Genomic DNA, 57048 nt, shown 5'->3' with positions numbered 1-57048 from the left:
TGGGCGACTTTCCAGCCCTCGCCGACCTCGCCGAGGCGACGGCTGTCGGGGATGCGGACGCCGGTGAGGAAGACCTCGTTGAACTCGGCCTCGCCGGTGATCTGCCGCAGCGGACGCACCTCGACGCCGGGGTCGGTCATATCGCAGATGAAGTAGCTGATGCCGCGGTGCTTGGGCAGGCCGGGGTCGGTACGGGCGATCAGGATCGCCCAGCGGGCCAGATGGGCGCTGGACGTCCAGACCTTCTGGCCGTCCACGATCCAGTCGCCCGCACTGCCGGCTTCGCCCCCGTCTTCCCGGACCGCGCGGGTCGCCAGGGCCGCGAGATCGGAGCCGGCGCCGGGCTCGCTGAACAGCTGGCACCACACCTCCTCGCCGGTCCACAGCGGGCGCAGCAGACGCTGCTTCTGCTCGTCGGTGCCGAAGCGCAGGATGGTGGGCGCGGCCATGCCGAGGCCGATGCCGATGCGGCCGGGGTCGTTGCCGGGGGCGCCGGCGGCGGCCAACTCCGCGTCCACGACCGCTTGCAGGGAGCGTGGCGCGTCCAGCCCGCCGAGGCCTTCGGGGTAGTGGACCCAGGCCAGTCCGGCGTCGAAGCGGGCGCGCAGGAAGTCGAGTCGTCCGGTACGGGCCGGAGGGTGTGCGGCCAGCAGCTCGGCGGTGCGCCGGCGCAGGTCTTCGGCGTCGGTCATCGGGTCTCCTCGGCCGTGGGCAGGATGACGAGCCGGCCGGTGGACGTACCGTCCGCGACCCGCTGGACGGCTTCGGCGGCGCCCTCCAAGGGGAACCTGCCGCCGATGAGCGGCTTGACGGCGCCCTGCGCGGCGAGCTTGGCCAGCTCCTCGTGGCAGGCGTCGACCGCGGCCGGGTCCTTGGTGTTGTAGAGGCCCCAGTGCAGGCCCAGGATCGCGTAGTTCTTCACCAGCGCGTGGTTGAGAGCCGGAGTGGGGATGGCGCCGCCGGCGAAGCCGACGACGATGATCCGGCCCTCGAAGGCGATGCACTTGACGGACTTGGCATAGGCCTCACCGCCCACCGGGTCGTAGACCACATCCGCGCCACGGCCGCCGGTGGCCTCCTTCACGGCACCGATGACGTCGTCGTGGCGCCGGTCGAGGACGAGATCGCAGCCCAGTTCGCGGGCGGTGCGGGCCTTGTCCTCGCCGCCCACGACACCGATGACCCGCGCACCCGCGGCCTTGCCGAGCTGTACGGCGGCGCTGCCGACGCCCCCGGCGGCGGCGTGCACGAGCAGGGTCTCGCCGGCCTGGAGCCGGGCCCGGCGGTGCAGTCCGAACCAGCCGGTCTGGTAGCCGATGTGCAGTGCGGCGGCCTCGGCGTCGTCCAGCGCCTCGGGGGCCGGGCGGACCGTCGCCGCGTCGACAACGGCGAGTTCGGCGAATCCGCCGTCGGGCAGCGGCGGCTGGGCCAGCACCCGCGCCCCGGTCTCACCGGCCGCCCCCTCCCCCGCGGCGATCACCTCGCCGCAGATCTCCACGCCGGGGGTGAACGGCAGCGGCGGCCGGACCTGGTACTGGCCGCGGCACAGCAGGGCGTCGGGGAAGTTGACGTTGGCGGCCCGCACCCGCAGCAGCAGCTGCCCCGGTCCCGGCTGCGGGTCCGGCACCTCCTCCAGCCGCATCACTGCACGCGGCTCACCGTTCGCGTGTACGCGCCATGCCTTCACCTGGTGCCTCCACAGACCTTGGGTACGCGGGTGGGGCAAAGGGCGCGCCGGCGCCCTCGCCAGCGACATACTAAGCGGTCGGTATCCTCCAGGGAACAGTCTCCGCCACATCGCGGGGACGGTCCGGCCCCGGCCGGGCGCGCGCGGTGGTTCAGGTGCGCCCGGCCCGCTGCTGGGCGTCGCGCAGGGCCTCGGACGGGGTGGCCCACCGGGCCCGTATCACCGGGAAGCCGGCCTTTTCGCAGGCGTCGCAGACGAGTTCGTCGTCGTCGACGACATGACGGACCTCGCGGCCGCGGGCGATCCGGCGCAGGATCTCCAGCTTGGTGTGCCGGGCCGGGCGCCGGTCGCTTTCGGGGCGCATCCACAGCCGGCCCTCGGGCAGCCCGTGCCGGGCGAGCCAGGTCAGCGTGTCGCGGCGGCAGCGCTCCGGACGGCCGGTCAGATAGACGACCTCGCAGTCCTCGGTACTGCGCAGGGCCAGGGCCACCCCCTCGGCGAGCGGAGGGTCCTCGGTGGCGGCCGCGAAGAAGGCCTTCCAGTCGCGTGGTGTGCGGTGCAGCAGATGCTACCGGTGACCGGCGTCGGCGAGCGTGCCGTCCAGGTCGAAGACCGCCAGGGGGCGCTCCGTCATGCCGTTGCCGTCCTCGTTCGTCGCCGCCGCTCGCCGGACACCTCGGGCCAGGTGACCACGATCCGGCCGGATTCGATGCCCTGCGCGAGGGAGAGGCGATCGTACGCGATCTCGGCGCAGGTCGCGGTGTCCATCCGCAGCCGCACGTCGGGGCGTTCGGCGGGGCCGTCCGCATAACCGGGCCGGCCGTCCGCGGAGCCGGACCCGCCGTCCGGACCGTCGGAGCGCGGGCCGTCGCCCCCCGCTCCGCCGCCCCCGAGGACGACATGGAACTCGCCCTCGTCGAGGGCGATACCGACCACGTCGACGCCCTCCGCGAAGTGCCGGGCCAGCCGGGCGACGAGGGGCACGGCGAACCAGTGGGCCCGCACCGCGTCCGTCGGGCGCTTCTCGTCGAGGGCGGGGGCGCCCCAGTCGGCGAGGGCGGTCAGCGCGGGCAGCAGCGCGCGGCCACGGGGGGTGAGTTCGTAGACGAAGGCGGCTGAGGGTGGGGCGAGCCGGCGGCGGGTGACCAGGCCGTCCCGCTCCATGTCCTTGAGGCGGGAGGCGAGCATGTCGGTGCTGACGCCCGGCAGATCGGCGTGCAGATCGGTGTAGCGCCGGGAGCCGCCCAGCAGCTCCCGGACGATCAGCAGCGTCCAGCGGTCGCCCACGGCGTCCAGGGCTCGGGCAACGGCGCAGTACTGGTCATAACTTCGGCGCGGCATGACACCCAGCATAGACAGAGGTTGGACTTTCCAAGTCCCCACTTGGTAAAACCAAGTACGGTGTATCGAATGCTGCCGCGCCGCGCGGTGAGCGAGGGACCGGGAGGCCACCGCATGCAGTTCAAGCAGTCCAGCAAGATGGCCGACGTCTGCTACGAAATCCGCGGGCCGGTGATCGAGCACGCGGACGCACTGGAGGAGGCCGGCCACAGCGTGCTGCGGCTGAACACCGGCAACCCGGCGCTGTTCGGCTTCGAGTGCCCGGAGGAGATCCTGCAGGACATGCTGCGCAACCTCTCCCGCGCGCACGGCTACACGGAGTCCCAGGGCATCCTCTCGGCCCGCCGCGCGGTGGCCCAGCGCTACCAGCGCAGCGGGCTGCCGGATATCGACGTGGACGACATCTACCTCGGCAACGGCGTCTCCGAACTCGTCTCGATGGCGGTACAGGCACTGCTCGACGACGGCGACGAAGTCCTCATCCCGGCCCCGGACTTCCCGCTGTGGACGGCGGTCACCACACTCGCGGGCGGCAAGGCCGTGCACTACCTCTGCGACGAGTCGGCGGACTGGCTGCCGGACCTCGACGATCTCGCCTCGAAGATCACCGACCGGACCCGGGCGCTGGTCATCATCAACCCGAACAACCCGACCGGCGCGGTCTACCCCCGCGAGCTGCTGGAGGGCATGCTCGACCTCGCCCGCCGCCACGGCCTGATGGTCTTCGCCGACGAGATCTACGACCGGATCCTGTACGACGACGAGGTCCACCACCACGCCGCGGTGCTCGCCCCCGACCTGGTCTGCCTCACCTTCAGCGGACTGTCCAAGTCCTACCGCGTGGCCGGCTTCCGCTCCGGCTGGCTGGTGGTCTCCGGCCCCAAGCAGCACGCCGCCGACTATCTGGAGGGCCTGGGCACCCTCGCGTCCATGCGGCTGTGCCCGAACGCGCCCGCCCAGTACGCCATCCAGGCCGCGCTCGGCGGCCGCCAGACCATCGAGGACCTGGTGCTGCCGGGCGGCAGGCTGCGCGAGCAGCGCGACCGGGCCTGGGAGCGGCTGAACGAGATCCCGGGTGTCTCCTGCGTCAAACCCAGGGGCGCGCTCTACGCCTTCCCCCGCCTCGATCCCGCGGTCCACAAGATCCACGACGACGAGAAGTTCGTCCTCGACCTCCTCCTGCGGGAGAAGATCCAGGTCGTCCAGGGGACCGGTTTCAACTGGCCGCACCCCGACCACTTCCGCATCCTCACCCTCCCGCACGCCGATGACCTCGACGCCGCGATCAGCCGGATCGGGCGCTTCCTGGCGGGCTATCGCCAGTGACACCGGGGCCGCGGGCGCGCCTATATGTATTGACCTGCAGCATTGTTGACTCCACTGATGGGGAGGTCTGGCAGGACGGCTGTGCTTCAGCCGGACCTGACACGCAGTCCGGTCCGATCAGTGCTCAGCGCGGCTGGAGTGACTGTGCCCCGTCTTGCGTGTCCACAGTGAAATGTCGCTGCTCGTTGCGACGGCGATGGTCTGCCCGGAGGGTGAGAAGCCGGCTGCCCGGAATTCGGAGTAGTTCGAGTGGAAGATGTGCCACCACCGCTCACCGTGGGGACCGGAGTGAGGCAGCCCGCCGTCACGGGAGAGCAGGACCCGGTCATTCGGCCACGCCGGGGTGACGACCTCCAGATACCAACCGTCTGCGGTGGTGGTGTGGAGTCCTCCGCCGAAGAGCCCCGCTACGTGTACCCGGCTTCCGGTGATCGGTCCCAGGCCGGGGCAGGACAGGTCCGGCGTGCTGTCGGGAGTCTCGTCCTCGGGGTCGGGTTCGCGGTCCCTGGCGATCTTCTCCCCAGTGACGGCATCAAAGAGGCCGTGACCGTCGTTTGAGACGACCATCACCAGATCGCGGCGGTCCTCGGGATGCGACGCGAAGCCGATTCCGAGGAGCCCGCCGACAGGGACAAGGGCAACGGATCGCCAGGGTCCGGGGGCCGGCATCACGGGGGCTGCAAGGAGCCGTTCCCGCATCGCCTGTTGGTAGGCGGAGAGCTTTGGCTCAAGATCTGGCATCTCGACCGGGGTCATCTTCTCCGTTGACTTCGTCACGGCCTCATGATCCACGCTTCGGCGCGCTTGCCCAGAGGGGTGCCCCAAGAGCGGTCGCTCGACATGCCCCGCCCCCGTCTGCCGTCACTGCCCGCGGGTACGGTCGCCTTGATGTCTGTTGCCGGCCGCTGCCTGCCTCGGCGGTCTGCGCTACTGGGTTGGCGGTGTTGAGGGAGTGGATACGGGCATGCCGTCTGATGCTGAGCGGAGCACAGGAGAGGGGTTCACGTCGGGCGCCGCTGCACAGGTGTTGGCCGCGGCGTGTCGACGGGCGGGGCTCGACGGTGATGGAGCGCGCCTGATCCGCTTGGGGGAGAACGCGCTGTTTCGGCTGGCTGCCCACCCTGTGGTGGTGCGGATCGCCCGTTCGACGGAATACCTGGACTCGGCCCGGGGCGAGGTTCAGGTGTCGCGCTGGCTGTCGCGCGAGGGTTTCCCCGTGACGCGCGTAGTTGATGACCTGGAGCAACCGTTGGTCGTCGGTGGCCATCCGGTGACGTTCTGGCATCTGATCGAGGAGGGCGCCCGCAAGGCAACGTACGGAGAGTTGGGCGCGGTCCTCCGGGATCTGCACTCGCTCAGCCTGCCGGACACGCTGAACCTGCCTCCGTACCCCGTCCTGGACCGGACCGACCGGCGGATCAATGCGGCGGTCGACATACCGGAGGACGACCGCGCGTTCCTGCGGAAGCGCGCGCGTGAGTTGCGGGACCGTGTGGCGGACCTTCGGTTCGAGTCCGAGAAGGGGCCCGTACACGGGGACGCTCATGTGCAGAACCTGATGGTGGACCGGAACAATCAGGTGATCCTGATCGATCTGGAGCGGTTCAGCTTCGACCACCCCGAGTGGGATCTGATGGTCACCGCCACCGAGCATCACAGCCTGGGATGGCAGACCAAGGAACAGTACCGCGCCTTCGTTGGCGCCTATGGGTGGGATCTCCGTACGTGGTCGGGCTTCGCCACCCTCCGCGCAGTGCAGGAGTTCAACATGACCACATGGCTCATGCAGAACGTGTCCGAGAGCGCCGAGACGGCTGCGGAGTACGCCCGTCGGATCTCCTCGCTCCGGAACGAGGACGCACCGCGCGACTGGACCCCGGGGTGACCACGGCTACTCGTCGTCCAGCCGGTTCATCGCGTCCCGCACCTGCCCGCTGAACTGCTGAACGGCAGGGTGCATCCCGTAAGCGGACACCTCACGTTGGAAGTCGCCCACGTACCGCTGGAACCGAGCCGACTCCAGGGCATCCCCGGCTTCGACAGCGAGGCCGGCGGTCGTCACGGCGGCGTCAAGGTCACCGTTCAGCAGTTGGCTCTGCGCGAGCACCATGCGGCAGAACCCGAGCGTACGGGCGTATTTGGGGTTGGTGAGTTCGACAGCGCGTTCGGCGAAGCGGACGGCTTCGGCGCCCTGTCCGAGATCACGGAAGCAGTGACAGAACTCCCCGATTAGCTCGGCTTCGTCCATGTACGAGAGCCATTCGGGATCGTCTGCGCTGTCGGCACGCTCGAAGAACCTCTCGGCCTCGCTCATCGCGCGGGCAGCGCCCTTGTGGTCCTGGGCCGTGGACAGGGCACGTGCCTCATGGGCAGAGAACAAGGCCATCGCGCGGGGCGTGGAGCCGGCCTTCCCCCCTTCCACCGACGCGCGGGCCAGCGTCAGAGCCCAGGGCACCTGGCCCAGGTAATTGGCCTGGTGGCTCATATTGGCCAGGATGCGTGCGCCCATCATGCGGTCGCCCGCCACCTGGGTCAGCCGCAGCGTCGAGAGCATGTAGCGGTCGGCAAGGGCATGGTTTCCGCTGTCGTACGCGGTCCAGGCGAGAAGCTGTGACATCTCCGTTGCGGCCTGGAACAGCGCCTCGCCCACCTTGGCGCTGTAGCTGCATCCCAGCAAAGGCAGCACGTCTTCCCGGAAGTAGTGCCGGAACGCCTTGTGCGCGTGTCCGCCGCCGAACTGGAAGTCCAGCTGCATGAAGAACCCGGCTGCGGTCCAGATCGCGGCGACGTCACGCATGCCGACCCGACGAGCGGCGGGAACATCGGTCGGCACACCTTCCGGGCGGGCGACAAGCCAGGAGAGGACGGCGGCGTGCACATCGACGTCCGGGAGCTGTGGCTCGTCCGACGGCCCGTCTTCCGGACGCTGGTGCGTAAGGCCGTCCAGAGCGCTCAGCGTCTCGGCGAGCGAACCGTCGTAGCCCATGCCGACCGCGGGAGTGGGGGCCGGCGCAGCACCGGGAAATCCTAGATCTTGCGGCGCGACCCTCCGTCGTAACTTGGCGCTCAGCGCCTCGGCGACGAACACGGCTGTCTGCCGCTGGATACCGCTCCCGTCCAGCCATCGCTGAACGGCCACGTGCGTCGTACCGAGATGTTCGCCGTGCCGCTGCGCGACCTCACGGACCCGTTTGGCCAGTCCCTTGTTCGAGGCTCCGGCCTCCGCCATGACTGCGGCCAACTTGCGGTTCGGTTCTTTGCTCACGTTCTGAGCACACCCCCCGGGCGTCACGTCAAGTGTTCATCGTGTCACACCAGATGCGGCCAAGGGGGTTCATCGCGAACCCCCTTGAGCGATACCGCGAACCCCTCGTGTGCACGTGAACCCCCTTATGAACACTGCCTCTTGGCCAAAGACGGTCGTTGACTGTCGAGACAGGACCCCGGCGGTGCGTGACGGCACCCCGAGGCATGGCCAACCTGATGGAAGCAGGTCGACATGCGGAACCATATCGGCAGGTTTTTCGAGTTGCTGCTGAAAGTCCTACTGCCCGCTCCGGGGCACCACCGCGCGGTGAGGACGCGCCCAGTGGTGGGCTGCGTCGACACGCCGACGATCAGTTTCAGCGTGCCACGGGTCCTTGACCCGTACCTCTGGGACCCGATCCGCGCTGAGGACGTTCAGCTCGTCCGCCCCTACCTCGTTGCCCACGAGCAGCCGACACAGCGCCGAGCCGAGTCTGACCGCTACGCCAGTTCACTGTGCGACTCGCCGTGGATGGCGGTGACATTGTGAGCGCCAACCCGCGTCTTCTCCCCTGGCCCGGTCCGGCCGGACAGCGCTCATACCTGTCGACCGACGACGGCAACAGCCCGCTCTCACAGCTAGCCGACGAAATGGAAGAGGTCCAGCTCCAGATGGGCGCCGAACTGCTCGACCACGCGGCGAAGATGCTCGAAGACCAGAAGGCCAACGCCGTGGAACTCCGATTCCTGAGTGCTCGGTTGTGCGAGGCACTTCGGGACGCGCTGAGGGTGGCTGAGAGCAGAGGCGAACGGCTGCCCGAACCCGATGACGAGGAGGCCGAGCAGGGCAAGCCGTCGACAGGTGACAGCGGGACAAGCGGATGAGCCGGACCGCACGGGAGACACCGGGATGGGAGATCGCACCGGTAGCGAGTAAGTCCGTGAACCGGGAGCCAGACGGGCAGATGGCGCTGACGCTCCAGATCACCCGCCATGGAGACCTGGTTGCAACCGCTCCGCTGCGGCTGACCGTAGCTGACGCGGAGCGGGTCCATGCTGCGCTCTGCCATGCGCTCGACCAAGAGCCCGTGCCCCACAATGCGCCGGAGTGCCGCAAGTCGATCCAGTACCCGGCGGCCGACAACGCTTCTGACCCCTGCCGGCTTGCGACCGGCCAGAGGCGCCACGCGCAACAACCGCAGACATGACGCCGGACCACCCCTCAAACCCTGGCAGGGGCGGGGTGGTCCGGCAGGGAATCGCTCCCAAACGATCACTTCCGTTCTGCATATCACCGAGCGACGAGTTCCGATCTTCCTGACGGTCCGAAAAGTGCTCCTACCTGGGCTACGATTCACCTCCAAGGGAGAGCGGGTGTGTCCCACACTTAAGGGGGCCCGGGGGCCGGTGAGTACCATCACCTTGAAGCGAGAGTTGAACGTTGCCAAGCGTCTCCTTCTGCGTTCGCAGGCAGCATCCGAAATACCCGACATAATCTCCCATGCAGATTTGCATCATCAGTGGTCTGCGATCAGGGATGCAATTGACAAAGAGGTGCAAGGCGGGAATTGCGGTCCGCTAAACACGGAGATACTTGAGTACCCTAAAGGGGCAATCGACGTTAGGCCTCTCAGTAGGTTTTCCGTTCGGGACCATCTTGTTTACGACGCTCTCGTATTTCGCCTCGCCTCAGCGATCGACTCCAACATTTCTAGAAATGTATACAGCTATCGCTGGGACTCCAAGGCAAGCCAGATAGGATTCCCTATCAGCGCATGGCTGCGCATGCGCATGCGTTCGATCAGGCTAGTCAACCGCGATGCAGGCCTTCGAATCGCTGCCACAGACGTGTCTTCTTTTTACGAGCACGTCGATATAGCCACTCTCGCAGATGACTTGTACGCCGTCACGCCTGACGTCTGGACACTGGAGAGGCTCGGCAGGTTTTTGATGAACTTCCAGGACATCAATCACGCCTGGGGTTTGCCGCAAGGATCCGACGCTTCTGGGGTTCTAGCCAATTTATACCTAGCTCCAGTCGATGAATATCTCAGGAAGAGTAACCTCGAATTCGTCCGCTATTCGGATGACATGATGATCTTCCACTCCGATTGGAACACCCTCAGGGATGCCCTTGCAGGAATCAACCGAATATTGCGATCACGGCGACTTTCATCCTCTGGAAGCAAAACTCGAATATGGGAACCGAAGCAGGCGAGGGATTTTCTCGACGACACATACAAGACGGCTCTCGCGTATAACATTAACATTTCGGCCCCAGGGTCCAGAGAAGACTTGCGACGCTACTTCAGAGAAATTGTCGACCAGGAACCTTTGGATATGCGTGATCTGAAATTCGCACTCAATAGATTCCGGCAAATTCGGGACGACTATGCAGTTCAATGGTGTCTCGAAAACCTCAGATTCGTCGCAAACCTCGCCCGCGAGATCTTCAACTACTTCGAGTCCCTCTATCGCGGGCATCAAAACATTGCGAAGCACCTCTGCGCATTCATGGAGCAGGGGGAAAGTCGAAGCTACCCCTACCTTGAACAGCGAATACTACGCTATTTCATTAAGACCGGAACCCGCGACGAGGTGATGTTGGAGCGCGCTTGGGGTATCCTTCAAGACCGAAATAGAGTGAGATTCCCAAGGGAATTCGCGGCGCGCTATATCGGAAATCACGCAAGCCTTTCAGAATCGCAGCTACTGCTGCATCGGTTCGAGGAGGAGCCCGAAAGCGACATGCGGCGCGCCCTTCTCGTGGCCCTCTATGACGCAGACTACTGCTCTCCGAGACTACTCAGAAAGGTGCAGGGCGCATTCCCTGACCTGAACTGGATCTGCGCGTACCTTCTCGACTCGCCTCAGCTCCCTCTTACCGGAAAGGCCGTTTCATGGCTCTGAGCGAAGAAGAGACAGCTCCTTACAGCAAAGAACTGGAGCGACTTCAGGGTAATTCTCTGTACAGCGCACAGGCTTACTTTGAGGCGGCCAAATTCTCTGAGGCAGTGGGCCGTTTGTTCGTTTTCCTGCCGGCTCTCGTATCAGCAGTCGCAGGAACAGTCATTGCGACTGGTGGCAGTAAAGCTTGGGGGGTGGCTTCTGCGGTGTCAGGCGCAGTAGCGGCAACAGCCTCATACTTGGGATCCGAGCGAAAGGGCGCCTCTTACAAGAATTCAGCGCGCCGATATACCGGCCTTCGCCATCGACTCACATTCGAGTCAAGCATTCTAGGGAGCATGGACTCGATCGCGGAGGTGGAACAAGTAACTAGGTCATTGGCAGCGGAATATCAGGAAATTGTGGGCGCAGATGATCCAGTTCCCAATTTTCTTTACGAGAAAGCTCGTAAGCGAATTAACGAAAGTATCGTCTGACGCGGTACTGCCGTCGGTCACAGCGAGGTCGGCGGAGCGGCTTTGGGCTGGAGCTGCTTTGGGGCGAGTGATCATGGCCCCGTAAGCTTCCGGCGCGTCGGGCAGTCTGTGGACCTGCCCGGTAAAGCACGACGTTGCGGCCATGATCTTCAAGGCTCGCCCCACAGTGGCTGCCTATACGCCTCCTGAACCCGCTGGGTCACCCTCGCGATGTTCGCCCACGCCTTCCTGGCCGTCGGCCGCGCCGACGGACACGCCCGTAACCCCACCCCGGACGCGCTGGTTCCGCTGTCCTGCAACGAGATCCAGCGCCTGTTCATCACGCTCGTCGTCCAGCCGCTGCACGACACCGCCCACCGACTCGGCTGGTCCGACCGGCGCCGCCGCCATTAGCAGCGATCACACACCAGCCATTACCAGAGACAAGCCGCATCCCAGACATGAAGATCACGATCTACAGCTGGAGTACCAAGAAGTCATCTCACTTGGTTGGCTCGGTAGGCTAAGGGCCGTGGTGGGGATCGTGGAGCGGCTGGTGCCGGATCAGCCCTGGGCCCTCTGGTGAAAGGCCTACCGCCGATCCACTCCCGCCACGGACGTCGACGACGCAAGCCGGCCAAACTCCACGCCGTCCAACGCTACGACTTACTCCCACCTGCGGCGATGGCTACGCGAGCGCGGCATCACCCACCGTATCGCCCCGAAGGGGATCGAGACTTCCCAGCGATCGGGCCGCCGCCGCCGCTGGACCATCGAACGCACCATGGCCTGACTCGCCAACTGCCGAAGCCTCCACCGACGCTACGAACGCCAGGCAGCGAACGTCCTCCCCTTCACGAGCATCGCCTGCACCTTGGTCTGCTACCGCAGGCTCGCCAAACGAGATGACTTCTGAGGACCGTCACGGCAAAACGCACCCCACCCCGCACTCACTCGAACGGCCGTACGCCCCCGTGGCCCCCGTCCGCCATCCGCCGGTCCGGTCGCCGGCCGCCGCGGCGGGCCGGGAGGCCGTCCTGGCGCCGGGAGGGCGCCGCGGCTCCGTCCGGGGGTCTCCCGGCCCGGACGGCCCGCTCGCCCCGTGACGGCCCGTCCCGCCGACCGCGGCGCGAAAGCGCCCTTGAGCGCATCGCCCGCAGCGGATTAGGTGGAGGGCGGCAATCCTGCCGCCACCCCACCAGGGAGAGGGATTCCATGCCCGTACGGCCTGCGGAAACAGAAGCGGAGCTGGAAGCTCACCTGCGCGGAATATGCTTCAAGACGGGGCCTCCGCGCCGTATCGGCGTCGAGATCGAATGGCTGGTCCACGACGCGCGCAACCCCCGACGTCCCCTCGAACCCGACCGGCTGCACAGCGCGGCGACGACGCTGCGCGCCCTTCCCCTCAGCTCCCTGCTGACCTTCGAGCCCGGCGGCCAGCTGGAGCTCAGCTCACTCCCCGCCCGCACCCTCACCGAGTGCATCGAGGCGGTCACCGCCGATCTCGCGCTGGTCCGCCCCGCCATGCTGGCCATGGGCCTGGGCATGGCCGGCCACGGTCACAACCCGTGGCACCTCCCGCAGCGGGTGCTGACCGAACCGCGCTACAACGCCATGGAGGCGTACTTCGACCGCTGGGGCTCCGCCGGCCGGTCCATGATGTGCGCCACCGCCTCCGTGCAGGTGTGTGTGGACGCCGGCTACGAGGAGCCGGGGCCGCTCGGGCACGGCCGGCGCTGGCTGCTGGCGCACCTGCTGGGCGCGGTGCTGGCCGCGGCCTTCGCCAATTCGCCCACCAGCGAGGGCTGCCCCACCGGCTACCGCACCACCCGCCAGGTCGTCTGGTCGCAGCTCGACCCGGGCCGTACGCTCGCCCCGCCGCAGGGGCCCGATCCGCGCACCGCCTGGGTGGCGTATGTCCTGGACGCCCCGGTGATGTGCATCCGCGCCGAGGACGGGCCCTGGCACGCGCCGGAAGGGCTCACCTTCCGCCAGTGGATCCGTACCGGCGTGCCCAGAGCGCCCACCCGGGAGGATCTGGAGTACCACCTCACCACCCTCTTCCCGCCGGTACGGCCGCGCGGCCATCTGGAACTGCGGATGATCGACGCACAGTCGGGCGACGCCGGGTGGGTCGTGCCGCTGGCCGTCACGGCCGCGCTGTTCGACGACCCGGAGGCCGCGGAGCGGGCGTACCGCGTCGTCAAGCCCCTTGCGGAGACGGCGGGCTCCCGGCCGGCCCCGCGCAATCCGCTGTGGCGGCGCGCCGCCCGCGCGGCGCTGACCGACCCGGAACTGCACACGGCGGCGGTGGCCTGCTTCGCCGCCGCGCAGGAGGCCCTGCCCCGGCTCGGCGCCTCCCCCGAAGTGCTCGCCGCGGTCGCGGAGTTCACCGAGCGGTATGTGGCCCGCGGCCGCTGCCCCGCGGACGATCATCTCGACGCCCTGTACGCCGCGGAGGGCGATCTCATCGTTGGGAAGGACAGCCAGTGACCCCCGATCCCGAGCTCCTGCGTGAGCGCGCGGCCTCGGCGCTGCTCGCCGCCCGTGACCGCACCCGCCTGTTGACCACCTGTGTCGAGGAGCCCGACCTCATCGCGCAGCACTCCCCCCTGATGTCCCCGCTGGTGTGGGACCTGGCCCACATAGGCAACCAGGAGGAGCAGTGGCTGCTGCGCACCGTGGGCGGCCGGGACGCGCTGCGCCCGGACATCGACTCCGTCTACGACGCCTTCGAACACCCCCGTGCCCGGCGCCCCTCGCTTCCGCTGCTCGCGCCCGACGAGGCGCACGGCTATGTCGCCGAGGTCCGTGGCCGGGTGCTGGACATCCTGGAGCGCACCGAGCTGCACGGCGGTCCGCTGCTCGACTCCGGCTTCGCCTTCGGCATGATCGCCCAGCATGAGCAGCAGCACGACGAGACCATGCTCATCACCCACCAGCTCCGTGCGGGGCCCGCTGTGCTCACCGAGGCGGAGCCGTTGGTGGTCTCCGGCGCTGAGATCCTGCCCGCGGAAGTCCTGGTGCCCGGCGGGCCGTTCTCCATGGGCACCTCCACCGAGCCCTGGGCGCTGGACAACGAGCGGCCCGCACACCACCGGCTGGTGCCCTCCTTCCTGATCGACACCACCCCCGTCTGCAACGGCGCCTACCAGCGGTTCATCGAGGCCGGCGGCTACGAGGACCCGCGCTGGTGGGCCCCGGAGGGCTGGGCCCAGGTGCAGGAGCACGCGCTGCGGGCACCGCTGTTCTGGAAGCGCGACGGGGGCCAGTGGCTGCGCCGGAGGTTCGGGGTGACCGAACCGGTGCCGCCGGACGAGCCCGTGCTCCATGTGAGCTGGTACGAGGCGGACGCCTACGCCCGCTGGGCGGGGCGGCGGCTGCCGTCCGAGGCCGAGTGGGAGAAGGCCGCCCGGCACGATCCGGTGACCGGGCGGGCCAGGCGCTACCCCTGGGGCGACGAGGAACCCACACCGGCGCATGCCAACCTCGGCCAGCGGCATCTGCGGCCCGCACCGATCGGCAGCTACCCGGACGGACAGTCCCCGCTGGGCGTACGGCAGCTGATCGGCGATGTGTGGGAGTGGACGGCGAGCGACTTCCTGCCGTATCCGGGCTTCGCCGCCTTCCCCTACCGGGAGTACTCGGAGGTGTTCTTCGGCGACGAGTACAAGGTGCTGCGCGGCGGCTCGTTCGCCGTCGACCCGGTCGCCTGCCGGGGCACCTTCCGCAACTGGGACCTGCCGATCCGCCGGCAGATCTTCTCCGGGTTCCGCACCGCCCGGGACGCCGACCCGGCGGCGGACGCATGACGGCCGCGGCTGAGCCGACCCGGGAGGCCGGTGCCTGATGTGCCGTCACCTTGCTTATCTGGGGCCCGAAATCCCCCTCGGACAGGTGGTCCTGGCCCCGCCGCACAGCCTGTACCGGCAGTCGTGGGAACCGCGCCGGCAGCGGTACGGGACGGTCAACGCCGACGGGTTCGGCGTCGGCTGGTACGCGCCGGGCGATCCGGTGCCCGCCCGTTACCGGCGGGCCGGGCCGATCTGGGGCGACGATCTGCTGCCCGACCTGGGGCGGGTGGTGCGCTCCGGCGCGCTGCTTGCCGCGGTGCGCGATGCCACCGTGGCCGGTGCGGACGCCGAGGCCGCGGCCGCGCCGTACGCCGAGGGGCGCTATCTGTTCAGCCACAACGGCGCGGTGTCCGGCTGGCCGGACTCGCTCGCCCCGCTGGCGGCCGAGCTGCCGCCGGGAGAGCTGCTGCGGCTGCCGGCCCGCTGCGACGCGGCGTTCCTGTGGGCGATGGTCCGCCACCGGCTGGCGCGCGGCGACGAGCTCGGCGAGGCGCTGGCGGGCACGGTGGCGGCGGTCGCCGCGGCCGCACCCGCCTCCCGGCTCAATCTGCTGCTGACCGACGGCACCGCCATCGCCGCCACCACCTGGGGCGACACGCTGTGCCACCTGGCCGTTCCCCAGGGCGGCACGGTGGTCGCCTCCGAACCGTACGACGATTCCCCCCACTGGACCGAGGTCCCGGACCGCACCCTGCTGCGCGCCACCGGAACCGACGTCCACCTCACCCCGCTCAAGGAGCCCGCCACGTGAGCCCGCTCAGCATCACCCGCACCCTCCCTGCCGACGCCACCGCGGCCGCACTGCGCGCCGACGTCACCCAGGGCCTGTCCCGTACCCCCAAACAGCTGCCGCCCAAGTGGTTCTACGACGCCCGCGGGAGCGAGCTGTTCGAGGACATCACCAAGCTGCCCGACTACTACCCGACCCGCGCCGAGCGGGAGATCCTGCTCACCCGTGCCGACCACATCGCCGCGGCCACCCGAGCCCGCACCCTGATCGAGCTGGGGTCGGGCTCCTCCGACAAGACCCGCCATCTCCTGGGCGCGCTGACCGAACTGCACTCCTATGTGCCCATCGACGTCAGCGAATCCGCGCTGGCCGTGGCGGGTGAGACGCTGCTCGCCGAGCATCCCGGCCTCAGCGTGCACGCGCTGGTCGCCGACTTCCAGCAGGGCATCGAACTCCCCGGCACCCCCGGCCCGCGGCTGCTCGCCTTCCTCGGCGGCACCATCGGCAATCTGCTCCCCGAGGAGCGCGCCGCGTTCCTGCACTCCGTGCACACCATGCTCTCCCCGGGCGATGCGCTGCTGCTCGGCACCGACCTGGTCAAGGACGAGGCCACGCTCGTGGCCGCTTACGACGACCCGCAGGGAGTGACGGCCGCGTTCAACAAGAACGTCCTGGAGGTCATCAACCGCGAACTGGGCGGCGACTTCGACCCGGCGGACTTCGACCATGTCGCCCTGTGGAATGCCGAGCGCGAGTGGATCGAGATGCGCCTGCGGGCCCGCAAGGACCTGACCGTCAAGATCCCCGGAGTGGATCTGGCGGTGAGCTTCACCGCGGGCGAGGACCTGCGGACCGAGGTCTCGGCCAAGTTCCGCCAGGACGGCGTGCGGGCCGAACTCGCTGCGGCCGGACTGGAGTTGAGCAGCTGGTGGACGGACAGCACGGACCGCTTCGCGCTGTCGCTGTCCTTCCGCGTCTGATTTCCGCCCCTTCCCGGCCGGCGTGCCCCTCGGGCCCGCCGGCCGGGTGCCGCTCGTACGCTCCCTGTGGTTCGATGCCCCGATCGCCGGTGCGCGCCGGGGCTGCCGCCGCGCACCCACCACGCAGACTCGACGGGCAGGGGAAGCGGCATGGGGCTGGGACTGGATCGACGGGGATTCCTGCGGGGCGCGGCCGGGCTGTCGGCCGCCGGGGTGCTGGCGGGTGTCGGCAGCGGGCGGTACACGGCGGAGGCGGCCCAGCGCCGGGCGCCCCGGCTGTCCGCGCAGGACTGGATGTCGGCGCTCGGCGACGCCACCCCCGTCCAGCGGCTCACCCTCCCCGGCACCCATGACTCGGGCGCCCGGGTGGGCGGCCCCTGGGTCGCCTGCCAGAACACCCCCGTCGACGCCCAGCTGAGCAGCGGCATCCGCTTCCTGGACGTCCGCTGCCGGGCCATCGACAACGTCTTCGCCATCCATCACGGCGCCTTCTACCAGGAGTTGATGTTCGGTGATGTGCTCAACGCCTGCCGGGCGTTCCTGCGGGCACATCCCTCCGAGACGGTGCTGATGCGGGTCAAGCAGGAGTACTCGGAGGTCAGCGCCGAGGAGTTCCGCCGGATCTTCGGCATCTACCTGGACGACAAGGGCTACCGGTCGCTGTTCCGGCTGGACGCCGGACTGCCGACGCTGGGCCAGGCCCGCGGTCGGGTCGTGCTGCTGGCGGACTCCGACGGTCTGGGCGGCGTCCGTTACGGCGATCCGCAGCTGTTCGACATCCAGGACGACTACATGGCGGAGCCGTTCGGGAAGTACCCGAAGATCGAGGCTCAGTTCCGCAAGGCCGTCACCCAGCCCGGCAAGCTCTTCGTCAACTACGTCAGCACCGCCGCGCTGCTTCCGCCCCGCTCCACCGCGGACCGGCTCAACCCGCAGGTCAAGCGGCTGCTGGCGGGCCCGGAAGGGAGCGGCTGGACGGGCCTGGGGATCGTCCCGATGGACTTCCCGAACGAGACCGGTCTGGCCGAGACGCTGATCCGGCACCAGCTCGCGGGGCAGGGGGTGCGACTCGCGGCGTGAGCGGGAGCCGCGGGGCGCACGGCGGTCCGGCACGCGCCCGTCCGCCAGGCGCCCGTCTGCCACGCGCCCGTCCGGCACGCCGCGGAGGGCCGGGGCCGGCACCCGCGGTTCACCCGACCGGCCCAGCGGACCGCGTCCCGGCGGCGCAGCCGTCCCGCTCGCCGCGGCCTGACTGCCGGGCGCCTCGTGCGGCGGGTGTGCCGGGGTTTCCGGTGCGGCTCTTTGTTCGTGATCTTCGTTGCCTGAGCGGAATGTTGCGCCAAGTGACCGAACCGCGGCACGCATCCTTGCATCAGACTGGGTGAAATGTCTGGTTCCGGTGTCACCCCAGCATCCGACGGGGTAATGCCGGCTGATGCGGCGAGGCGGCGGCTGGTGGAGACGAGCGCACGCGGGACCGAGCCGGCGAACCACGCCGGCGGGGCGGACCGGAACGCCGGGGCACCGGCGGCCGAGGACTGCCTCGGTCCCGGCGGCCCGGCCTGCACGGGCCGCGGCCGGCCCGGCGTTCCGCTGCGGGCGACCCTGGCGCTCGGGGTGCTGACGGTGGTCGTGGGCAGCACCGCGCTGGCCCTGGGGCCCCCGTCCCGCGATCCGTTCCTCGCCGCCGGGGACACCGCCACCGGCTCCTATCTCGCGACCCGGGCCGACGGCGAGCAAGCCGCCGCCGCGGTGCTCGCCGGCCCCTACGAGGAGCGGCCGGGGCCGCCGGTGACGGCACGGTACGGCGGTGGGACGGCGGCCCCCCTGACGCGGGTCCCGCTGACGGCGTCCCGGCCCCTGCGGGCGGCCCCGACGGCGCCCGCACCGGCGATCGGTGCGCTCTTCTCCCCCGGCGACGACGGCACCCCGGTCCACCACTGCACGGCCAGCGTGGTGCACGCCCCCGGCGGTGACCTCATCGTCACCGCGGCGCACTGTGTGCACGACGACGGCTTCCGCACCCGGCTGGTGTTCGCGCCCGGCCTGCACGACGGGATCGCGCCGTACGGCCTGTGGGTTCCCACCCGGCTCCAGGTCGATCCGCGCTGGATCAGCGACCGGGACCCCGACCACGATGTGGCGTTCCTGCGGGTGCGCCGGGCGGGGCGGCCCGGCGGCCGGATCGAGGACGTCACCGGCGCCGAACGGATCCGGTTCGGCGCACCGGCCGGACACCCGGCGCAGCTGACCGGTTACCCCGAGGACCAGGACACCCCGGTCAGCTGCCGGCACACGGCGGACGCCCAGGGCCCCGCCCAACTCCGGTTCGTCTGCCCGGGTTTCCCGAACGGGACGAGCGGCGGGCCGATGCTCACCGACCTCGACCCGGCCACCGGCACCGGGTCGCTGATCGGCGTGATAGGCGGTCTCCACGAGGGCGGCGACGACCTCGTCTCGTACAGCAGCCGGTTCGGCGCGGATGTGGCCGCGCTCTACCGGCGGGCGACCACGGAGCCGGACCCGCGGGCCGCCCAGCCCGGCACCCGGGCCGCCGCGTTCGGCGTCATGCCCCGCGCGGCACCACGGTCTTGAGGACGGACGGCAGCGGGTACCAGTCGGCGGTGGCGAAGCTGGCGTGTGCCGCGGCGAGTTGCCGGACCCGGGCCAGTGCCTGCGCCTCGGTCGGGTGGGTGCCGTCGATGACCGGCGGCACATTGTGGGCGTCGGTCATGATGAGCAGGTAGTTGCGGGTGTCGTACCACGAGGTGTCGATACTGCCGTTCAGATACGTCGCGGCGTCGCCGTCGAAGACCACGAACCAGGGACGCAGCGACGGGTCGGTGTAGCGCTCGCGGGGGTCGCCGGGAGCGGCCCCGTGCACCGCGGGGAACGCCGTCGACTGCGCCAGCTTCCCTTGCGCCGCAAGGCTCTTGAGGTGCCCCGCGTACTCGACATCGGTCCACAGCTTGTCGAACGGGTTCTTCTCCTCGACCGTGCCGGGTATCAGCTCGAACAGGAACTTGCCCGCCAGGTCGGCCCGGGACGGCCAGCCGCCGGCCCGCACCGCCTCATCGGCGGTGGCGTGCCGGCCGGTGAGGTCACCGGGGCCGTAGACCGCGTCGCCCAGCTTCTGCCTCACCAGTGCGTCGAACTCGGCGGGGCCGCGACCGCCCTTGGCGTTGAAGCCGTCCTTCATCTCGACCTTGAGCAGGATCGGGCGGTGGCCGGGGTGGGCGTCGTGCCAGGCCTTCATATCGGCCAGACAGCCGGCGAAGTCCTGGTCGCGGTGCTTGGTGCGCAACTCCGAGGCGCTCGCGGCGCCTTCGCAGTTGCTGTTGTTCCCGAGCGGGTTGCTGTGCGAGACACGCCAGGACCTGCCCAGCCCGTTGGACCAGAGGTCGAGTTCGAGCAGTGCGGCGCCGGAGTCCAGGGCGTCCGCGAAGTAGTGGTACTTCTCCTTGTCATAAGCGTTGTGGACACCCACGGACGTGCTGGTGCCGTATGTCGTGGCGGCCGGCTCGGCGCCCGCGGGGCCGCTCACCGCGATCATCGCCGCCGCCGCGGCAGCGACCGTCCCCACACACCGCTTTCCGTTCATGTGCCCCGCTTTCCTCCAGGTCTTCGGCCGCCGGCTCTGTTCCCGGACGCCCCTTCGGCCGGTGCCTCCCCCGGCCGACCGGGGAGCAGCGTACGGGAGTTCGGCAGATGAGGGACCATAAGGGCCGCGACAGACAAGGAAACAGCAGATGACAGGAACCGCCGTGGAGGGCGCATGACCGACAGACACCCCACCGAACTCGCACCACGTACCGGAGTTTCCCGAGTTGCCGGAGTTACCGGAGTGCCGCTCGCCGCGGCCGTCCTCACCGGAACCGTCGCGCTCTACATCTCACTCGTCGCCTTCGGCAACATCACCGACTTCGGCACCAACCGGGACTTCGTCCGCCATGTGCTGGCCATGGACACCACGTTCAAGGACCCGGACCTGATGTGGCGGGCCGTCAGCTCGCAGGTGCTGCAGGACGCCGCGTACGTGGCGATCATCGCCTGGGAGACGGTGACCGCCGTGGTGCTGCTCGCGGCCACCGCGCTGTGGGTCGTCGGCGCCCGGCGCGGCAGCATCGCCCGTGCCCGGCGGCTGAGCACGGCCGGGCTTTTGATGATGGTGCTGCTGTTCGGGGTGGGCTTCCTCGCGATAGGCGGCGAGTGGTTCTCGATGTGGCAGTCCAAGCAGTGGAACGGGCTGGAGGCCGCGACCCGTAACCTCACGGTCGCCGGGATCGCGCTGGTGGTGGTCCATCTGCCGGGTGCGGCCGGGAAACAGGCAAGCGGGGAGTAGCGGGCACCCGGCCCACCACTCCCCGCCACACCCTCTCACCCCGTCTCTGCCGGCGGACCCGATCACCCGGCCCGCCGGCAGAGGGGCACCGGGCCTCAGCCGGCCGCGTACACGTCCTCGATGTAGCGGCCGGAGGCGGTCAGTTCGCGCAGCCAGGCCTCGGACTCCTGGGGCGAGGCGCCGGTGCTCGCGCCGTGCAGTTCGCGGAAGGCGGCCCGTACCCCGGGGGCCATCCGGCTGCCGTCCCCGCAGACGTACACCCGCGCACCGGCCTGCAGCAGCTCCCACACCTCGGCACCCTCGGCGGCGATCCGGTGCTGGACGAAGCGGTGACCGTTCTCGGGGCGTTCGCTGAAGACGGGGCGCATCGAGATGACACCGGCGGCCTCGGCGGCGGCGAACTCCGCGGCGTGCAAGAAGTCCGCCGCCGGGTCGTCGCAGCCGAAGTAGAGCCGGGCGGGCGAGCGCCGGCCCGCGGCGAGGCGGTCGGCGACGGCACCGCGGAACGGCGCGAGACCGGTACCCGCCGCGATGAGGATGACGGGGGTGTCCTCGTCCGCGTCGAGGCGGAAGGCCTCACGGCAGGGCTGGACGCGGGCCAGGACGGTGTCACCGGGCCGCAGGGAGTGCAGATGGGTCGAGCCGGTGCCGCCGGGCAGCAGCGAGACCATCAGATCGGCGTGCCGGGGGTCGGTGGCGGGTGAGGACGACAGGGAGTAGTGCCGGATGCGCAGGGCCGGCAGCAGCTCCAGGAGCGTCGGCCAGGGCAGCGCGCCGCGCAGCGCCGGGTGGGCCTCGATCAGGTCGATCAGGGTGCGCGGATCGTCCTCGGCGACGTTCTCCAGGGCCTGGCGCTCGGGCGGGCAGGGGTTGAGCGCGGCGAGTACGGCAACCTGCTCCGGGGTGGGCCGCATGCCCAGCTCAAGGTGATGGGTCAGCAGTTCACGCACCGTCAGGGGCCGGTCGACGGGCAGCGTGTCGCGGCTCGGACGGCGCCCTGAGTGCAGCGCGAGGACGGTGTCCGGGTCCACGCCGAGCGCCCGGGCGGCCCGCTCGACGGCGGCCGGAGCGTTGGCCGGCAGCACGGCGAGGTGGTCGGCGGTGCGGTAGCCGACACCGTCCGGCAGGGCGATGCGCAGGAAGCGCTTGGGCCGCGGCCAGCCCTCGGCGGTGAGGTCGTGGGCCTCGGTGACGGTCATGGGGACGAGGCCGTGACGGGCGGCGAGCGCGTCCAGCGGACCGCCGGTGATCTCGGTGACGGTGTAGCCGGTGTCCTCGGCGTCCGGTGCGCTCGCGCCGATGCTCGCCGGGTCGCCGTAGCGCGTCAGCAATCGGGTGCGCAGCGCGGCGGTGAACTCCTTGACGGTGCCGCCCAGGTCGCCGGAGGCGTCGGCCTCGGCCCGCGGCAGCAGCCGGTCCCCGCCGAGTGCGTCGAGCCGGTCGTCGATGAGGGTCGGTATGTGCTGGTAGGTGGCGGCCCAGTTGCGGTCGCCGACGCCGAGGACGGCGAACGGGAGGCCGGTGGCGGCGCCGTCCTGCGCGGTGTTCAGCCAGCTCACGAAGGCGGCGGCGTCGTCGGTGGGCCGGCCGTTGTAGGAGGCGGCGACGATGACGACGGGCCGGTCGGCGGACAGCGCACCGGCGTACGCGTCCAGCGGCGCCACATCGGCGGCGAAGCCGAGCCCGGTGGCCTCGTCGGCGAGCCGTTCGGCGAACTCCCGGCAGGTGCCGTAGTTGCTGCCGTGCAACAGCAGCAGGCCGGTGCCCTGCACGGCGCGGGTGGGCAGCCCGTCGTCGGTCGCGGGGGCGTCCGCGGCGCCGGCGCCGCCGCCGGGGAGCACGGCCAGCGCGGCGCGGACCGCGGCCCGGTCGGCGGGCGTACGGGCGGCCAGGGTGAGGGTGAACCCGTCGGGTTTGAGGGTCAGCGTCTCCTTGATGCGCAGCCGGTAGTCGCCGTGGTCGATCAGGCGGTAGCGGTGGGCGAGGAGGGCGAGCAGCATGGTCGCCTCGTGGAGCGCGAACTGCCGCCCGATGCAGGCGCGTTCACCGGTCCCGAACGGCTTGTAGGCGTGCGGCGAGCGGGCCGCCTCGGCCTCCGGGCTGAAGCGGGACGGGTCGAACAGCTCGGGGTTGTCGCCCCAGGCGGGATCGCGGTGCAGCATCGGCGTCAGCACCGTGACCAGCTCCCCCGCCTGCACCGGGTAGCGGCCGCCGAGCAGGGTGTCCTCGCGCGCCTGCCGGGTGAAGGCGGCGGCGGTGGGCCACAGCCGCAGCGCCTCGTTGAGGACCTGGCGGGTGAACGGCAGCCGGCCGATGTCCTCGAACGAGGGGTCGGGGTCGCTCCGGTCGCCCCACAGCTCGTCGGCCTCGCGCTGGACCATGCGCAGCGCGAGCGGGTCCTTGAGCAGGTGATAGAGGGCGAAGGAGAGCGCGCCCGAGGTGGTCTCGTGGCCGGCGATCAGGAAGGTGATGACCTGGTTGCGGATGTTGGCAAGGTCGAGGGACGGCCCGCCGCCCTCCTGGCCCCCGGCGCCGAGCATCAGACCGAGCAGATCGTCGTCGCCGGTCTGTCCGCTCTCCGTCCTGGCCGCGATGACCTCGTCGACGACCGACGCGAGGTAGTCGGCGTCGGCCTGGAAGGCCGCGTCCGCCGCGGAGTGGTCCGCGTCGGGGTCGCGGGAGAACTTCGTCATGCTCCATTCGAGGCAGCGCACCATCGCCTCGACGAACGGGTGCGCGCACTCGCCGCGGGAGAACGACTCGAAGTCGAAGCCGAAACCGGCGAGCCCGATGGTGTCCAGCGTCATCCGGGTCATGTCCTCGGCGACCTGGACGGGCGTGCCGTCGGCCACCCGCCGGTCCCAGGAAGCCATCACCCGGCGGGCGACCTTGAGCATCGCCGGGTGGTAGGTGCGCATCGAGCCGAGCGCGAAGGCCGGCATCAGGACCTCGTGCGCCTTGGCCCAGTTCGGCTCGTCGTTGTAGGCGGTGAACAGACCGTCACCGGCGAACTCTCTGACGTTCTCCAGGACGACCGACACGCCCTTGGCGAAGCGGGACTCGTCGGCGACCTCGGTGACCAGGTCCAGCGAGGAGAGGAACAGCGTCTCGCGCTCGCCGAACTTGCGCTTGAAGACCGGGCCGTGGAGCCGGGCGAGGTCCATGGACTGCTGGATGGGCGTGTGGGTGAGCCCGGTCGCCGTGAGGTCGGCCACCGGAATGCCGTCATCGGCGGCACGTGCGTCGCTGTGGAGCGCGATGGTGTCGGTCATGTCTCCAAGCGTGCAGGCACCCAGGTGCAGGTCACGCCCGGACAACTGCATGATTGTGCAGTGGTTTTTCGGTGCTCGCTCTTGCGCACGGACCTGAGAAGGGGCAATGGACAACGGGACTGCCGACGGAACGCCGGGCGCGGACGCGGACGCAGCCGCGGTCGAAGAAGACAAGGCGCCCTGTGAGCGCGTCGACGTCGATCCGGCCGGGCCGTACGCGGGCGGCCCGTGGCGCAACTACTTCCTGATCCTGCTGGACCGCATCCCCACGCCGATCGCGGTGTGCCGGGCCCACGGCGAGGTGCTGATCGCCAATCCGGCGATGGCCGAGCAGTGGGGCACGGCCCCGGGCGCGCTGCGTGGCCGCAACCTGCTGGACCTGTTCCAGCCGCGCGCGATGGCCCAGGTCGACCGGCTCACCGAGGCCCTGCGCCTGGGACGCCGTTCCCGCTATCCGGTCGAGGTGCGCTGGCGCGCCGGGACGGACGGGGCCGAGCGGGAAGGGGAACTGACCATCGACCCGGTGGGTGACCCCTCGGTGAACCCGCCCGCCCTGCTGGCGCTGCTGCGGGTGCGGGAGAGCGCCCCGCAGCCGGCACCGCGCGGTGCGGCGAGCCCGGTGGAAGCCCGGATCCTGGCGCTGGCCGCGGGCGGCGCGACCACGGCGTCGATCGGTACGGCACTGGGGCTGACCGTCGACGGGGTGAACTACCACCTCACCCGGCTGGCCCGCCGCTGGCGGGTGCAGGGCCGTACCGCGCTGGTCGCCAGGGCGTATGTGCTGGGCGTGCTCTCCCCGGACAGCTGGCCGCCGGCGCCTGCCTGACCGGGCCGCAGCGTGCACGGGTCCGGCAGCGCGCGGCCGGCGGGCCCGTGCACGCTGCGGCCCGGCACCCCGTCGGCACACCTGTTCGGATAACCTCCCTGGTGTGGAGGAGAACGCACCCGCACCGTTCGAACGCGGAACGGACGGCCCGAAGGTCATCGTCGTCGGCATCGACGGCTCCGACTCGTCGTGGCGCGCCGCCTCGTACGCGGCGGGCCTGGCCAGGCGGCAGTCCTCGAAGCTGGTGCTGGTCTACGTCCAGCCGGTACTGCCGGCCGGGGCCGCGATGGGCGCCCCGGTCACGGATGCGACCGACCAGGTCGCCGAGGAGCTGATGGCCGAGATCCGCAAGGCGACCGAGCGGCTGGCGGGGATCTACAGCCTGCGCTGGGAGTTCCACACCCTGCGCGCCGACCCGTACAACGGCATGGTGCAGATGGCCGACGAGCTCAAGGCCGACGCCGTGGTGGTCGGCGCCTCGGAGCAGGCCGGGCACCGCATCATGGGCTCGGTCGCGGTGCGGCTGGTCAAGGCCGGGCGCTGGCCGGTCACCGTCGTCCCCTGAGCGGGGCACTCCAGGGGCCGCCCCGGTGCTCCGCTGGTGGGGCGCGCCGCCCTGAGGCACGGTGGACAGTGCACGGGCGGAGCGCCGCCCCGGCGAGGGAGACCACCGTGACCGACCGCACGTATCGCGTGACCGAGATCGTCGGTACGTCCCAGCAGAGCGTGGACGCCGCGATCGAGAATGGCATCAAGCGCGCCTCGCAGACCCTGCGCAACCTCGACTGGTTCGAGATCAGCCAGGTCCGCGGGCATATCGTCGACGGCGAAATCGACCATTACCAAGTCGGCCTGAAGGTCGGATTCCGGCTCGAGGACGCCGATTGACGCCCCTCCCGTGTATGTCTCCCGGCGAGTCCCGGCACTACTAGGGAGTCGCCTTCCCTCGTCGCCCCCAAGGGGCCATGATGATCCGCCGTCGGACCACGACGGAGCGTACGGAGGGATGACGTATGGGGCTGCGCGCGGGACAGGGCATTTTGCGCCGTAAACCGATCGAACACATTGAAGAGGCGGAAGGCACCGCGAGCGAACAGCTCACCCGGGCGCTCGGCCTGTGGCAGCTGACGGCCATCGGCGTCGGCGGCATCATCGGCGCGGGAATCTTCACGCTGGCCGGCACCGTCGCGAACGGGAAGGCGGGCCCCGCGGTCCTGATCTCCTTCCTCATCGCGGGCATCGCGAGTGCCGCGGCCGCGTTCTCCTACGCGGAATTCGCCGGGCTGATCCCGAAGGCGGGCTCGGCCTACACCTACGGTTACGCGGTCCTCGGCGAGGTGGCGGGCTGGTTCATCGGCTGGGACCTGCTGCTGGAGTACACCGCGATCGTGGCGGTGGTCGCGATCGGCATCTCCGGCTACTTCGGCTTCCTGCTCGGCGAAATGGGCCTGGACCTGCCCGCCTGGATGCTGGGCGCGCCGGGAACGGGGCCGGGACACCAGGTGGACCTCTTCGCCGCGGTGCTCTGCCTCCTGATCGCCTATCTGCTGACCCTGGGCATCAAGAACGCCGCGCGCTTCGAGACGATCGTGGTGGCCCTGAAGGTCCTGGTGGTCATCGTGGTGATCGCGGTCGGCTTCTTCCACATCAAGACCTCGAACTACACGCCGTTCTTCCCGTTCGGCGTGAGCGGTGCCTTCACCGGCGCGGCCACCGTCTTCTTCGCGGTCTTCGGCTATGACGCGATGAGCACCGCGGCCGAGGAGTCCAAGGACGCCCAGCGCCATATGCCCAAGGCGATCATGTATTCGCTGGCCATCTCGATGGTGCTGTACGTCCTGGCCTGCCTGGTCCTGACGGGGATGCAGAACTACAAGCACATCGACCCGGAGAGCGGCTTCTCCTCGGCGTTCAAGTCGGTGGGCCTGAGCGGTCTGGCGGATGTCATCGCGGTCGGCGCGATCATCGGCATTCTGACCGTCATGTTCACCTTCATGCTCGGCGTGACCCGGGTGTGGTTCTCGATGAGCCGGGACGGCCTGCTGCCGAAGTGGTTCGCCAAGACCAGCCCCAAGCACCATGTGCCGACCCGGGTGACCTGGATCGTCGGCCTCGCCTCCGCGGTCATCGCGGGCTTCCTCCCGATCGGCGAGGCCGCCGAGCTGACCAACATCGGCATCCTGCTGGCGTTCGTGGTGGTCTGCATCGCGGTGATCGTGCTCCGCTACAAGCGTCCCGAACTGCCACGGACCTTCCGTACGCCGGGGATGCCGGTGGTACCGGCCCTCGGGGTGTGCTTCTCGGTCTGGCTGATCACGTTCCTGGAATGGCAGACCTGGGTGCGGTTCGTGGTCTGGTTCCTGGTCGGCATGGTCATCTACTTCACCTACTCCTACCGCCGCTCGAACCTGGCACGGGCGGAGCGGGCGAGCGCCGGTGGCGGGAGCGTCGGTGGCGGGAGCGGCGGCAAGCGGCTGTGAGCCGCGGGGGCTGACCGTACGGCGGTGGGCGGGGACCGGCGGACGACGGCCCACCGGTCCCCGCCCACCTTCGGGATCAGAAGACGAACGGTCCCGGGGACTGCGGAGAAGTGGCGTTGCAGGTGGCCGTGACGCCGAAGACCACGACCTTCAGCGAGGTGGCCGCCAGTTTGTCGCCCGTGGCGACCGTACCGCTGAGCGGGCCGGTGGAGACCGGTTTGCCGGCCGGGATCGCCGGGTTGTGGTTGCCGGTGAACGTCGTCGTTCCGGAGCCGTTCTTGGTGAGGGTGAGCGTGGAGCTGACCGTGTTCGCGCCGACGGGTATCGGTGACGTGATCGCCGACGTGGAAAGACTGATGGTCGCCGCCGTGCCGTTCTGGGTCGCGGTGAGTGTCGCCATACCGGAGCCGAAAGCGCCGCAGTTGAACGAGACGGTGGCGGTGCCGGGGGTGACCGCGGCAGCAGCCGGTGCCATCGCCAGTGTGCCCGCGGCGGCGACGGCAACGCCGAGCGCCGTACCGAATCCGAGCGTGCCTGATCTGAGGTATCTCATGGGGGGTACCGCCTTCTTGAGGGGTACAGGCCCATGGCTCCGGCCGTCGGGGGGAATCACGCGGGAACGGCCGGCAGCCACGCAGGAGCCCGCGGTCGGACCCCCGTGCCGACCACCGTCCAGACCTGACGGGTGGTCAGCGACCTGAATCGCTGCCCATTGAGACATGCACCCCTGAAGAGAGCAAGGCAGCCCCCTCATGATTTTTGACGTGCCTACACCAAAACGAGCCATGGTCCGGAGCCGCTTCCCCGGCTGCTGCTGACAGTTGAGGGCCGCAGCCCCGAGCCGGGGTCGCGGCCCCCAGATCGGGCGCTTACGACAGCCGGCCGCCGTACGGCACGGTGATCAGTTCCATGGCATGGCCGGCCGGGTCCATGAAGTACACGCCACAGCCGCCGTCATGGTGGTTGATCTCGCCGGGATGCTGCCGTCGCGGGTCGGCGTAGTGCTCGATGCCGCGCCGCGTGATCCGCGCGTATGCCGCATCGAATTCCTCCTGGGAGACCAGGAAGGCGTAGTGCTGCGGCGTGATGCTTTCCGCGGGAATCGTGGCGAAGTCCAGTGTGACGCCGTTGCTCAGGCCGACGGCGATGAACGGGCCCCACTCCGCGGTGATCTCAAGGTCCAGCAGGTCCACGAAGAACTCGGCGGACTCCCGGTTGTTCCGGGCGTGGATGATCGTGTGGTTCAACTCGACTGACAAGGAATGCCTCCAGGGGCATCTCCCGGACACCTCCATGCCTCACCCAGCCGGTGACCGACACGCGATGTCGCTGCGCATCCTACGTCGAGTTCCGCACCGGCGTCCGCCCCCGCACGCAGGCGGATCAGACTCGGGTCACGACCCCTCGGGCGCGTCCGGAAGTGCGGCGAGTTCACCCAGCACCCGGGCCGCCGGCGCCGCGTCGATCAGCCACTTCAGATGACTGCTGTCGAGCGTGCGGACGTCGTACGGGTTGTGGGGCGTCAGCTCGTTGCCCTCGCGGATCAGCCGGTCCTGCAGCGCGGGCGGCAGACTCACATCACGGGCCAGGCGGACATAGGTTTTGGGTATCCGGCCCCAGGTCGCGGCCTGCGCCCGGTCGTCAGAGGTGCCGACGTCCAGGTTCTCGTCGGGCTGGAAGGTGTTCAGGAGGGTCAGGAACTCCTCGTCGGTGCCGTCGGCGAGGAAGGCCGCCTTGAGCGCAGCGAGGACGTCCCTGTCCGCTGTACGGAAGTTGGTGCGGAGCAGGCCGAGTTCGGCCGGATTCCCGACCATCGCCGGGGCCAGGGAAGCGACGTCGACCGTGGCCATCTCCGGCTCGGTGTAGTAGTCGCCGACGTCGAGCCGGACCGGGCACCAGGCCGAGACGTAGACGATGCGGTCGATCAGTTCCGGCCGGGCATTGGCCGCGGCCGTGGCCGTCATGCCGCCGCGACTGTGCGAGACCAGGATCACGGGGCCGTTCCGCTTGGCCCGTTCCAGAATCCCGATCAGGTACGCGGCGTTGTCGGCAAGCGTCACGCCCTTGATCGAGCCGGGCTCGGCGGCGAGCTCTTCGAGATCCTGCGGTGCCTGATAGGCAAGCGGGTAGGACGCCCCGAATCCGTGGCCGGGCAGGTCGACGGCGACCGAACGGTGCCCGAGGAGGCCGAGTTCGGCCTGGAGCGGCGCGAAGGAGAAGGAGTTCGCGAAAGCTCCGTGGACCAGCACGAACGTCGGTTGCATCTGTCTCTTCACTGCTACTGCTCACCTTCTTGCCTACGCGGCGTCCGGCAGCACCCGTGACGCCGGGCCCGCCCGGTGATCCACACTACCCAGCGGAAGATCATCCGCACTACCGGTACACGTTCTTCCGCTTGCGTACTCGGCCCTCCCGGTGGCGCTCCGGCGCCGGCCGCGCGACAAGGGCGTGTCCGCGGCCCGGTGCGGTCGTTGGCCACCGCGCCGGTGGTGGGCGGGTGTGGCATACATCAGGAGCGTGGAGCAGTGACCCGTTGGATCGTGAACAACCTCCCGTCCTGGTTGCTGCTGGCAGGGCTCGTCGTCGTGATCGCCGGCGGGACGGCAGCCTTCCAGGCGGTCGTCCGGCACCGTTTCCCTCGCCTCAAGCAGGGCGGGCACAACGAGGCCGCAACCTTCGTGTTCCCTGTTGTCGCCGTGGTCTACGGGTTCCTCATCGGCTTCATCGTCCTCGCCCTGTGGGGACAGGTGAACCTGGCAGACCAGACGACCCGGACCGAGGGCGCCGCGGCGGTGCACCTGGCCAGGGGTCGCAACGCGTTCGGCAAGACCGAGAGCGCACGGATCCGGCAGAACCTCATGGAGTACGGACGCGCGGCGACGGCCGAGTGGCCCCTCGCCTCCATCGGCCACGCCACACCCCGGGCCGAGAACGCGCTGAACCGCCTGCAGAGCACGTACGAGAACATCAAGCCCCGCAGCGACGCCCAACGATCCTTCCTCGCCAGCTCGCTCGCGTCCCTGCGGGAATTGAGTCTCGCACGGACGGAACGCCTGCTCGAGGCACGCTCCAACGTCGGCCCACCCCTGTCCTTGTGGATGGTGGTGTTCCTGACCAGTGGACTGGTCCTCGGGTTCTCCGTCATCTTCGACGCCGGGCAGGCCAGGATGCACTACGGGATGATCGCGGCGGTGAGTGTCCTCGTCGCCACCAACCTGTTCCTCGTCACAGAACTCTCCTACCCCTTCCTCGGCGAGTTCTCGACGTCACCGGAGCCCCTGCAGGAGCTGGTCGAGATCCTGTCGCCGCCTCGGTAGAGGTGACCGCGGCGAGTCGCCCGGTGGCCCGCTCACCGGCCTGGTCAACCCGTTCATCGGCAGCCGGAACGACTACCCCGCCGGGCACTTCACCGTCACCGCGCCCGGTACGTCCGCTGCCCGCCGCTATGCGCAGTCGGTGCGTCTGGACGGCGCCGGTCATGACCGGACGTACCTCACCCCCGATGAGCTGCGGTCGGGCCGTGAGCCGGCCTTCACCGTCGGCACGGAGCCGTCCGGCTGGGGCACCGGCGACCGCGCCGCGCCGCCGCCGGTGGGCAGCTCCTCAGCCACGCAGCAGCAGTCCGGTCGCCAGCGCTGAGATCACCACGGCGGAGAGCAGGGAGGTGACCATCCGCCCCCGGGGGCCGGTGAGCGCCCGGCCCAGTACGGTCCCGCCGGCGGCCAGGCACAGTTGCCAGCTCACGGAGGCCAGGGCCACCGCCGTCACGAAGGCGGCGGGACCGGCCACACCGGAGCCGGGCGTGCCCGCGCCGCCGGCGAGGACCAGCGCCGAGAAGTAGAGGATCGCCCAGGGGCTGACCAACGTCAGCCCCAGGAAGGCGAGATAGGCCCGGGCGGGGCGTTGCAGGAGGTTCCCTTGCGGGCCGTGGTGTGTGCGGCGGGTGCGCAGTACTTGGACGGCGGTCCGTAACGCCATGCCGAGCAGGAGGACGGCGGCGAGCACCCGCAGGGGGCCCGCGACGGGTGCGACGGCACGGGAGAGGGCGGCACCGCCGGCCACCGCGGCCAGCGCGTAGAGGCCGTCGGCGGTCGCCACCCCGAGCGCCGCCGAGGCGCCGACCCGGAAGGAGGTCCGGGCGGTCACGCTCACCAGCAGGACGGCCGGCGCACCGACGGGGACAGCCAGGGCGTAGCCCGCCCACAGTCCCGGCAGAAAGGCATCGGTCAGGATCTCGGTCATGCCGTCCAGCGTCGGGCGCGGCAACCGTACGGGTCCATCGGAAGTTTCCGCACGGAACCGTGTGGCGTCTCCGCATGATTCCTCTCCGCATGGTTGCCCCCTACGCTGCGCGCATGATCGATCCCCGGCTCCAGACCTTGCGCGTCCTGCACACCCACGGCACCGTCACCGCGACCGCCGCGGCGCTGCATCTGACACCGTCGACGGTCTCCCAGCAACTGCGTCAGCTCTCGGCCCGGCTCGGGCTGGAACTCCTGGAGCCGGCGGGCCGCAGGGTGCGCCTGACGCCGGCGGCGCTGGCGCTGGTCGAGCACGCCGATGCGCTGTTCCTGCGCTGGGAGGAGGCACGTGCGGATCTCGCGGGGTACGCGGACGGGGTGGCGGGGCGGCTGCGGATCACGGGGGTCGCGACGGCGATCACGGGGGTGATCGCACCGGCGGTGGCCCGGCTGCGCGCCGAGCTGCCGCGGCTGGCGGTGGAGATCGGGGAGGACCCGGACGTGAACCGGTTCGAACTACTGCTGGCCGGGCGGGCGGACATCGCCGTGGTGATCGTGGCGGAGGGCGCCCCGGCCCCTGACGATGCGCGCTTCGTCCAGCGGCCGGTCCTGGCGGAGCCGCAGGATCTGCTGGTGCCGGCCGGACACCGGTTCGCCGGGCGGGCGGCACGGGGCGTGGCGCTGGCCGAGGCGGGCGAGGAGAGCTGGATTCGCGCCGGCGATCCGGCCGATCAGCACCGGCTGCTGCTGACCGCCTGCGCCTCGGCGGGCTTCACCCCGCGGGTGCGCCACCACGCGGTCGACTGGTCCGCGGTCGCGGCGCTGGTCGCGCACGGCTTCGGGATCTGTCTGGTGCCGCGGCTGGCGCCGGTGCCGGAGCGGTACCCGGTCGTCAGGGTGCCGCTGTGCGGGGAGCCCCTTCCCGTACGGCGGTTCGTGGCTGCCGTACGTCGCGGGAGCGAGCGGCAGCCCCCGGTCGCCCGCGGGCTGGCGGCGCTGCGCGCGGCCGCGGGCGAACGGGAGGCGAAGGGGGTGTGAAAAGGCGGGTGCGGAGGTCAGTCCTGCAGGGCCTGCCAGAACTCGTCGAAGGACATCCGGCCGTCGCTGTCGGTGTCCTTGGCCCTGATGACCGCCTCGGCGACCGGGCCGGTGACGAACGGGTCGCCCATCTCGGCCATCGCGTGCTTGAACTCCTCCGGCGTGACCTGGCCGTCGCCGTCCGCGTCGAACCGGGCGAACGCCGCCCTGGCCTTCTCGATGTCTGCCATGAGAGGTGCCCCCTTCGTGGTGCTGCGCAGTGCTGCGCGGTGCTGTTGCCTGCTGATCTGACCTGCGTACATTAGCGGACCGTCAAGAGGCGTCCGGCCGCGCCCTCCGCCGGGCCAGGTAGGGCGCGGTACGGCTCTCCGGTGCCGCAGCGACCTCGGCCGGGGTTCCGGCCGCCACGATCCGGCCGCCGTCCGCGCCGCCGCCGGGGCCGAGGTCGATGACGTGGTCGGCGCCCGCGACCACCCCCATGTCGTGCTCGACGACCACGACGGTGTGCCCGGCGTCGACCAGGCCGTGCAGCTGGCGCAGCAGCACCTCGGTGTCGGCGGGGTGCAGTCCGGTGGTGGGCTCGTCGAGGAGGTAGAGGGTGTGGCCGCGGCGGGTGCGCTGGAGTTCGGTGGCGAGTTTGATGCGCTGCGCCTCGCCGCCGGACAGTTCGGTGGCGGGCTGGCCGAGCCGCAGATAGCCCAGGCCCACGTCCTGGAGGGTGCGCAGGCTGCGGGCCGCCGCGGGGAGATCGGCCAGGAAGCCGGCGGCGGCGTCGACGGTCATCGCCAGGACGTCGGCGACGGTCCGGTCCCGGTAGGTGATCTCCAGTGTTTCGGGGCGGTAGCGGGCGCCGTGGCAGTCGGTGCAGGGGGCGTACGTACCCGGCAGGAAGAGGAGTTCGACGGCGACGAAGCCCTCGCCCTGGCAGGTCTCGCAGCGGCCGCCGGCGACGTTGAAGGAGAACCGCCCGGGGGCGTAGCCGCGGGCGCGGGCCTCGTCGGTGGCGGCGAAGACCTTGCGCACCGCGTCGAAGAGCCCGGTGTAGGTGGCGAGGTTGGAGCGCGGGGTGCGGCCGATCGGCTTCTGGTCGACGCGGACCAGCCGGTCGATCGCCTCCAGGCCCTCGGCGGCGGTGAGCCGGGCGCGGGCCATCGGTCCGGCGGCGTCGCCGTCGGCGGCGTCCTGCTGGTCCTCGACCGCGCCGAGATGGTCCCGTACGGCGTCCGCGAGGACGCGGGTGACCAGCGTTGATTTACCCGATCCCGAGACACCCGTGACGGCGGTGAAGACGCCGAGCGGGAAGGCCGCCTCCAGGCCGCGCAGATTGTGCAGGGTGACGCCGCGCAGGGTGAGGGTGCCCGAGGGGCTGCGCACCGGGCGCGCGGCGGGAGGCGCGGGCTCGAAGAGGAACCGGCGGGTGGCGGAGGCAGGGGCGTCGGCGAGCGCGGCGACGGGGCCGCTGTGCAGGACCTGCCCGCCGTGTTCCCCGGCGTGCGGGCCCACGTCCACGATCCAGTCGGCGCGGCGCACCACGTCCATGTCGTGCTCGACGACGAACAGCGAGTTGCCCGCTTCCTTGAGCCGCCCCAGGACCGTGAGCAGGGACTCCGTGTCGGCGGGGTGCAGGCCGGCGGAGGGCTCGTCCAGGACGTAGACGACGCCGAAGAGACCGGAGCGCAGCTGGGTGGCCAGCCGCAGCCGCTGGAGTTCGCCGGCCGACAGGGTGGGCGCCGGCCGGTCCATGCTCAGGTACCCCAGGCCGAGTTCGGTGAGGACGTCGATACGGGCCACCAGGTCGCGGGCGAGTACCGGTGCCACCTCGTCGTCGGCCCGCCCGGCGGTGGGCCGCAGCAGCCGGGCGAGGGCGCTCAGCGGACGGCCCGCGAGGGTGGCGATGTCGTGGCCCTCGAAGGTGACGGCCAGCGCCTCGGGACGCAGCCGCCGCCCGTGGCACACCGGGCATGGCTCGGCGACCATGAACCCCTGGACGCGCCTGCGCAGGGTCTCGCTCTTGGAGTCGGCGAAGGTGTGCAGCACATAGCGTTTGGCGCTCATGTACTGGCCCTTGTAGGGGCGTTGGATCCGGCCCACGTCACGGACCGGGTGCACGGTGACGACGGGCTGCTCGTCGGTGAACAGGATCCAGTCCCGGTCGGTCTGCGGCAGCTCGCGCCAGGGCCGGTCGATGTCGTGGCCGAGGGCGTCGAGGATGTCACGGAGGTTCTTGCCCTGCCAGGCCCCGGGCCAGGCGGCGATGGCGCCCTCGCGGAGGGTGAGCGAGGGGTCGGGGACGAGGGAGTCCTCGGTGACGCGGTGGACGGTGCCCAGCCCGTGGCACTCCGGGCAGGCGCCGGCCGCGGTGTTGGGCGAGAAGGCGTCGGAATCGAGACGTTCCGTCACGTCCTCCGGGTAGTCGCCGGCGCGGGAGAAGAGCATGCGCAGGGTGTTGGAGAGGGTGGTGACGGTGCCGACCGAGGAGCGGGAGGTGGGCGCGGAGCGGCGCTGTTCCAGGGCGACGGCGGGCGGCAGGCCGGTGATGTCCTCGACCTTGGGCGCGCCGACCTGGTGGATCAGCCGCCGGGCATAGGGGGCCACCGACTCGAAGTAGCGGCGTTGCGCCTCGGCGTAGAGGGTGCCGAAGGCGAGGGAGGACTTGCCCGATCCGGACACCCCGGTGAACGCGACCAGCGCGTCCCTCGGGATGTCCACATCGACGGAGCGGAGATTGTGCTCACGGGCGCCGCGCACCCGTACGTACGAGTCGGCCATGCGTCCATGATCGGGCACGACCGCGGGTGCACGCTCAGCCGGCCGCCGTGGCGGCGGCGATCCGCTCGCGCGCCTCCTCCCAGGGCAGGGGCGCGGCGATGACCGCGCGCAGCGCCCTGACCCGGCGGGGCGGGAGCCCGGCCGCGAGCACGCCGACGGCGCGGCCGTCCCGCCCGTAGAGCGCAACGGCACGGCGCGCCGCCCGGTCCAGGACGGTGGTCTCGACCCGGTCGGCGCCCGCCGTCAGCCCGTACGCCTGGATCTTGACGGCGTACTGATCGGACCAGAAGTACGGCACGGGGGCGAACGGGCGGCGCTCCGGCGCGGGGGCGGCGTCCTCGGCCCCGGCGACGGCCTCGGCCCCGGCGGGACCGGACGCCTCCGCGGCGAGTTCGGCCAGGAGGTTGCGGGCCGCGGCCATGCCCTGTTCGGTGGCGTTCATCCGGTGCTCGAAGCGCAGCGGGCGGCCGTGGACCGGATGGTCCCAGCGGGCCACATCGCCCGCGGCATAGACACCCGGGGCGGCGGCGCAGTACGCGTCGCAGCGCAGTCCGTCGCTGATGTCCAGGGCCGGGTCGTCCAGCCAGTCGACGGCGGGCCGGGAGCCGATCGCCAGCAGCACGAGGTCCGCGGGCAGCCGGCTGCCTCCCCCTCCCCCGGCGGCCACGCCCTCACCGGCGGGGCTACCCCCCTCGGCCAGTCGTACGGCGGTGAGCCGCGGTGCGCCGGCACCGGGCAGGTCGCCGCCACCGGCCGGGTCCGCGGGCACCGTTTCGAAGCCGTCCACCGCTCCGGTGAGCAGCCGGACGCCGCGGGCGCGGTGCTCCTCGGCGAGCAGTTCGCCGACCTCGGTGCCGACGGCGGCGGCCATCGGTGTCGCCTCGATGCCGACGAGGGTGACCTCGTGGCCCAACTCCCGTGCCACCGCGGCAGCTTCACAGCCCAGTACACCGTTTCCGACGATCACCACCCGTCGGCCACCTCCCCCTCCCCCGGCGGCTACGCCCTCACTGCCGGGGGGACCCCCATGGGCCAGCCGGCCCCGCAGGGCCAGCGCGTCGTCGAGGGTGCGCAGGGTGTGCACTCCGGCGATGCGGTCGGCGCCGGGCAGGGAACGGGCCGCGACACCGGTCGCAATGATCACGCCGGCGCAGCGCAGCGTCCCCCGCTCCCGGCCTTCCGCGAGCGGGGAAGCCCCCACACCACCGTCGAGCGTGAGGGTGCGGCCGGCCACGTCGAGCCCGGTGGCGCGGGTGCCGAGTCGCAGGTCGAGGTCGAGCGGAGCCAGCTGGTCCGCGGTGCGCAGCAGCAGCTTCTCCGGCGTCCAGGCGCCGTGCAGCAGCTGTTTGGACAACGGTGGCCGGTCGTAAGGAAGATGGGGCTCGTCACCGATGAGGGTGAGCGGGCCGCGCCAGCCGAAGCGGCGCAGCGCCTCGGCCGCGGCGAGGCCGGCCGCCGAGGCGCCGACGACGGCGATCGGCAGCCCGGTCACGCGTCCACCTCGATCACGGCGGCCGGGCAGATGGCGGCCGCTTCGCGAACCGCGTCGTGCTGTCCGGCGGGCGGTTCGGCGTCGAGCAGCACCACCACGCCGTCCTCGTCGCGCTGGTCGAAGACCTCGGGGGCGATCAGCACGCACTGGCCGGCGGCACAGCACTTGTCGGCGTCGAGGGTGATCTTCACGTCAGTGGGCTCCATTGCTGTGAGGTGACGTGGGAACAAACGACCGGGACACCCCAGGAGTGCCCGGTGGCGGGCGCATTCCGGCAGGGAGCGGGCAGAGAGAGGCCTCCGCGGAATCAGCCACAACGGCCGTCAGCCGAGGGGCGCGCCGTACCTCCCGCCGGCCACCCGGCGGATCTGCTCCAGCGGGTACGGGGTCTGTCTGCTCTCCTTGTGCACCTTGCGGAAGAACTCCGCCATCACCGCGGCGAGCGGCGCATGCCGGGCGATGAACTCCGCGGCCGGGACCGGGATTCCCGAGGGCGGCTCGCCGCCGGCGCAGACGCGCACCCACGCGTCGCGCTCGTCCCTGCTGTACCCGTACAGAGCGGTGACCAGCCAGCGCACCAGGTACGTGACGGTGTAGCAACGGTCATAGGTCCGATGCCGTTCGAAGAAGCCGGCCTCGTCCGGCGACAGCTCGAACCGGGAGGAGACCGCGAGGCCGTAGTCCGTGAAGAAGAGGCGCCGGCCGTCGGTCAGGATGTTCTCGAAGTGTGCGTCGAAGTGCAGGAGTCCGCGTGCGTTCATGAACGAGGTGCCGGCTTCCAGCTCCCTCTCGACCATGGCGCATGCCCGGCCGGCCGCCTCGTCACCGGCTTGGAACTGCATGCCCATCCAGTCGTGCAGGTTCTGCGGGATGTACTCCAGGAACAGCGCGACCGTCGCCGACGACCCCTGGAGCCCTTCGATACGGCTGCGCACCTCCGGTCCGCCGCCCCAGTAGGCGACGGCCTTTTCCACGTCCGCCAGTTCCCCGGGAAGCGGCCTCGCCGGCTCCGGCAGCACCCGCCAGTGATACATCAGGGGGAAGCCCTCGTACTCCCCCGCCAGTACCCAGTTCGTCGTCATGGTGTGCACGGCCAGTTCCCGCCAGGCCCCGAATCCCGGGCTGCCGAGGCCGTACTGGAGGAAGGGCGGCACTCCGAACACGTTTGCCGTGGACCGGACGTGTTCCGGCTGTCTCTCCCGATCGGTCAGGGACACCTGCTTCACGAAGACCGGGGTTCCGGAAACCTCCAGCAGCGCCGATTTTCCACCGATGCCGGAGCCGAGCGGCGCGGCCGCGTCCACGAGCTCGCGCAGTCCGCGATCACTCACAAGGGCCAGGGAGGTGGAAACGTCGCTGTGGGCGGTCAGACGAGCGCCATGGGACATGTTGGGGAGCCTCACCCCTCCCTCCCTGGCCACCACGTTTTCATGGCCTCCATCCGTCCACGACCTCCCCTGTCTCCATGGCGTCCATCGGTGCCGGCCGACCCGCCCAGGGCCACGCCCCGGCCCGGAAAGCCGCCTTCAGGCGACCTCGATGCCGTACTCCTGCACCAGCGCTTCCAGGCCGCCGGGAAAGCCCTTGCCGCCGATCACGAAGTCCCAGTCGCCGCCCTCCCGTTGGCGGAACGATCCGAGGACCAGCGCGGTCTCGCCCTGCCGTCCGTCCGAGACCTCCAGGGTGCCCAGCTCCTCCCCCGAGGCGTCGAGCAGACGTATCCGGGCGTCGGTGAAGCCGGAGAGATCGGCGTCGGGGTTGACCTGGGGGTCGATCGCCGCGACCAGGACCAGCCGGTCGGCGGCCGGGGGGAGCGCCTCGAACCGCACCTGCATCGCGGCCCGGTCGGGGGCGAAGCCGGGCAGCATCCGGACCGAACCGTCGGGACTGCGGGGGTTGTTGTAGAAGACGAAGTGATCGTCGCTGAGCACGTCGGCGCCCTTGCACACCAGGGCACAGACATCGAGGGCGACCTCCCCGGACCAGTTCATACCGAGGATGTTGTGGTCCGCCGCCTCCTCGGTGGCGGACGGGCCGGACGGGGCGTCCCCGCCGAGCCGTCCGCGCAGCCCGTAACGGCCGAGCAGATCGACGAGTTCGGGGCCGGCGATGAGGCTGAGGGGTTTGCCGTTGGCGAAGGTGTGGGCGCCGGGACCGAACCGGGAGGTGGTCACCAGCACGCCCTTGTTGGCGCCTTCGGACTGGACGGTGCCGTACAGGTCGCGGACGGCGGTCGGCGGGACGGTGTTGCGGTAGCGCTTGACCTGCACGATGATCTTGCCGCCGCGGATCGGATCGGGGTCCAGCGCATCCACGTCGACCCCGCCGTCGCCGGAACGCTGGGTGGTCACGGCCTGCATGCCCATGGCGCGGAACAGCTCGGCGATCAGGTTCTCGAACGCGATCGGATCCATCTCGTAGAGATCCGGTTCGCCCTCCGCGCCGTGCGAGACGACCCCGCCGCCCACGTCTGCCGGCAGGCGCACCGGGCGGACCGCGGTCCGCTGGTCGGGGCGGGCGGCGAGCTGCCCGCGCAGCCCGTCGGTCAGGCATTCCACCGCGCTGACCTGCTCAAGGCGGAAGGTGTCGAAGGAACTGCGGGGAGCCATCACGGTCGCGAGATACACCTGGGCCGGGCGGCCGGTCACCGGGTCCACATCGTCCACGAATCCGTTCAGCGCCACCGAGTCCAGCGTGCCGTAACCATCGGCGGCGAAGAGGTCGCGCAGCACCAGCAGCACGCTCTGGGCCAGCACTTCGCGGTAGAGCGCGCGTCGCTGCGTGGCCGGCCTGGCGGTCTCCTTCTCCTGGTCAGCGGTGGGCATATAGCGGACGGACTTGGTCTCCGGGACGATGTCGTAGCCCGGGAGCTCCCAGTCCAGGACGAGCTGACGGGCCGTCGGGTCGTAGGCCGCCGCGATCTGCCGGGGAAAGCCCTCCGGCCAGGCCGTGGAGGAGTACAGCGCGGCGGAGAAGTACTCGACGGCCGCGTCCGCGTCGCCGGCGCGCAGGCCCGACAGCAACTCCTCGATGCCGGAGTTGTGCTGCCGGATCTCAGCCAGGGCGCCCGCGGCCCACTGGTCGTACTGCTGCCGGTAGGCGGCGAGTTGGGCCTGCCGGCGGCTCTCCGCTGCCTGCGCCGTGTACCAGTCCTGCTCGTAGCGGGCGCGGGCCTCCTCCTGGGCACGGTCCCGGCGGGCGCCGAGGTGCCAGCCGCCCGTCGGCGCGTGATAGCGGGCCGGGTCGGGCATCGGTACCGGCGTGGCGAGGGCGCCGGGCGCGAACTCCTCGATCCGCTCGGGGCGCAGCAGCGCGGCGGCGGAGAAGGCGGGGGCGCGGCAGCCGTCGGCGAGCAGGCCGGTCAGGGCGGTGACGCGGGCGTCAAGTTCCTCGGTCCGCCGGCGGGCGTCGGCCTCGCGTTGCTGCCGGTAGGCCGCCTGCCGCTCACGGTGCATCCGCGCCATGGCGCGTTCGGCGTCCCGTGCCTGCCGTTCCTGGTCGCGCTGCTGCTGTGCTCGCGCGCGGCGCTGGGCTTCCTGCTGGCGCTGCTGCTGACGCTGCGCCTCGGCCCAGACGGCCATTAATCCATGGGAACGGCGGCTCATATCGCTGTGTGTCCTCCCCCCGGGGTGAACTGCCCCCGGAACCCTGTGGAAGCGGTTTCACCTGCGTTGTTGGGTGAAACTCTAGCGGGGGTGCGAGAGGCTGGTCACGGTTGGGGAAGAAGAATCCGCGCCTTCGTGCGGAGCCCGCCGACGCGGCTTCCGGAACCGCTCCGGGGAGGGCGCCCGGGTCGCCCGGCCCCTGTTGCGGGCCGGTCCGGACGCCGGCCGGCCACCACTGCGGAACGGTCCCCGGCATCGCCCCGCTCTCGTCCCGGAGGCGCCGTTGCGGACCGGTCGCCGCCGTCATCCCGACGCCGATACGGGAACGCAGCCCGTCCTCACCCCTCGGCCGGCCCCGCCGCCGCCCGCAGCCTCGCCGCCGTCACGGCCGGGTCGTAACCGTCGGGCACCCCCGGCACCAGCACCACATCACCGTCGATGTGCCGGGTACGCAGCGGCAGGATCTCCGCATAGGCGGGCGAGTCGTACCAACCGCGGGCCCGTGCCAGGTCGGGGAAGGCGATGACGACCACGGTTCCCGGCCAGTCACCTTCCGTGACCTCCACTTCGGAGCCGTGGACGAGGAAGCGACCGCCGAAGGGGTCCAGGGTCGCCTGGATCTTCTCGATGTAGTCGAAGATCTCCGGATGCGGGGCGGCGGGGCGGAAGTGGGCGATGGCGTATGCCGTCATGGGACTGCCTTTCCGGCGTGGGGTGGCTGGTGCGTCGGTGTCCACGTTCCCAGTCCTCGCGGTACGGGTCGATTACCTCGGGAGTAAGACTGCAGGAACCGGGCGGGGGACGCCGGTTGGCGCGGAGTGAACCAGGACCTGTGCACAGTCTCGCCGTTGCTCATGTCTGATCACCGGGTGACGAGATCGCCTTAGACTCGACGGACACCGTGCCGGATCACAGTGAAGAGAGGAGATGAAATGAAGCAGCCACCACCCTTCGCCTCCTTGGCCGCCGCACTCGCGGCGCTCGGGACGGTGCTGGGCTTTCTCGCAGTCCAGTTGCGTACGGACGGTTACGAGCAGTACGTCGAGTCCGTGGCCACCGCCAGCGTCGTGATGTGGACGACCGCCTGCCTGACGGTCGTGACCTGGTCCCGCTGGCGCCAGGGGAAAACGAACTGAGTTCTCCACACACCGACGGGCGCCGGGGCATCAGCCCCGGCGCCCGTCGCACGCGGCTCGGTCCCGCCACCACTGCCACACCGGCCCACCGGCCGTACGGAGCTGAGCACCTTGCCGACAGTGCATGCCGACGCGCCGTGACCGCCGTCGGTAGAGTCCGGCCATGGCATACACCTTCCAGGTAACCGTTGACTCGGCCGCCCCGCACTCGCTCGCCGACTGGTGGGCCGACGCCCTCGGCTGGGAGGTGGAGCCGAGCGACGAGACGTTCATCCGCCGGATGATCGCCGAGGGCCGGGCGAGTGAGGACGACACCACTACCCACCACGGCACCCTCGTATGGAAGGCCGGCGCCGCGATCCGCCATCCGGAGGGCCTGGAGCGGGCGCCGCGCATCCTCTTCCAGCTCGTGACGGAGCCCAAGGTGGCCAAGAACCGCGTCCACCTGGACGTGCGTACGGGCCCCGACGATCCGCACACCGTGGTCGAGCGGCTGATCGCCAAGGGGGCCACGCTCCTGCACCACGGCAAGCAGGGGCCCTTTGCCTGGACCACACTCGCCGACCCGGAGAACAACGAACTCTGCGTCTCGTCATGACTCGGGGGCGGGCGGGCCCGAGGCTCAGATGGCGCGGTGGTGCTCCGCCCAGTACGGGTCCCGCAGCTGCCTCTTGAAGAGCTTTCCCGACTCGTCCCGCGGCAGCAGCTCCTCGAAGACCACGGCCCGGGGGACCTTGTACCCGGCAAGCCGCCCGGCGACATGGGCGCGTACCTCCTCGGCGCTGAGCAGCACGCCGGGTTCGGTCTGCAGATGGGCGGCGAGGACTTCGCCGAACTCCTCATCGGGGATACCGAAGACCGCCACGTCACGGACCCCGTCGAGGGCGAGCAGGCAGCCTTCGATCTCCGCGGGGTAGATGTTGACGCCACCGGAGATGACCATGTCGTTCCGGCGGTCGCTGAGGAAGAGATAGCCGTCCGCGTCGAGATGGCCGATGTCGCCGATGGTGACGTATCCGGGCAGGCCAGGTGCTTCCATGGCGGCGCGCCGGGCGGGGTCGCCGAGGTAGGTGAACGGGGGCCAGCCGTCGCCGGGCTTCAGGTAGATGTCACCGGTGGCTCCGGCCGGCAGCGGCTCGCCGCCGGGGCCGATGACCGCCACCTCGCAGGTTCCGGTGGCGCGTCCGACGGTGCCGGGGTGGGCCAGCCACTCGGCGCTGTCGCACCAGGTCACGGCGCCGGTCTCGCTGCCGCCGTAGTACTCCCGCAGTACCGGTCCCAGCCAGTCGATCATGGCGTACTTGATGTGCGGCGGACAGGGCGCCGCGGCGTGTACGACGGAGGTGAGCGAGGACAGGTCGTAGCGCTCGCGTACGTCCTTCGGCAGCCGCAGCAACCGTACGAACATCGTCGGCACGACCTGCACCTGCTCGATGCGGTGATGTGCGATCAGCCGCAGGAATTCCTCCGCGTCGAAGCGCGGCATGAGGGTGATGTCCAGGCCGGCCGCGAGGGCGAGGACGGCGTGCTGGCTGGGAGAGGCGTGGTAGAGCGGCGCGGGGATGAGCGTGCGTCCGCCGGGGGCGACGGCGAAGCGCTCCAGGAATAACCGCACCCCTTCCTCCAGCTGCTGGGGAGCGACGGGTTCGCGCAGAACTCCCTTGGGAAGCCCGGTGGTTCCGGAGCTGTAGATCACGGTGGGCGGGCGCTCCCCGGCGGCCTGGTCCAGCGGGGCAAAGCCTTCCAGCCACCGGTCGAGCAGCGGGTGCTCTCCCGTGGCGGGCGGTACGGCGATCCCGCAAGCGGCCGCGACCCCGGCGGGAACGGCGGCCTCGACGATCCGTACGCCGTCGGGGAGCACGGCGGTCACCGCCGCCAGCAGGTCGCTGTGCGCAAAGACGACCTTGCTGCCGCTGTCGGTGAGCACATGCCGCAGGTCGTCCTGGCGGAAGTGCCAGTTGACGGGTACCGCCGAGGCGCCCAGCAGGGCGGCCCCGGTGGTGATCTCCAGATGGGCGGGCTCGTTGCGCATCACGACGGCGATCCGGTCGCCGGGCTCGACTCCCGCCGCCCGCAGCCCGGTGGCGATCCGCGCCGCGCGGTCGAGGAAGGACGGATAGTCGCGTTCATGGCCCGCGCAGCGAATGGCCGGGGCGCCGGCGGCGGACGGGACGACGGCTTCCATGGTGCCTCCAGTGAATGCGACCGGAAGGCCCATTGAACCGACAAGTCCGGTGGTTATCCAGAGCGCCCGCTGCCGGCCGGCACTCCCCCGGGCCCGCGGCGACGTCCCTTCCGGCCGCTCTCCCCGACGCCCCACTGAGATCCGAGGTCTTGCGCCCCTGAGGCCTCCGTCTCCCCCAACTCCCCTCCGATTTCCGGCAGATGCTCCGATGTTTGGCGCGTCCGGGGTCTTCCGGTCCGCGTGCGGCCCCTGCACCATGCGGGGTGGCACAGGAGGCACGTACGTGACCAACTGACCCGAGGAGCGAGCGATGCTCAGCCGCACCAGACCGTTCCGGCTGCTGGGGCCCATGGGGGTGCTGGGCGCCCTGCTGCTGGCCGCAGGCAGCCCCGTGGCCGCCGCACAGCCCCCGCCGCGGCCCGCCGCAGGCCCCGGAGCCAACCACGCGACCGACGATCCCTTCACCTCGTCGCGCACCTCGTGGTGGCGTCAGGACCGCTTCGGGATGTTCATCCACTTCGGCGCGTACTCCAACCTGGAGGGCGAGTACACCCGGCCCGACGGCACGGTGTGCCGCAACGCGGAGTGGATCAAGCGCGAGTGCGAGATCCCGGACGACGTGTACGAGAAGCAGGCCGCAACCTTCAACCCGTCCGCCTTCGACGCCGGGGCGATCGTCCGGGCGGCCAAGGACGCCGGCCAGCGCTATATCGTCATCACGGCCAAGCACCACGACGGCTATGCGATGTGGCCGACGCGGCAGAACACCTGGAATTTGCGCGACCACTCGGCCTTCGACCCGCACCGCGACATCCTCGCCGAGCTGAAGAAGGCCGCCGACGCCGCCGGGATCAAACTCGGCTTCTACTACTCGATCTGGGACTGGCACGACCCGGACTTCGCCGGCCCGGCGACCTTCCCGCGCTACAAGAAGCGGATGTACGGCCAGCTCAAGGAGCTGATCGACAGCTACGACCCGGCGCTGTTGTGGTTCGACGGCGAATGGGACGCGGACAACCCCACCAACCGCTGGTCGCGTCAGGACGGCGCCGACCTCCAGGCGTATCTGCACGGGCTGAACCCCCACCTGATCGTCAACAACCGCGTCGGCAAACGCGAGGTGGTCGACGGGGACTTCGGCACGCCGGAGCAGGAGATTCCCGCCGAGCCCGTCGACGGGCAGCTGTGGGAGAGCTGTATGACGCTCAACGACCACTGGGGCTACGCCAGGTACGACACCCACTGGAAGCCGGCGGCGACGGTGGTGCGCAATCTGCTGGAGGTGGCGAGCCGCGGCGGCAACTATCTGCTCAACGTGGGCCCCGACAAAACCGGGCGCATCCCGCAGCCGTCCGTCGACCGGCTGCGCGAGACCGGCCGGTGGCTGGGCGCGTACGGCCAGGGCGACGCGGTCCACGGGGCCGGATACACCGGACTGGTGGCGGACCCGTCCTGGGGCACGGTCTCCCGGCGGGGCGGCACGCTGTACGCCGCGGTCACCTCCTGGCCGGCCGCCGGCGCGCCGCTGCACCTCACCGCCAAGGGGCGGTTCGAGATCACCGCGGCCCGGGTGCTGGGCAGTTCTCAGCAGGTGAAGGTCGCCCGGGCCGGAGACGGTTTCGACCTGACGCCGTCCGGCACCGCCACCGGTCCGCTCGCCACCGTCATCCGGCTCACGATCACACCACCGGCCGACGCACCGGCCGGCACCGGAACGGGACTGACGGCGCGGAGCTGGGCGAACGGCTCCTTCACCGGCCCGCCCGCGGTGACCACCGTCGACCCGACGGTGAACAAGGCCTACCGCTTCGACGGCTCCCCAGACCCGGCGATCCCCGCCGATCACTTCAGCACCCGCTGGACCGGCAGCATTCAGCCGCGCTTCGACGAGACGTACACCTTCACCGCCGTCTCCGACGACACCGTGCGGCTGTGGATCGACGGCAAGCTCGTGATCGACAACACCACGCCGCACGGCCCGAAGGCCGACAAGGGGACCGTCACCCTGCGGGCCGGTCACCGGCACAGCATCCGGCTCGACCACACGGAGCAGACCGGGGAGGCCTATATGAAGCTGCTGTGGTCCAGCCCGAGTCAGCCTCAGCAGATCGTGCCGCAGCGGCAGCTCTACGCCGACTGACCGCGGCCGCACCGGCCGGCCACGGACGGGCGGTGGGCGGGCGGACAGAGACGGACGGGCGGGAAAAGTTCCACCCCCGGTTGGGCCGTTCGGGTCAGTGCGAGCCCCTGGGGTGCCCGGTCTTGCCCGCCCCCCCGCGGTGGCGCCGCCGTGCGATGCCGACGGGCTCACCGGCCGCTGTGTCTGCTCGGGCGCCGGCCCCGACCCCGGAGGAGGAGGCCCACGGGTCAGGGCCGACGCCCGAGCGATCGGTGATTCAGTCGATACCGCGGAAGATATTCGGTTCGGCGGGATCGTCATCGCAGCCGGCGAGGCGCACGGGGGCGCAGCGGTCCCAGACGTCCAGATTGCGGACTTCCTTGATCCGGCCGGGCCGCTCGCCCTGCTTCAAACGGGGCTGCTTGTGTTGAGCCTTGTGCAATGCCACCACGCACTCCTTCTTCTGAGGTATTGGTCCGACGCGGTGGCGCCTTTTTCACAAACCGGGAGGTCGGCCAAGGTTTGTGGCGTTCCCGCGACGGGCCAATGGTGTTGGCGTCTCCCAGAAAGGTCGTCCGTCGCCCCTCAGAGTAACGACGCCGCACTCCGCGCGCTCGACGTTTCCCGGCGGCGCAGGCACGTCATCGGAAGATGCGGATACGAGGCCGCTGAATGAGGGGAAAACGGGCGCAATATGTGACGCACATCACTCACTCCAATGGCCCTCCGGTTGCTGCATTCGCCCCGTTCCCTACGCTGAAGAGTGAGCGGCGGATCCGGCTCCCGTCGCCGCGCGCCCTGCTGCGGGGCACCCGGCGGCAGTGCTACCCATGGGCGGGTGGCATGGTTCTCGGATTCCGGATACTGGCTCGGGCGGCTGCTCTTCCAGCGCATGCTGGCCGTCCTCTACGTGGTCGCTTTCGTGGCGGCGGCCCGGCAGTTCCGGGCGCTCATCGGCGCGCGCGGCATGCTGCCGGTGCCCGCCTTCGTGGCGCAGGTGCCGTTCCGCGCGGCGCCCTCGGTCTTTCACCGGCACTATTCGGACCGTTTCTTCGCCCTCTGGTCGTGGAGCGGGGCGCTGCTGGCCGCGGCCGTGGCGGCGGGGGCGGCGGATGCCGTTCCGCTGTGGGCGTCGATGGTGCTGTGGGCCGTGCTGTGGGCGATGTATCTGTCCATCGTGAACGTCGGGCAGACCTGGTACAGCTTCGGCTGGGAGTCGCTGCTGCTGGAGGCCGGTTCGCTCGCGGTGTTCCTCGGGAACGGCGAGATCGCTCCCCCGGTGCCCGTGATGTGGCTGCTGCGCTGGGTGCTGTTCCGGGTGGAGTTCGGGGCCGGGCTGATCAAGATGCGCGGCGACCACTGCTGGCGGGATCTGACCTGCCTGTACTACCACCACGAAACGCAGCCGATGCCCGGCCCGTTGAGCTGGTTCTTCCACCATCTGCCGGCGCCCCTGCACCGGGTCGAGGTGGCGGCCAACCATGTCGCCCAACTTGCCGTGCCGGTCCTGCTGTTCACTCCCCAGCCGATCGCCGGGTGGGCCGCGGTCGCGATGGTCGTCACCCAGCTGTGGCTGGTACTCTCGGGCAACTTCGCCTGGCTGAACTGGGTGACCATCGCGCTCGCCGTCTCGGCCGCGGCCCCGCTGTGGGGGCCACCGTCCACGCCGCTGCCCGCGCCCCCGCTGTGGTTCGAGGTCCTGGTCCTCCTCGCCACGGCCGGGGTCCTCGTCCTCAGCTATCGGCCGGCCCGCAATCTGCTGGCCCGGCAGCAGATGATGAACACGTCCTACGAGTCGCTGCATCTGGTCAATTCGTACGGGGCCTTCGGCAGTATTACGCGGGTGCGCCGGGAAATCGTCGTGGAGGGGACCGCGGATGCGGTGACCGGGCCGGAGACGATCTGGCTCCCTTATGAATTCCGTGGCAAGCCGGGTGCGGTAGGACGGCTGCCGCGCCAATTCGCGCCGTATCACCTCCGGCTGGACTGGCTGATGTGGTTCGCCGCGCTGTCACCGGCCTATGCGCGGTCGTGGTTCGTCCCGTTCGTCGCCCGGCTGCTGGAGAACGACCGGGACACGCTGCGGCTGCTGCACCGCAATCCGTTCCCGGATCTGCCGCCGGCCCGGGTCAGGGCCCGGGTCTTCCGTTACCGCTTCACGACGTGGCGGGAATTGCGGGAGACCCGGGCGTGGTGGCATCGCACCGAGGAGCGGGAGTTTCTGGCGCCGATTGCGCGGTCAGCTCTGCACGGAAGGCGATGACCATGTCGCGGGCGTGGCGCAGTCCGATGCGGGTGAAGTCCGCTTCCAGGGCGTCGAGTTCGGCCAGGGTCTCCTCCCGGTCGCGACCGAGGCGGGCGCGGGACTTCGCCAGGCCGAGCCGGGAGAGCGCCTCCCCACGGGGCTCCTGCATCTCGCGGAACTCCCGCAGCGAGAGGGTGTACGTCTCGCGCGCCGACTCGTAACGGCCCGCCCGGTAGAACACGTTGCCACGCATCTTGTGGTTGTACGCGAGGGCACTGGCCAGGTCCATGGTGCGGCAGATGGCCTCCGCCTCGGACAGCAGCGTCAGCGCCCGCTCCGTCTGCCCCTGGACGGACAGGACATCGGCGACGCCCCGCAGCGACCAGGCGCGCCCACGGAAGTCATCGGCCTCGGCGGCGATACGGGCGGATTCCTCGAACAGCTCCAGGGCCTTGTCGTAGCCGCCGGTGTTGCGGTGCATCTGGGCTATGCCGGACATCGCCCAGACCATGTGCCGGGCCTCGCCGTGCGCCCGGCCCTGTTCCAGCAACTGCTCGTGGAGCTCGGCGACCGCTTCGTAGTCGCCCTGTATGCGGCCGGTCTCGGCGAGGCCGGCGAGCGAGTAGCCGTGGGCGAGGCGGTCGCCGCTGCCGTCGGCCAGCGCCACGGCATGGGTGAGCAGCCGGCGGGCGAGCGGCAGGGAGCCGCACTGCCGGGCCAGGGTGCCGCCGCTCCACAGCGCCCAGGCCATGGCGCCCCGGTCACCGGCACCACGGGCACTGCGGTAGCTCTCCCGCCAGGCGTCGCCCGCCTGCGTCACCCGGCCGAGCCGACGGTTCGCCTCGGCGACCGCGAGCGCGGCCCGGGACCGCTCCAGCGCCGTACCGGCCTCGGCATGCGCGCGGCTCGCCGTCGCCAGCACCTCCTCGTACGAGGAGTTCACGCCCAGTGCCGTACCCAACTCGCCCTGATATTCCGGGGCGAACGCCTTGCCGTACATAGATACCCGTGGCCTTTCGATGATCTCTGCGCCTTGATCAACAAACTACGAGCAGTGGGGGGTGCGGCGAATCAGTCCGCGTATGGGTTGTGCCGTACGACTGGAGTGCTACGGGAGGGGGTCATGGTCATCATGGGGATGTAGGGGGTCGTCAGGGTCACCTCACGCCCCTCGGGCGGGTCACTTGCCGCGGCGGGCGAGGGCGGGCCACCCTGCTCCCACGACCCCGATCACGGACCACCGACCGCCGAGGTGTGGCATGAGCGCAGCGCGTACGGGAACGCAGACCGGGACAGGGAGCAGCCGCGTCAACCGCAGGCGGTTCCTCGGCATCGCGGCGGGGCTGGCCGCGGCGGGCGGGGCAGGCGGGGCGGGCCTGCTGACGGCACAGGATCCGGCGCCCGGACACGCCACCCGCCACGCAGCCGGGCACCGCCGGCGCCGCATCCGGCCGCTCTTCCTGGGGACGTACACCTCGGCCCCGGGCGGCGGGGCCGGGGTCGGACTCGGTACGTACGACACCGTGACCGGCCGGATCACCCGCACCGGTCTCGTGGACGGTGTCGCCGACCCCTCCTACCTCGCCCTGGCACCGTCCGGCCGCACCCTCTACGCGGTCGACGAGCAGGAGCGGGGCGAGGTGACCGCGATGGCGTTGAGGCCGGACGGACCGCCCACGGTGCTGGGCACCCGGTCCACCGGCGGCGCCGGCCCCTGTCATCTGTCGGTGCACCCGAGCGGCCGCTGGCTGCTCAGCGCCAACTACCTCTCCGGCAGCGTCGCCGTGCATCCGGTCGACCGCGCCACCGGATCCCTCGGCGCGCGCACGGATCTGGTCACCCACACCGGCCCGCCGCCCGGTCCCGGTCAGGACGGGCCGCATGCCCACCAGATCATCACCGCCCCGGACGGCCGGCACGTACTGGCCGTCGATCTCGGCAACGACACCGTCTACACCTACCGGCTGGACGAGTCGGCCGGTGAGCTCACCCAGGTGTCGTATGCGTCGCTGCGGCCCGGTGCCGGCCCCCGGCATCTGACGTTCCACCCGTCGGGTGCCTTCGCCTATCTGGCGAACGAGGTCGACAACACGGTCGTGGTCTGCCGCTACGACCGGAGAACCGGACGGCTGACCCCCGGTGCGCCGCAGGCCACGGGGACCGGGACCGGCACCAGCTACCCGGCGCAGCTCCTGGTCACCCGCGACGGCGGCTTCGCCTTCCTCGCCAATCGCGGTCACAACAGCCTCACCCGCTATGCCGTGGAGGCGGCCGGGGCACGGCTGCGGCTGCTGGACACCGTGCCGGTGGGCGGGGACTTCCCCCGGCAGATCGCCTTTTCGCCGGATCAGCGGTGGCTGTTCGCGGCGAACCAGAAGTCGGGGTCGGTGACGGTGTTCTCGGTGGATGCCCGGACCGGGGCGCTCCGACGCACGGGCGAGCCGTTCCCGGCTCCGGTCCCGGTATGCGTCCTGCCCCGGTGAGAGCGGAGCACGGCCCTCCGCGGCATCGGGGTGCCGAGGCGTCCCAGGTCCTGAAGCGTTCCGGATCCTGAAACGTCCCGGGCCCTGAAACACCGCGGCAACAGCCCTGCACGGTTGGCCGATTAGCGTCGGTTTCCATGAGCACGGGAACGGTACGGGACCACGGCACGACGAAGACGGCCAAGACCGGGACGACGACGGGGCCGGGCGGTCTGCAGCAGGGGCTCCAGCGCCGCCATATGCGGCTGATCGCGCTGGGCGGGGTCATCGGGGCCGGGCTGTTCGTCGGCAGCGGGGTGGTCGTGCGATCCACCGGCCCGGCCGCCGTGCTGTCCTTCCTCGCGGCCGGCGTGCTCACCGTACTGATCATGCGGATGCTGGCCGAGATGACCGTCGCCCGCCCGGCGCTGGGGTCCTTCTACGCCCATGTCCGCGAGGCGCTGGGGCCGCGTGCGGGTTTCACGGTCGGCTGGCTGTACTGGTACTTCTTTGTGATCGTGGTCGCCGTCGAGGCGGTGGCCGGCGGCCGGATCGTCCAGCTGTGGCTTCCGGACGCCCCCTTGTGGGCGGTCAGTCTGGTGCTGATGACGCTGCTGACCGCGACCAATCTGGTCTCGGCGCGCTCCTACGGCGAGTTCGAGTACTGGTTCTCGTCGGTGAAGGTCCTGGCGATCGTGGTGTTCCTCGTGCTCGGCGCCCTGTTCGTGCTGGGGCTGTGGCCCGGCGCCCCCGGCGGGCTGGGCAATCTGACCGCGCACGGCGGGTTCGCCCCCGAGGGCGTCGGAGCGGTGCTCGCCGCCGTCGTGCCCTGCATCGGATTCTTCACCGGCGCCGAGATCGTCACCATCGCGGCCGCCGAGTCGGTCGAACCGGAGCGGGCGGTGGCGGGGGCGATCCGGTCGATCGTGCTACGGGTGGTGGCCTTCTACGTGCTGTCGGTCTTCCTGGTCGTCACGGTGGTGCCCTGGACGTCGAAGGCGATCGAAGTGAGTCCGTACGCGGCGGTGCTGGACCGGCTGGCGGTGCCCGCGGCAGGCACGGTGATGAACGCGCTGGTGCTGATCGCCGTGCTGTCCTGCCTGAACTCCGCGCTCTACACGTCCTCCCGGATGCTGTTCGCGCTCACCCGGAACGGGGATGCGCCGGGCGGCTTCACCAAGGTCAGCGACAGCGGGGTACCCCGGCGGGCGCTGCTGGCCGGGACCTCGGTCGGCTATCTGTCGGTGCTCGCGGCCTGGATCTCACCCGATGTCGTCTTCGAGTTCCTGATCAACTCTTATGGCGCCATCGCCCTGTTCGTCTACCTGACGATCGCGGTCGCGCAGGTGCGGTTGCGGCGGAAGCTGGAGCGCACGGAGCCGGAGCGGCTGACGCTGAAGATGTGGCTGTTCCCCTGGCTGAGCTGGGTGACCATTGCGCTGATGGCGCTGGTGATCGGGGCGATGGCGTTCCTGCCGGACAGCCGCGCGCAGTTCTGGCTGAGTCTGCTGACGGTGGCCGTGGTGCTGGCCGGGTACGAGCTGCGCCGCAGGAAGGGCCCGGACGGTGTGCCGCGGTCAAAGGACCATCGTCCCGCGGCCCGGCGGTGAAGACAGGCCCCGGGGAAGCGGGCCGCGCGGTGCCGCCGCTGAGAAGCGGCGGGCACCACGGCGGTCCGGGTGCGGCCCCCGGTCACTGGGAGGCGGACCCGCCCCAGCTCTGGGTGATGGCGAGCTTGGCGTTGCTCTGCTGGGTCTCGGTCGGGAAGTTCGGCGTGCCGGAGACCTTCGGCAGCTTTGCCGCCGCGGTCTTGTCGAGCTTGCCGTCCTTCTTCATGGCGTCCATCAGGGCCGGTCGGGCGAAGCCCTTGAGCCTGAGGTTCTGGCCCTCGGGGCTGTAGAGGTACTCCTGCCACAGGCGCGCGGCCGCGGGGTGCGGCGCATCCTTGTTGATGGCTTGCGAGTAGTACTGGGAGAACTTGCCGTCCGTGGGGACCGTGACTTTCCAGTCGATGCCCTTGGACTTGAGCGCGTCGGTGTACCCGGCGTTCAGGTAGTCCCAGTCGATGCTGATCGGCGTCCGGCCCTTCGCGATGGTGGCCGCGGTGGATTTCACGGGCGTGAGAATGCCGTCCTTCTTCAGCTTGGTGAAGAAGTCTATGCCGGGCTGGATGTCCTCGAAGGAGCCGCCGCGGGCGAGGGCCGCCGCGTACACGGCGCCGAAGGCCGAACCCGCCGTGGTGGGGTCGCCGTTGAGCGCGACCTTCCCCTTGTACTGGGGCTGGAGCAGATCCTTGAAGCTGGTCGGGCAGGTCTGCACCCGCTTGGCATCGCAGCCGAAGGAGACATAGCCGCCGTAGTCGTTCGCCCAGCGGCCGATCGAGTCTCTTTGGACATCGGGGATGTCGGCGAAACCGGTGACCATGTACGGCGCGAGCAGCCCGTCCTGGGCGGCGCTCTGCGCGAAGGAGCTGCCGAGGTCGAGGACGTCGGGCGCGTTGCCCTGGTCCTTGCGCGAGGTGACCGCTTTGATCTCGTCCTGGCTGGCGCCCTGCGGGTTCTCGACCTCGACCTTGATGCCGTACTTCTTGGTGAAGCCGTCAATCAGGGCGCCGTAGTTGGCCCAGTCGCGGGGCAAGGCGATCGCATGCAGGGTGCCTTCTTTCTTGGCCGCCTCGGCCAGGGCGTCGACGCCGCCCAGGGCCTCGGCCGTGGTCGCGGTGGCTGCGTTCTTTCCGTCGGCGGTGTTCGCGTCGGAGGCCCCGCCGCATGCGCTGAGGGCGAGTGCGGCGGGGATGGCGAGGACGCCGGTGAGGACGGCTGTCCTCGGCGGGAACACGGTCACGGTCTCTCCAGGGGTACGCGCAGAGGGTTGAGGGGGATTCATGCGGGGCCACACAGGGGATGCACGTGGGGGGTGAGCACCTGTCCGACGGTTGTCTGACAAGTCGGGCCTCAGTAGGCCCAACTATGGTGTCCGGCAGGTAAACATTGGTAAAAGTACTGACTCCGATTCGCTCGCAATCGCAGCTCGCGGGGGTCACGACGGCACCTCGTCCGGGCCGGCCGCGCTACACACTTTGCACACAACTGCGCGCGAAGCGGACAGCGGAGCGGCGTGATACGAGGCGATCGCCGCCGAGCCGGGACGGGCTGCTCCACAGGACACTCCCTAGCCGGCCAGGTACTGCCGCAGCAGATCGCGCAGGTCGGTCTCGAACGCGGCGTACCGGCGGCGGAGCCGGTCGCCGGGCCAGTCCCCGGGCAGGAGCTCGGCGGGGAGCAGCGGGTCGGAGAGGAGATGGCGGAGCGCGGCCGCGGCGATGGTGAAACGGTCGGCGGGGGCGTCGGCGCGGTCCAGGGCACGGGCCAGGGCGCGGGCGCGGTGCGCCCATCCGGTCAGGTCCCACAGCCGGGCGGCGAGCGCGGCCGGGTCGCCGTCCGGGACGCCGGTGAGCCAGGTGCACTGCTCGGTGACGACGGCGGGGCGGGGCCGGTCGAGGTTGGCGGGGCGCAGCCAGCTGCCCTCGCGGAGTTCGGCCAGCCGCAGCGCCGCCATGGCCTGGCGCAGGGCGGTACGTTCGGCCGGCGGCCGGCCCTCCGCCGTGGCGACCACGGCGATCTCCCAGTCCCCGTTCCAGGGCCGGGTCCTCGGTGAACGGCTCTCGTCCTGCCGGGCCTGGCGCGCCAGGAGGCGGGTGGTGAGGGCGTAGGAGCCGTCGTCCTGGCGCAGGTCGTCGGCGGCCACCATGCGGGAGAGCGCGACCCGGACGGTGCCCTCGGCGATGCCGAACAGCTCGCCCACCCGCACCAGGGCGCGCGCGGGCAGCCGTGGCGGGTGGTGACCGAGGAGAGTGCTCAGCACGATCGAACGTGCGGTGAGCGGCCGCAGCGCGAGGGCGGCGGCCTCGGTGGCGTCAGAGGTACCGGTGCCGTGAGGGGTTCCGGTGGCGTCGTCGTTCATATGTGCAGGAGATTGTAGCGACGCCGGTCAACAGGGCACCCTTCCGCGTGACCGCACATGACAGCGCAATGACAATCCGCGTGACATTACAAGCTTCCCTCGACTGTCCTGATTCTGTAATGTCGACGTATGACCGTCACTCATGAAGTCGTGAATCAGGCTCCGCCACTGACCGGGTTCAGCGCGGCGGACGAACCGGCCCTGAGGGAGGCGCTGGTCCGGGACGGCGCCGAGTGGGGCACCCGGGAAGTGGCCGAGCTCGGCGCGCTGGCCGGTTCCCCAAAGGTGCAGGAACAGGCCCGCTGGGCGGAGGAGCAGCCGCCCCGGCTGCACACCCACGACCGCTTCGGGCACCGCATCGACGAGGTCGCCTTCCACCCTGCCTGGCATCAGCTGATGACCGTCGCGGTGGAGCACGGCCTGCACGCCGCGCCCTGGGCCGACGACCGCCCCGGGGCGCATCTGGTGCGCGCCGCGAAGTTCTACGTCTGGTCGCAGGCCGAGGCGGGGCACGGCTGCCCGGTCTCGATGACGTACGCCGCCGTCCCCGCGCTGCGCGCCGCCCCGGATCTCGCCGCGCAGTACGAGCCGCTGCTCGCCGCCCGCAGCTACGACTTCGGGCTGCGGGCGCCGCTGACCAAGTCGGGTCTGATCGCGGGCATGTCGATGACGGAGAAGCAGGGCGGCTCCGACGTACGGGCCAACACCACCCGCGCCGTACCGGCCGCCGACGGCACCTACCGTCTCACCGGCCACAAATGGTTCACCTCCGCGCCGATGAGCGACGTCTTTCTGGCACTGGCACAGACCGAGGAAGGCCTCAGCTGCTTCCTGGTCCCGAGGGTGCTGCCGGACGGCACGCTCAACGGCATGCGGCTGATGCGGCTCAAGGACAAACTGGGCAACCGCTCCAACGCGTCCTCCGAGATCGAGTACGACGAGGCGGTGGCCTGGCCGGTCGGTGAACCGGGACGCGGGGTGCGGACCATCGTCGAGATGGTGAACATGACCCGGCTGGACTGCGTGCTGGGGTCGGCCGCCGGGATGCGGGCGGGGCTGCGGCAGGCGCTGCACCACACCGCGCACCGGCAGGCCTTCGGGCGGGAGCTGGACCGGCAGCCGCTGATGCGCTCGGTGCTCGCCGACCTGGCGGTCGAGTCGGAGGCGGCGACGGTGCTGGGGATGCGGCTGGCAACGGCGGTGGACCGGTCGCAGGCCGGGGACGCCGGCGAGACCGCGCTGCGCCGGCTGGCACTGGCGGCCGGCAAGTACTGGGTGTGCAAGCGGGGCAGCACCCATGCGGCGGAGGCGCTGGAGTGCCTGGGCGGCAACGGCTACGTCGAGGACTCCGGCATGCCACGGCTCTACCGGGAGGCGCCGCTGCTGTCGATCTGGGAGGGCTCGGGGAACGTCGCCGCGCTCGATGTACTGCGGGCGCTGGGCAAGGAGCCGGCCGCGCTGGACGCGTTCTTCGCGGAGGTGGAGACCGCGGCGGGCGCCGACCGCCGGCTGGACGCGGCGGTGGCCGGGGTCCGCAAGATGCTCGGCCGGCTCGCCGATCCGGAGCAGGCACAGCTGCTGGCGCGCTCGCTGGCGGAGCGGATGGCACTGGTACTGCAGGGGTCGCTGCTGGTGCGGTACAGCCACCCGTCGGTGGCCGACGCCTTCTGCGCCTCGCGGCTCGACGGGGAGTGGGGCAATGCCTTCGGCACCCTGCCGGCCGGCGCCGACCTGACCGCGATCCTGGAACGCAGCCGCCCGGCGGCCGCGGCGGGGAGCGGGGCCTGATGTCCGTACGGGTGGAGCGCGCCGGGCCGGTGACGACCGTGGTGCTCTCCCGGCCCGCGTCACGCAATGCCGTGGACGGCGCGACGGCCGCCCAACTCGCTGCCGCCTTCCGGGAGTTCGACGAAGACGACGGCGCACGGGTCGCGGTCCTGTGGGGCGAGGGCGGGACGTTCTGCTCCGGTGCCGACCTCAAGGCGGTCGGCACCGAGCGCGGCAACCGGGTGGCCCCGGACGGGGACGGGCCGATGGGGCCGACCCGGATGCGGCTCGGCAAGCCGGTGATCGCGGCGGTCGCCGGCCATGCGGTGGCCGGCGGCCTGGAGCTGGCGCTGTGGTGCGATCTCCGGGTGGCGGAGGAGGATGCCGTCTTCGGGGTGTTCTGCCGGCGCTGGGGAGTGCCGCTGATCGACGGCGGCACGGTACGGCTGCCCCGGCTGATCGGCGCGAGCCGGGCGATGGACCTGGTACTGACGGGGCGCCCGGTCCCGGCCGCCGAGGCCCTGGACATCGGCCTCGTCCATCGCGTGGTACCGGCCGGCACGGCCCGCGCCGAGGCGGA

General features: G+C 70.7%; 51 protein-coding genes and 1 pseudogene (2 of these 52 cut by a window edge). 28 read left to right on the top strand and 24 right to left on the bottom strand.

What is annotated here, in order from left to right:
* From CFW40_RS31390 to CFW40_RS31375, 4 genes are all read right to left on the bottom strand, one after another.
* A protein-coding gene (locus tag CFW40_RS31390; protein WP_088801143.1) for an acyl-CoA dehydrogenase family protein crosses the window boundary here: on the bottom strand, positions 1 to 692 show its 5' portion. The gene continues 547 nt to the left of window position 1, outside the view; 692 of the gene's 1239 nt are visible here — the first part of the coding sequence; the start codon lies at positions 690 to 692; the stop codon falls past the left edge of the window.
* Positions 689 to 1687 carry an NADPH:quinone oxidoreductase family protein gene (locus tag CFW40_RS31385; protein WP_088801142.1) on the bottom strand — a complete coding sequence of 333 codons (999 nt, stop codon included), beginning with the start codon at positions 1685 to 1687 and terminating at the stop codon, positions 689 to 691. The genes CFW40_RS31390 and CFW40_RS31385 overlap by 4 nt, the downstream gene beginning before the upstream one ends.
* Positions 1688 to 1838: 151 nt before the next feature.
* The gene (locus tag CFW40_RS31380) at positions 1839 to 2252 is read right to left on the bottom strand and encodes a hypothetical protein (RefSeq protein ID WP_256331712.1); all 414 of its coding nucleotides are present in this window, start codon (positions 2250 to 2252) and stop codon (positions 1839 to 1841) included.
* A 65-nt stretch (positions 2253 to 2317) separates the two neighbouring features.
* Positions 2318 to 3028, bottom strand: a complete 711-nt coding sequence (locus tag CFW40_RS31375; protein WP_088802492.1) for a helix-turn-helix domain-containing protein — start codon at positions 3026 to 3028, stop codon at positions 2318 to 2320.
* A 114-nt stretch (positions 3029 to 3142) separates the two neighbouring features.
* Between CFW40_RS31375 and CFW40_RS31370 the strand changes: the two genes are divergently transcribed.
* Entirely contained in the window at positions 3143 to 4354 is a 1212-nt protein-coding gene (locus CFW40_RS31370; RefSeq protein ID WP_088801141.1) for a pyridoxal phosphate-dependent aminotransferase, read from the top strand.
* Between the two features lie 117 nt (positions 4355 to 4471).
* Here CFW40_RS31370 and CFW40_RS31365 read toward each other — a convergent pair whose 3' ends face one another.
* Positions 4472 to 5110: a hypothetical protein gene (locus CFW40_RS31365; RefSeq protein WP_088801140.1), complete on the bottom strand. Its 639-nt coding sequence runs from the start codon at positions 5108 to 5110 to the stop codon at positions 4472 to 4474.
* A 208-nt stretch (positions 5111 to 5318) separates the two neighbouring features.
* On the opposite strand from CFW40_RS31365, the gene CFW40_RS31360 reads away from it, so the two are divergent.
* On the top strand, positions 5319 to 6239 hold the full coding sequence (locus CFW40_RS31360) for an aminoglycoside phosphotransferase family protein (RefSeq protein ID WP_088801139.1): 921 nt from the start codon (positions 5319 to 5321) through the stop codon (positions 6237 to 6239).
* Between the two features lie 6 nt (positions 6240 to 6245).
* On the opposite strand, the gene CFW40_RS31355 is transcribed toward CFW40_RS31360, so the two are convergent.
* Positions 6246 to 7619, bottom strand: a complete 1374-nt coding sequence (locus CFW40_RS31355) for a sporulation protein (RefSeq protein ID WP_088802491.1) — start codon at positions 7617 to 7619, stop codon at positions 6246 to 6248.
* Between the two features lie 527 nt (positions 7620 to 8146).
* Here CFW40_RS31355 and CFW40_RS31345 point away from each other — a divergent pair.
* The 10 genes and pseudogenes from CFW40_RS31345 to CFW40_RS31300 all read left to right on the top strand — a co-directional run bounded on the left by CFW40_RS31345 (position 8147) and on the right by CFW40_RS31300 (position 19121).
* On the top strand, positions 8147 to 8485 hold the full coding sequence (locus CFW40_RS31345; RefSeq protein WP_371127053.1) for a hypothetical protein: 339 nt from the start codon (positions 8147 to 8149) through the stop codon (positions 8483 to 8485).
* A gap of 522 nt (positions 8486 to 9007) precedes the next feature.
* Entirely contained in the window at positions 9008 to 10510 is a 1503-nt protein-coding gene (locus CFW40_RS31335) for an RNA-directed DNA polymerase (protein WP_176956327.1), read from the top strand.
* Positions 10501 to 10983, top strand: coding sequence for a hypothetical protein (locus CFW40_RS36780; RefSeq protein ID WP_143034523.1), 483 nt, complete (start codon positions 10501 to 10503; stop codon positions 10981 to 10983). Before CFW40_RS31335 ends, CFW40_RS36780 begins: the two co-directional genes overlap by 10 nt.
* A gap of 189 nt (positions 10984 to 11172) precedes the next feature.
* Positions 11173 to 11376 (top strand): annotated as a pseudogene (locus CFW40_RS31330) (IS701 family transposase); the annotation flags it as partial.
* Positions 11377 to 12177: 801 nt separating this feature from the next.
* The gene (gene egtA, locus CFW40_RS31325; protein WP_088801136.1) at positions 12178 to 13455 is read left to right on the top strand and encodes an ergothioneine biosynthesis glutamate--cysteine ligase EgtA; all 1278 of its coding nucleotides are present in this window, start codon (positions 12178 to 12180) and stop codon (positions 13453 to 13455) included.
* Positions 13452 to 14774, top strand: a complete 1323-nt coding sequence (egtB, locus tag CFW40_RS31320; RefSeq protein WP_088801135.1) for an ergothioneine biosynthesis protein EgtB — start codon at positions 13452 to 13454, stop codon at positions 14772 to 14774. The genes egtA and egtB overlap by 4 nt, the downstream gene beginning before the upstream one ends.
* A gap of 37 nt (positions 14775 to 14811) precedes the next feature.
* Entirely contained in the window at positions 14812 to 15567 is a 756-nt protein-coding gene (gene egtC, locus CFW40_RS31315) for an ergothioneine biosynthesis protein EgtC (RefSeq protein ID WP_088801134.1), read from the top strand.
* A complete protein-coding gene (gene egtD, locus CFW40_RS31310; protein WP_088801133.1) occupies positions 15564 to 16526 on the top strand; it encodes an L-histidine N(alpha)-methyltransferase in 963 nt (320 codons plus the stop codon). The genes egtC and egtD overlap by 4 nt, the downstream gene beginning before the upstream one ends.
* Before the next feature lie 150 nt (positions 16527 to 16676).
* Positions 16677 to 17606, top strand: coding sequence for a phosphatidylinositol-specific phospholipase C (locus tag CFW40_RS31305; protein WP_088801132.1), 930 nt, complete (start codon positions 16677 to 16679; stop codon positions 17604 to 17606).
* Positions 17607 to 17981: 375 nt separating this feature from the next.
* Complete coding sequence (locus CFW40_RS31300; protein ID WP_088801131.1) at positions 17982 to 19121, top strand: serine protease; 1140 nt, start codon at positions 17982 to 17984, stop codon at positions 19119 to 19121.
* On the opposite strand, the gene CFW40_RS31295 is transcribed toward CFW40_RS31300, so the two are convergent.
* A complete protein-coding gene (locus CFW40_RS31295; RefSeq protein ID WP_088801130.1) occupies positions 19093 to 20127 on the bottom strand; it encodes a phosphatidylinositol-specific phospholipase C domain-containing protein in 1035 nt (344 codons plus the stop codon). The genes CFW40_RS31300 and CFW40_RS31295 overlap by 29 nt on opposite strands.
* 174 nt (positions 20128 to 20301) lie before the next feature.
* Here CFW40_RS31295 and CFW40_RS31290 point away from each other — a divergent pair, with 174 nt between their 5' ends.
* Entirely contained in the window at positions 20302 to 20868 is a 567-nt protein-coding gene (locus CFW40_RS31290) for a DUF2165 domain-containing protein (protein ID WP_088801129.1), read from the top strand.
* A 95-nt stretch (positions 20869 to 20963) separates the two neighbouring features.
* On the opposite strand, the gene CFW40_RS31285 is transcribed toward CFW40_RS31290, so the two are convergent.
* Positions 20964 to 24140: a bifunctional cytochrome P450/NADPH--P450 reductase gene (locus CFW40_RS31285; RefSeq protein ID WP_088801128.1), complete on the bottom strand. Its 3177-nt coding sequence runs from the start codon at positions 24138 to 24140 to the stop codon at positions 20964 to 20966.
* Between the two features lie 106 nt (positions 24141 to 24246).
* On the opposite strand from CFW40_RS31285, the gene CFW40_RS31280 reads away from it, so the two are divergent.
* The 4 genes from CFW40_RS31280 to CFW40_RS31265 all read left to right on the top strand — a co-directional run bounded on the left by CFW40_RS31280 (position 24247) and on the right by CFW40_RS31265 (position 27446).
* Positions 24247 to 24966, top strand: a complete 720-nt coding sequence (locus tag CFW40_RS31280) for a PAS domain-containing protein (protein WP_088801127.1) — start codon at positions 24247 to 24249, stop codon at positions 24964 to 24966.
* 103 nt (positions 24967 to 25069) lie between these two features.
* Complete coding sequence (locus CFW40_RS31275; protein WP_088801126.1) at positions 25070 to 25531, top strand: universal stress protein; 462 nt, start codon at positions 25070 to 25072, stop codon at positions 25529 to 25531.
* Between the two features lie 107 nt (positions 25532 to 25638).
* Entirely contained in the window at positions 25639 to 25854 is a 216-nt protein-coding gene (locus tag CFW40_RS31270) for a dodecin (protein WP_088801125.1), read from the top strand.
* Between the two features lie 125 nt (positions 25855 to 25979).
* Entirely contained in the window at positions 25980 to 27446 is a 1467-nt protein-coding gene (locus tag CFW40_RS31265) for an amino acid permease (protein ID WP_088801124.1), read from the top strand.
* A 76-nt stretch (positions 27447 to 27522) separates the two neighbouring features.
* Here CFW40_RS31265 and CFW40_RS31260 read toward each other — a convergent pair whose 3' ends face one another.
* The 3 genes from CFW40_RS31260 to CFW40_RS31250 all read right to left on the bottom strand — a co-directional run bounded on the left by CFW40_RS31260 (position 27523) and on the right by CFW40_RS31250 (position 29710).
* On the bottom strand, positions 27523 to 27999 hold the full coding sequence (locus CFW40_RS31260) for a hypothetical protein (RefSeq protein ID WP_088801123.1): 477 nt from the start codon (positions 27997 to 27999) through the stop codon (positions 27523 to 27525).
* A gap of 316 nt (positions 28000 to 28315) precedes the next feature.
* Positions 28316 to 28705 (bottom strand): VOC family protein, encoded by a 390-nt coding sequence (locus CFW40_RS31255; RefSeq protein ID WP_088801122.1) that lies wholly within the window; start codon positions 28703 to 28705, stop codon positions 28316 to 28318.
* Positions 28706 to 28840: 135 nt separating this feature from the next.
* Positions 28841 to 29710, bottom strand: a complete 870-nt coding sequence (locus tag CFW40_RS31250) for an alpha/beta hydrolase (RefSeq protein WP_176956643.1) — start codon at positions 29708 to 29710, stop codon at positions 28841 to 28843.
* Between the two features lie 261 nt (positions 29711 to 29971).
* On the opposite strand from CFW40_RS31250, the gene CFW40_RS31245 reads away from it, so the two are divergent.
* Complete coding sequence (locus CFW40_RS31245) at positions 29972 to 30763, top strand: DUF4239 domain-containing protein (RefSeq protein ID WP_256331186.1); 792 nt, start codon at positions 29972 to 29974, stop codon at positions 30761 to 30763.
* A 139-nt stretch (positions 30764 to 30902) separates the two neighbouring features.
* Positions 30903 to 31085 (top strand): hypothetical protein, encoded by a 183-nt coding sequence (locus tag CFW40_RS31240; protein ID WP_371127054.1) that lies wholly within the window; start codon positions 30903 to 30905, stop codon positions 31083 to 31085.
* On the opposite strand, the gene CFW40_RS31235 is transcribed toward CFW40_RS31240, so the two are convergent.
* Positions 31050 to 31688: a LysE family transporter gene (locus CFW40_RS31235; RefSeq protein ID WP_088802488.1), complete on the bottom strand. Its 639-nt coding sequence runs from the start codon at positions 31686 to 31688 to the stop codon at positions 31050 to 31052. The two genes, CFW40_RS31240 and CFW40_RS31235, sit on opposite strands and share 36 nt — an antisense overlap.
* A gap of 113 nt (positions 31689 to 31801) precedes the next feature.
* Here CFW40_RS31235 and CFW40_RS31230 point away from each other — a divergent pair, with 113 nt between their 5' ends.
* Positions 31802 to 32725, top strand: coding sequence for a LysR family transcriptional regulator (locus CFW40_RS31230; protein WP_088801120.1), 924 nt, complete (start codon positions 31802 to 31804; stop codon positions 32723 to 32725).
* Between the two features lie 17 nt (positions 32726 to 32742).
* Here CFW40_RS31230 and CFW40_RS31225 read toward each other — a convergent pair whose 3' ends face one another.
* The 7 genes from CFW40_RS31225 to CFW40_RS31195 form a co-directional block, all read right to left on the bottom strand.
* Positions 32743 to 32955 (bottom strand): EF-hand domain-containing protein, encoded by a 213-nt coding sequence (locus CFW40_RS31225; protein WP_086719256.1) that lies wholly within the window; start codon positions 32953 to 32955, stop codon positions 32743 to 32745.
* An 82-nt stretch (positions 32956 to 33037) separates the two neighbouring features.
* A complete protein-coding gene (gene uvrA / locus CFW40_RS31220; protein ID WP_088801119.1) occupies positions 33038 to 35494 on the bottom strand; it encodes an excinuclease ABC subunit UvrA in 2457 nt (818 codons plus the stop codon).
* Positions 35495 to 35528: 34 nt separating this feature from the next.
* The gene (locus CFW40_RS31215; protein WP_088801118.1) at positions 35529 to 36986 is read right to left on the bottom strand and encodes an NAD(P)/FAD-dependent oxidoreductase; all 1458 of its coding nucleotides are present in this window, start codon (positions 36984 to 36986) and stop codon (positions 35529 to 35531) included.
* On the bottom strand, positions 36983 to 37177 hold the full coding sequence (locus CFW40_RS31210; RefSeq protein WP_088801117.1) for a ferredoxin: 195 nt from the start codon (positions 37175 to 37177) through the stop codon (positions 36983 to 36985). Before CFW40_RS31210 ends, CFW40_RS31215 begins: the two co-directional genes overlap by 4 nt.
* A 132-nt stretch (positions 37178 to 37309) precedes the next feature.
* Positions 37310 to 38374, bottom strand: coding sequence for a hypothetical protein (locus CFW40_RS31205; protein ID WP_088802487.1), 1065 nt, complete (start codon positions 38372 to 38374; stop codon positions 37310 to 37312).
* 138 nt (positions 38375 to 38512) lie between these two features.
* Complete coding sequence (locus CFW40_RS31200) at positions 38513 to 40567, bottom strand: restriction endonuclease (protein WP_256331187.1); 2055 nt, start codon at positions 40565 to 40567, stop codon at positions 38513 to 38515.
* A gap of 362 nt (positions 40568 to 40929) precedes the next feature.
* Positions 40930 to 41283, bottom strand: coding sequence for a DUF1330 domain-containing protein (locus CFW40_RS31195; RefSeq protein WP_088801115.1), 354 nt, complete (start codon positions 41281 to 41283; stop codon positions 40930 to 40932).
* Between the two features lie 240 nt (positions 41284 to 41523).
* On the opposite strand from CFW40_RS31195, the gene CFW40_RS31190 reads away from it, so the two are divergent.
* Both CFW40_RS31190 and CFW40_RS31185 read left to right on the top strand, forming a co-directional pair.
* The gene (locus CFW40_RS31190; protein WP_088801114.1) at positions 41524 to 41727 is read left to right on the top strand and encodes an SCO3870 family protein; all 204 of its coding nucleotides are present in this window, start codon (positions 41524 to 41526) and stop codon (positions 41725 to 41727) included.
* 163 nt (positions 41728 to 41890) lie between these two features.
* Positions 41891 to 42325: a VOC family protein gene (locus CFW40_RS31185; RefSeq protein ID WP_088801113.1), complete on the top strand. Its 435-nt coding sequence runs from the start codon at positions 41891 to 41893 to the stop codon at positions 42323 to 42325.
* Positions 42326 to 42349: 24 nt separating this feature from the next.
* On the opposite strand, the gene CFW40_RS31180 is transcribed toward CFW40_RS31185, so the two are convergent.
* Positions 42350 to 43912, bottom strand: a complete 1563-nt coding sequence (locus tag CFW40_RS31180; RefSeq protein WP_088801112.1) for an AMP-binding protein — start codon at positions 43910 to 43912, stop codon at positions 42350 to 42352.
* 310 nt (positions 43913 to 44222) lie between these two features.
* Here CFW40_RS31180 and CFW40_RS31175 point away from each other — a divergent pair, with 310 nt between their 5' ends.
* On the top strand, positions 44223 to 46052 hold the full coding sequence (locus tag CFW40_RS31175) for an alpha-L-fucosidase (RefSeq protein WP_088801111.1): 1830 nt from the start codon (positions 44223 to 44225) through the stop codon (positions 46050 to 46052).
* A 256-nt stretch (positions 46053 to 46308) separates the two neighbouring features.
* Here the strand turns inward: CFW40_RS31175 and CFW40_RS37330 are convergent, their stop codons facing one another.
* Positions 46309 to 46479, bottom strand: coding sequence for a hypothetical protein (locus CFW40_RS37330; RefSeq protein ID WP_176956261.1), 171 nt, complete (start codon positions 46477 to 46479; stop codon positions 46309 to 46311).
* 390 nt (positions 46480 to 46869) lie between these two features.
* On the opposite strand from CFW40_RS37330, the gene CFW40_RS31170 reads away from it, so the two are divergent.
* On the top strand, positions 46870 to 48294 hold the full coding sequence (locus tag CFW40_RS31170; protein WP_088801110.1) for a lipase maturation factor family protein: 1425 nt from the start codon (positions 46870 to 46872) through the stop codon (positions 48292 to 48294).
* Here CFW40_RS31170 and CFW40_RS31165 read toward each other — a convergent pair.
* Positions 48188 to 49276, bottom strand: a complete 1089-nt coding sequence (locus CFW40_RS31165; protein WP_088801109.1) for a tetratricopeptide repeat protein — start codon at positions 49274 to 49276, stop codon at positions 48188 to 48190. The genes CFW40_RS31170 and CFW40_RS31165 overlap by 107 nt on opposite strands.
* 259 nt (positions 49277 to 49535) lie before the next feature.
* Here CFW40_RS31165 and CFW40_RS31160 point away from each other — a divergent pair, with 259 nt between their 5' ends.
* Together CFW40_RS31160 and CFW40_RS31155 are read left to right on the top strand one after the other, a co-directional pair.
* Positions 49536 to 50759 carry a lactonase family protein gene (locus tag CFW40_RS31160; protein ID WP_088801108.1) on the top strand — a complete coding sequence of 408 codons (1224 nt, stop codon included), beginning with the start codon at positions 49536 to 49538 and terminating at the stop codon, positions 50757 to 50759.
* Positions 50760 to 50896: 137 nt separating this feature from the next.
* Positions 50897 to 52348, top strand: a complete 1452-nt coding sequence (locus CFW40_RS31155; RefSeq protein WP_218136780.1) for an amino acid permease — start codon at positions 50897 to 50899, stop codon at positions 52346 to 52348.
* An 82-nt stretch (positions 52349 to 52430) separates the two neighbouring features.
* Here the strand turns inward: CFW40_RS31155 and CFW40_RS31150 are convergent, their stop codons facing one another.
* Positions 52431 to 53582 (bottom strand): ABC transporter substrate-binding protein, encoded by a 1152-nt coding sequence (locus tag CFW40_RS31150; RefSeq protein ID WP_088801107.1) that lies wholly within the window; start codon positions 53580 to 53582, stop codon positions 52431 to 52433.
* 327 nt (positions 53583 to 53909) lie between these two features.
* Positions 53910 to 54701 carry a PaaX family transcriptional regulator C-terminal domain-containing protein gene (locus tag CFW40_RS31145; protein WP_088801106.1) on the bottom strand — a complete coding sequence of 264 codons (792 nt, stop codon included), beginning with the start codon at positions 54699 to 54701 and terminating at the stop codon, positions 53910 to 53912.
* A 129-nt stretch (positions 54702 to 54830) separates the two neighbouring features.
* Here CFW40_RS31145 and CFW40_RS31140 point away from each other — a divergent pair, with 129 nt between their 5' ends.
* On the top strand, positions 54831 to 56489 hold the full coding sequence (locus CFW40_RS31140) for an acyl-CoA dehydrogenase family protein (RefSeq protein ID WP_088801105.1): 1659 nt from the start codon (positions 54831 to 54833) through the stop codon (positions 56487 to 56489).
* A protein-coding gene (locus tag CFW40_RS31135; RefSeq protein WP_088801104.1) for a crotonase/enoyl-CoA hydratase family protein crosses the window boundary here: on the top strand, positions 56489 to 57048 show its 5' portion. Its footprint extends 214 nt past the window's final position; the window shows 560 of its 774 coding nt (coding positions 1-560); it begins with the start codon at positions 56489 to 56491; its stop codon lies off the right edge, out of view. Before CFW40_RS31140 ends, CFW40_RS31135 begins: the two co-directional genes overlap by 1 nt.

It is taken from the genome of Streptomyces sp. 2114.4 (assembly GCF_900187385.1).
Classification (GTDB): domain Bacteria; phylum Actinomycetota; class Actinomycetes; order Streptomycetales; family Streptomycetaceae; genus Streptomyces; species Streptomyces mooreae.
This window is presented reverse-complemented; position numbering and strand designations above follow the sequence as displayed.

Excerpts from the sequence above, each read along its gene's own strand:
- CFW40_RS31375 (WP_088802492.1), bottom strand. The coding sequence starts at position 3,028 with ATGCCGCGCCGAAGTTATGACCAGTACTGCGCCGTTGCCCGAGCCCTG.
- CFW40_RS31370 (WP_088801141.1), top strand. The coding sequence starts at position 3,143 with ATGCAGTTCAAGCAGTCCAGCAAGATGGCCGACGTCTGCTACGAAATC.
- CFW40_RS31365 (WP_088801140.1), bottom strand. The coding sequence starts at position 5,110 with ATGACCCCGGTCGAGATGCCAGATCTTGAGCCAAAGCTCTCCGCCTAC.
- CFW40_RS31360 (WP_088801139.1), top strand. The coding sequence starts at position 5,319 with ATGCCGTCTGATGCTGAGCGGAGCACAGGAGAGGGGTTCACGTCGGGC.
- CFW40_RS36780 (WP_143034523.1), top strand. The coding sequence starts at position 10,501 with ATGGCTCTGAGCGAAGAAGAGACAGCTCCTTACAGCAAAGAACTGGAG.
- egtA (WP_088801136.1), top strand. The coding sequence starts at position 12,178 with ATGCCCGTACGGCCTGCGGAAACAGAAGCGGAGCTGGAAGCTCACCTG.
- egtC (WP_088801134.1), top strand. The coding sequence starts at position 14,812 with ATGTGCCGTCACCTTGCTTATCTGGGGCCCGAAATCCCCCTCGGACAG.
- CFW40_RS31305 (WP_088801132.1), top strand. The coding sequence starts at position 16,677 with ATGGGGCTGGGACTGGATCGACGGGGATTCCTGCGGGGCGCGGCCGGG.
- CFW40_RS31295 (WP_088801130.1), bottom strand. The coding sequence starts at position 20,127 with ATGAACGGAAAGCGGTGTGTGGGGACGGTCGCTGCCGCGGCGGCGGCG.
- CFW40_RS31290 (WP_088801129.1), top strand. The coding sequence starts at position 20,302 with ATGACCGACAGACACCCCACCGAACTCGCACCACGTACCGGAGTTTCC.
- CFW40_RS31285 (WP_088801128.1), bottom strand. The coding sequence starts at position 24,140 with ATGACCGACACCATCGCGCTCCACAGCGACGCACGTGCCGCCGATGAC.
- CFW40_RS31280 (WP_088801127.1), top strand. The coding sequence starts at position 24,247 with ATGGACAACGGGACTGCCGACGGAACGCCGGGCGCGGACGCGGACGCA.
- CFW40_RS31265 (WP_088801124.1), top strand. The coding sequence starts at position 25,980 with ATGGGGCTGCGCGCGGGACAGGGCATTTTGCGCCGTAAACCGATCGAA.
- CFW40_RS31260 (WP_088801123.1), bottom strand. The coding sequence starts at position 27,999 with ATGAGATACCTCAGATCAGGCACGCTCGGATTCGGTACGGCGCTCGGC.
- CFW40_RS31250 (WP_176956643.1), bottom strand. The coding sequence starts at position 29,710 with ATGCAACCGACGTTCGTGCTGGTCCACGGAGCTTTCGCGAACTCCTTC.
- CFW40_RS31235 (WP_088802488.1), bottom strand. The coding sequence starts at position 31,688 with ATGACCGAGATCCTGACCGATGCCTTTCTGCCGGGACTGTGGGCGGGC.
- CFW40_RS31230 (WP_088801120.1), top strand. The coding sequence starts at position 31,802 with ATGATCGATCCCCGGCTCCAGACCTTGCGCGTCCTGCACACCCACGGC.
- CFW40_RS31225 (WP_086719256.1), bottom strand. The coding sequence starts at position 32,955 with ATGGCAGACATCGAGAAGGCCAGGGCGGCGTTCGCCCGGTTCGACGCG.
- uvrA (WP_088801119.1), bottom strand. The coding sequence starts at position 35,494 with ATGGCCGACTCGTACGTACGGGTGCGCGGCGCCCGTGAGCACAATCTC.
- CFW40_RS31205 (WP_088802487.1), bottom strand. The coding sequence starts at position 38,374 with ATGTCCCATGGCGCTCGTCTGACCGCCCACAGCGACGTTTCCACCTCC.
- CFW40_RS31200 (WP_256331187.1), bottom strand. The coding sequence starts at position 40,567 with ATGGCCGTCTGGGCCGAGGCGCAGCGTCAGCAGCAGCGCCAGCAGGAA.
- CFW40_RS31195 (WP_088801115.1), bottom strand. The coding sequence starts at position 41,283 with ATGACGGCATACGCCATCGCCCACTTCCGCCCCGCCGCCCCGCATCCG.
- CFW40_RS31190 (WP_088801114.1), top strand. The coding sequence starts at position 41,524 with ATGAAGCAGCCACCACCCTTCGCCTCCTTGGCCGCCGCACTCGCGGCG.
- CFW40_RS31185 (WP_088801113.1), top strand. The coding sequence starts at position 41,891 with ATGGCATACACCTTCCAGGTAACCGTTGACTCGGCCGCCCCGCACTCG.
- CFW40_RS31180 (WP_088801112.1), bottom strand. The coding sequence starts at position 43,912 with ATGGAAGCCGTCGTCCCGTCCGCCGCCGGCGCCCCGGCCATTCGCTGC.
- CFW40_RS31175 (WP_088801111.1), top strand. The coding sequence starts at position 44,223 with ATGCTCAGCCGCACCAGACCGTTCCGGCTGCTGGGGCCCATGGGGGTG.
- CFW40_RS31165 (WP_088801109.1), bottom strand. The coding sequence starts at position 49,276 with ATGTACGGCAAGGCGTTCGCCCCGGAATATCAGGGCGAGTTGGGTACG.
- CFW40_RS31160 (WP_088801108.1), top strand. The coding sequence starts at position 49,536 with ATGAGCGCAGCGCGTACGGGAACGCAGACCGGGACAGGGAGCAGCCGC.
- CFW40_RS31155 (WP_218136780.1), top strand. The coding sequence starts at position 50,897 with ATGAGCACGGGAACGGTACGGGACCACGGCACGACGAAGACGGCCAAG.
- CFW40_RS31145 (WP_088801106.1), bottom strand. The coding sequence starts at position 54,701 with ATGAACGACGACGCCACCGGAACCCCTCACGGCACCGGTACCTCTGAC.
- CFW40_RS31140 (WP_088801105.1), top strand. The coding sequence starts at position 54,831 with ATGACCGTCACTCATGAAGTCGTGAATCAGGCTCCGCCACTGACCGGG.